At 60.6% G+C, this 55306-nt stretch carries 57 protein-coding genes (1 of these 57 cut by a window edge); 22 read left to right on the top strand and 35 right to left on the bottom strand.

The genetic code is table 11. The features are described 5' to 3' along the window. The 4 genes from gltP to ACO6VD_RS24835 form a co-directional block, all read right to left on the bottom strand. Window positions 1-993, bottom strand: partial view of a glutamate/aspartate:proton symporter GltP gene (gene gltP / locus ACO6VD_RS24850; protein WP_038605269.1) — the 5' portion only. The gene continues 339 nt to the left of window position 1, outside the view; 993 of the gene's 1332 nt are visible here — the first part of the coding sequence; it begins with the start codon at window positions 991-993; its stop codon lies beyond the left edge, outside the window. Window positions 994-1755: 762 nt separating this feature from the next. Then, on the bottom strand, window positions 1756-1917 hold the full coding sequence (locus tag ACO6VD_RS24845; RefSeq protein WP_400172148.1) for a DUF1328 domain-containing protein: 162 nt from the start codon (window positions 1915-1917) through the stop codon (window positions 1756-1758). A gap of 44 nt (window positions 1918-1961) precedes the next feature. Further along, a complete protein-coding gene (locus ACO6VD_RS24840) occupies window positions 1962-2234 on the bottom strand; it encodes a hypothetical protein (protein WP_422422587.1) in 273 nt (90 codons plus the stop codon). Between the two features lie 172 nt (window positions 2235-2406). Then, window positions 2407-3243 carry a BON domain-containing protein gene (locus tag ACO6VD_RS24835; RefSeq protein WP_422422586.1) on the bottom strand — a complete coding sequence of 279 codons (837 nt, stop codon included), beginning with the start codon at window positions 3241-3243 and terminating at the stop codon, window positions 2407-2409. Between the two features lie 207 nt (window positions 3244-3450). Here ACO6VD_RS24835 and algB point away from each other — a divergent pair, with 207 nt between their 5' ends. Both algB and ACO6VD_RS24825 read left to right on the top strand, forming a co-directional pair. Beyond that, on the top strand, window positions 3451-4797 hold the full coding sequence (gene algB / locus ACO6VD_RS24830) for a sigma-54-dependent response regulator transcription factor AlgB (RefSeq protein ID WP_422422585.1): 1347 nt from the start codon (window positions 3451-3453) through the stop codon (window positions 4795-4797). Further along, window positions 4794-6581: a KinB sensor domain-containing domain gene (locus ACO6VD_RS24825; protein WP_422422584.1), complete on the top strand. Its 1788-nt coding sequence runs from the start codon at window positions 4794-4796 to the stop codon at window positions 6579-6581. The genes algB and ACO6VD_RS24825 overlap by 4 nt, the downstream gene beginning before the upstream one ends. A gap of 12 nt (window positions 6582-6593) precedes the next feature. On the opposite strand, the gene ACO6VD_RS24820 is transcribed toward ACO6VD_RS24825, so the two are convergent. From ACO6VD_RS24820 to ACO6VD_RS24790, 7 genes are all read right to left on the bottom strand, one after another. Then, window positions 6594-8213, bottom strand: coding sequence for an EAL domain-containing protein (locus ACO6VD_RS24820; protein WP_422422583.1), 1620 nt, complete (start codon window positions 8211-8213; stop codon window positions 6594-6596). Between the two features lie 78 nt (window positions 8214-8291). Continuing rightward, on the bottom strand, window positions 8292-9065 hold the full coding sequence (locus ACO6VD_RS24815; RefSeq protein ID WP_422422582.1) for an N-acetylmuramoyl-L-alanine amidase: 774 nt from the start codon (window positions 9063-9065) through the stop codon (window positions 8292-8294). A 61-nt stretch (window positions 9066-9126) separates the two neighbouring features. Then, the gene (locus ACO6VD_RS24810) at window positions 9127-11130 is read right to left on the bottom strand and encodes a diguanylate cyclase (RefSeq protein WP_422422581.1); all 2004 of its coding nucleotides are present in this window, start codon (window positions 11128-11130) and stop codon (window positions 9127-9129) included. Window positions 11131-11158: 28 nt separating this feature from the next. Beyond that, window positions 11159-12016: an endonuclease/exonuclease/phosphatase family protein gene (locus ACO6VD_RS24805; RefSeq protein WP_422422603.1), complete on the bottom strand. Its 858-nt coding sequence runs from the start codon at window positions 12014-12016 to the stop codon at window positions 11159-11161. A gap of 9 nt (window positions 12017-12025) precedes the next feature. Beyond that, on the bottom strand, window positions 12026-12655 hold the full coding sequence (gene dsbA, locus ACO6VD_RS24800; RefSeq protein WP_400172157.1) for a thiol:disulfide interchange protein DsbA: 630 nt from the start codon (window positions 12653-12655) through the stop codon (window positions 12026-12028). A gap of 167 nt (window positions 12656-12822) precedes the next feature. Further along, a complete protein-coding gene (locus ACO6VD_RS24795; RefSeq protein WP_422422580.1) occupies window positions 12823-13440 on the bottom strand; it encodes a c-type cytochrome in 618 nt (205 codons plus the stop codon). 33 nt (window positions 13441-13473) lie between these two features. After that, window positions 13474-13776 (bottom strand): c-type cytochrome, encoded by a 303-nt coding sequence (locus tag ACO6VD_RS24790; protein WP_422422579.1) that lies wholly within the window; start codon window positions 13774-13776, stop codon window positions 13474-13476. Between the two features lie 191 nt (window positions 13777-13967). Between ACO6VD_RS24790 and yihA the strand changes: the two genes are divergently transcribed. Next, window positions 13968-14600 carry a ribosome biogenesis GTP-binding protein YihA/YsxC gene (yihA, locus tag ACO6VD_RS24785; protein ID WP_422422578.1) on the top strand — a complete coding sequence of 211 codons (633 nt, stop codon included), beginning with the start codon at window positions 13968-13970 and terminating at the stop codon, window positions 14598-14600. Between the two features lie 301 nt (window positions 14601-14901). On the opposite strand, the gene polA is transcribed toward yihA, so the two are convergent. Beyond that, window positions 14902-17664, bottom strand: coding sequence for a DNA polymerase I (gene polA, locus ACO6VD_RS24780; RefSeq protein WP_422422577.1), 2763 nt, complete (start codon window positions 17662-17664; stop codon window positions 14902-14904). Between the two features lie 74 nt (window positions 17665-17738). On the opposite strand from polA, the gene ACO6VD_RS24775 reads away from it, so the two are divergent. Next, a complete protein-coding gene (locus ACO6VD_RS24775) occupies window positions 17739-18026 on the top strand; it encodes a DUF2782 domain-containing protein (protein WP_422422576.1) in 288 nt (95 codons plus the stop codon). 64 nt (window positions 18027-18090) lie between these two features. Next, entirely contained in the window at window positions 18091-19041 is a 951-nt protein-coding gene (locus ACO6VD_RS24770; protein WP_422422575.1) for a homoserine kinase, read from the top strand. 93 nt (window positions 19042-19134) lie between these two features. Here the strand turns inward: ACO6VD_RS24770 and ACO6VD_RS24765 are convergent, their stop codons facing one another. Continuing rightward, a complete protein-coding gene (locus tag ACO6VD_RS24765; RefSeq protein WP_422422574.1) occupies window positions 19135-20061 on the bottom strand; it encodes a zinc ABC transporter substrate-binding protein in 927 nt (308 codons plus the stop codon). A 57-nt stretch (window positions 20062-20118) separates the two neighbouring features. On the opposite strand from ACO6VD_RS24765, the gene zur reads away from it, so the two are divergent. The 4 genes from zur to ACO6VD_RS24745 all read left to right on the top strand — a co-directional run bounded on the left by zur (window position 20119) and on the right by ACO6VD_RS24745 (window position 22999). After that, window positions 20119-20601: a zinc uptake transcriptional repressor Zur gene (zur, locus tag ACO6VD_RS24760; protein WP_422422573.1), complete on the top strand. Its 483-nt coding sequence runs from the start codon at window positions 20119-20121 to the stop codon at window positions 20599-20601. Beyond that, window positions 20601-21380 carry a zinc ABC transporter ATP-binding protein ZnuC gene (gene znuC, locus ACO6VD_RS24755; RefSeq protein ID WP_422422572.1) on the top strand — a complete coding sequence of 260 codons (780 nt, stop codon included), beginning with the start codon at window positions 20601-20603 and terminating at the stop codon, window positions 21378-21380. Before zur ends, znuC begins: the two co-directional genes overlap by 1 nt. Next, complete coding sequence (gene znuB / locus ACO6VD_RS24750; RefSeq protein ID WP_422422571.1) at window positions 21373-22155, top strand: zinc ABC transporter permease subunit ZnuB; 783 nt, start codon at window positions 21373-21375, stop codon at window positions 22153-22155. Before znuC ends, znuB begins: the two co-directional genes overlap by 8 nt. A gap of 130 nt (window positions 22156-22285) precedes the next feature. Further along, entirely contained in the window at window positions 22286-22999 is a 714-nt protein-coding gene (locus ACO6VD_RS24745; protein WP_422422570.1) for a PA5502 family lipoprotein, read from the top strand. Window positions 23000-23035: 36 nt separating this feature from the next. Here the strand turns inward: ACO6VD_RS24745 and katE are convergent, their stop codons facing one another. Then, window positions 23036-25174, bottom strand: coding sequence for a catalase HPII (katE, locus tag ACO6VD_RS24740; RefSeq protein WP_422422569.1), 2139 nt, complete (start codon window positions 25172-25174; stop codon window positions 23036-23038). A 226-nt stretch (window positions 25175-25400) separates the two neighbouring features. Here katE and ACO6VD_RS24735 point away from each other — a divergent pair, with 226 nt between their 5' ends. The 3 genes from ACO6VD_RS24735 (at window position 25401) to ACO6VD_RS24725 (ending at window position 27912) form a co-directional block, all read left to right on the top strand. Next, window positions 25401-26408, top strand: coding sequence for a methionine ABC transporter ATP-binding protein (locus ACO6VD_RS24735; protein ID WP_422422568.1), 1008 nt, complete (start codon window positions 25401-25403; stop codon window positions 26406-26408). Then, a complete protein-coding gene (locus tag ACO6VD_RS24730; protein ID WP_038605236.1) occupies window positions 26408-27079 on the top strand; it encodes a methionine ABC transporter permease in 672 nt (223 codons plus the stop codon). Before ACO6VD_RS24735 ends, ACO6VD_RS24730 begins: the two co-directional genes overlap by 1 nt. A gap of 62 nt (window positions 27080-27141) precedes the next feature. Then, window positions 27142-27912, top strand: coding sequence for a MetQ/NlpA family ABC transporter substrate-binding protein (locus ACO6VD_RS24725; protein ID WP_422422567.1), 771 nt, complete (start codon window positions 27142-27144; stop codon window positions 27910-27912). A 95-nt stretch (window positions 27913-28007) separates the two neighbouring features. On the opposite strand, the gene ACO6VD_RS24720 is transcribed toward ACO6VD_RS24725, so the two are convergent. Genes ACO6VD_RS24720 through ACO6VD_RS24700 form a run of 5 tightly spaced genes read right to left on the bottom strand, consistent with a single transcriptional unit; the run spans window position 28008 to window position 31912 of the window. Then, complete coding sequence (locus tag ACO6VD_RS24720) at window positions 28008-28640, bottom strand: SCO family protein (RefSeq protein WP_422422566.1); 633 nt, start codon at window positions 28638-28640, stop codon at window positions 28008-28010. Further along, on the bottom strand, window positions 28637-29536 hold the full coding sequence (gene cyoE, locus ACO6VD_RS24715; RefSeq protein ID WP_422422565.1) for a heme o synthase: 900 nt from the start codon (window positions 29534-29536) through the stop codon (window positions 28637-28639). Before cyoE ends, ACO6VD_RS24720 begins: the two co-directional genes overlap by 4 nt. Continuing rightward, window positions 29521-30603 (bottom strand): COX15/CtaA family protein, encoded by a 1083-nt coding sequence (locus tag ACO6VD_RS24710; RefSeq protein WP_422422564.1) that lies wholly within the window; start codon window positions 30601-30603, stop codon window positions 29521-29523. Before ACO6VD_RS24710 ends, cyoE begins: the two co-directional genes overlap by 16 nt. 9 nt (window positions 30604-30612) lie before the next feature. Beyond that, window positions 30613-31206, bottom strand: a complete 594-nt coding sequence (locus ACO6VD_RS24705; RefSeq protein ID WP_422422563.1) for a hypothetical protein — start codon at window positions 31204-31206, stop codon at window positions 30613-30615. Further along, window positions 31172-31912, bottom strand: coding sequence for an SURF1 family protein (locus ACO6VD_RS24700; RefSeq protein WP_422422562.1), 741 nt, complete (start codon window positions 31910-31912; stop codon window positions 31172-31174). Before ACO6VD_RS24700 ends, ACO6VD_RS24705 begins: the two co-directional genes overlap by 35 nt. Window positions 31913-31976: 64 nt before the next feature. On the opposite strand from ACO6VD_RS24700, the gene ACO6VD_RS24695 reads away from it, so the two are divergent. Next, window positions 31977-32180, top strand: coding sequence for a twin transmembrane helix small protein (locus ACO6VD_RS24695; RefSeq protein ID WP_028942629.1), 204 nt, complete (start codon window positions 31977-31979; stop codon window positions 32178-32180). Between the two features lie 6 nt (window positions 32181-32186). Here the strand turns inward: ACO6VD_RS24695 and ACO6VD_RS24690 are convergent, their stop codons facing one another. The 4 genes from ACO6VD_RS24690 to coxB are packed head-to-tail and all read right to left on the bottom strand — an operon-like array spanning window position 32187 to window position 36450. Then, entirely contained in the window at window positions 32187-33074 is an 888-nt protein-coding gene (locus ACO6VD_RS24690) for a cytochrome c oxidase subunit 3 (RefSeq protein ID WP_422422561.1), read from the bottom strand. Between the two features lie 12 nt (window positions 33075-33086). Continuing rightward, window positions 33087-33656, bottom strand: a complete 570-nt coding sequence (locus tag ACO6VD_RS24685; protein WP_400174006.1) for a cytochrome c oxidase assembly protein — start codon at window positions 33654-33656, stop codon at window positions 33087-33089. A gap of 24 nt (window positions 33657-33680) precedes the next feature. After that, window positions 33681-35270 carry a cytochrome c oxidase subunit I gene (ctaD, locus tag ACO6VD_RS24680; RefSeq protein ID WP_422422560.1) on the bottom strand — a complete coding sequence of 530 codons (1590 nt, stop codon included), beginning with the start codon at window positions 35268-35270 and terminating at the stop codon, window positions 33681-33683. A 52-nt stretch (window positions 35271-35322) separates the two neighbouring features. Next, window positions 35323-36450, bottom strand: coding sequence for a cytochrome c oxidase subunit II (gene coxB / locus ACO6VD_RS24675; protein WP_400174008.1), 1128 nt, complete (start codon window positions 36448-36450; stop codon window positions 35323-35325). Window positions 36451-36819: 369 nt separating this feature from the next. Between coxB and ACO6VD_RS24670 the strand changes: the two genes are divergently transcribed. Continuing rightward, a complete protein-coding gene (locus ACO6VD_RS24670) occupies window positions 36820-37467 on the top strand; it encodes a hypothetical protein (protein WP_422422559.1) in 648 nt (215 codons plus the stop codon). A 58-nt stretch (window positions 37468-37525) separates the two neighbouring features. On the opposite strand, the gene ACO6VD_RS24665 is transcribed toward ACO6VD_RS24670, so the two are convergent. The 6 genes from ACO6VD_RS24665 to prlC all read right to left on the bottom strand — a co-directional run bounded on the left by ACO6VD_RS24665 (window position 37526) and on the right by prlC (window position 45772). After that, entirely contained in the window at window positions 37526-39058 is a 1533-nt protein-coding gene (locus tag ACO6VD_RS24665) for a SulP family inorganic anion transporter (protein ID WP_422422558.1), read from the bottom strand. 185 nt (window positions 39059-39243) lie between these two features. Beyond that, window positions 39244-39963: a carbonic anhydrase gene (locus ACO6VD_RS24660; RefSeq protein ID WP_422422557.1), complete on the bottom strand. Its 720-nt coding sequence runs from the start codon at window positions 39961-39963 to the stop codon at window positions 39244-39246. A gap of 245 nt (window positions 39964-40208) precedes the next feature. Beyond that, complete coding sequence (locus ACO6VD_RS24655) at window positions 40209-41270, bottom strand: PA0069 family radical SAM protein (protein ID WP_422422556.1); 1062 nt, start codon at window positions 41268-41270, stop codon at window positions 40209-40211. Window positions 41271-41343: 73 nt separating this feature from the next. Next, entirely contained in the window at window positions 41344-43326 is a 1983-nt protein-coding gene (locus tag ACO6VD_RS24650) for a M3 family metallopeptidase (RefSeq protein WP_422422555.1), read from the bottom strand. A 119-nt stretch (window positions 43327-43445) separates the two neighbouring features. Continuing rightward, a complete protein-coding gene (locus tag ACO6VD_RS24645) occupies window positions 43446-43724 on the bottom strand; it encodes a YheV family putative zinc ribbon protein (protein ID WP_422422554.1) in 279 nt (92 codons plus the stop codon). Continuing rightward, window positions 43721-45772, bottom strand: a complete 2052-nt coding sequence (gene prlC / locus ACO6VD_RS24640) for an oligopeptidase A (protein WP_422422553.1) — start codon at window positions 45770-45772, stop codon at window positions 43721-43723. The genes ACO6VD_RS24645 and prlC overlap by 4 nt, the downstream gene beginning before the upstream one ends. 91 nt (window positions 45773-45863) lie before the next feature. On the opposite strand from prlC, the gene ACO6VD_RS24635 reads away from it, so the two are divergent. Both ACO6VD_RS24635 and ACO6VD_RS24630 read left to right on the top strand, forming a co-directional pair. Beyond that, window positions 45864-46412: a gamma carbonic anhydrase family protein gene (locus ACO6VD_RS24635; RefSeq protein ID WP_422422552.1), complete on the top strand. Its 549-nt coding sequence runs from the start codon at window positions 45864-45866 to the stop codon at window positions 46410-46412. 29 nt (window positions 46413-46441) lie between these two features. Next, entirely contained in the window at window positions 46442-47092 is a 651-nt protein-coding gene (locus ACO6VD_RS24630; RefSeq protein ID WP_422422551.1) for an HAD family hydrolase, read from the top strand. Between the two features lie 27 nt (window positions 47093-47119). Here ACO6VD_RS24630 and ACO6VD_RS24625 read toward each other — a convergent pair whose 3' ends face one another. Continuing rightward, the gene (locus ACO6VD_RS24625; RefSeq protein WP_422422550.1) at window positions 47120-48223 is read right to left on the bottom strand and encodes an aminopeptidase; all 1104 of its coding nucleotides are present in this window, start codon (window positions 48221-48223) and stop codon (window positions 47120-47122) included. A gap of 67 nt (window positions 48224-48290) precedes the next feature. Between ACO6VD_RS24625 and ACO6VD_RS24620 the strand changes: the two genes are divergently transcribed. Together ACO6VD_RS24620 and ACO6VD_RS24615 are read left to right on the top strand one after the other, a co-directional pair. After that, window positions 48291-48710 (top strand): hypothetical protein, encoded by a 420-nt coding sequence (locus ACO6VD_RS24620; protein WP_422422549.1) that lies wholly within the window; start codon window positions 48291-48293, stop codon window positions 48708-48710. A 53-nt stretch (window positions 48711-48763) separates the two neighbouring features. Further along, window positions 48764-49177: a hypothetical protein gene (locus ACO6VD_RS24615; protein ID WP_422422548.1), complete on the top strand. Its 414-nt coding sequence runs from the start codon at window positions 48764-48766 to the stop codon at window positions 49175-49177. Window positions 49178-49180: 3 nt separating this feature from the next. Here ACO6VD_RS24615 and ACO6VD_RS24610 read toward each other — a convergent pair whose 3' ends face one another. Beyond that, window positions 49181-49414 carry a DUF1161 domain-containing protein gene (locus tag ACO6VD_RS24610; RefSeq protein ID WP_400173952.1) on the bottom strand — a complete coding sequence of 78 codons (234 nt, stop codon included), beginning with the start codon at window positions 49412-49414 and terminating at the stop codon, window positions 49181-49183. Window positions 49415-49487: 73 nt separating this feature from the next. Next, window positions 49488-49913 carry an OsmC family protein gene (locus ACO6VD_RS24605; RefSeq protein WP_422422547.1) on the bottom strand — a complete coding sequence of 142 codons (426 nt, stop codon included), beginning with the start codon at window positions 49911-49913 and terminating at the stop codon, window positions 49488-49490. A gap of 181 nt (window positions 49914-50094) precedes the next feature. Here ACO6VD_RS24605 and ACO6VD_RS24600 point away from each other — a divergent pair, with 181 nt between their 5' ends. Continuing rightward, on the top strand, window positions 50095-51099 hold the full coding sequence (locus ACO6VD_RS24600; protein WP_422422546.1) for an LLM class flavin-dependent oxidoreductase: 1005 nt from the start codon (window positions 50095-50097) through the stop codon (window positions 51097-51099). 71 nt (window positions 51100-51170) lie between these two features. Here ACO6VD_RS24600 and ACO6VD_RS24595 read toward each other — a convergent pair whose 3' ends face one another. Then, window positions 51171-51395, bottom strand: a complete 225-nt coding sequence (locus tag ACO6VD_RS24595) for a DUF1161 domain-containing protein (RefSeq protein ID WP_422422545.1) — start codon at window positions 51393-51395, stop codon at window positions 51171-51173. 106 nt (window positions 51396-51501) lie between these two features. Continuing rightward, a complete protein-coding gene (locus ACO6VD_RS24590; protein WP_136473856.1) occupies window positions 51502-51717 on the bottom strand; it encodes a dodecin in 216 nt (71 codons plus the stop codon). 154 nt (window positions 51718-51871) lie between these two features. Here ACO6VD_RS24590 and ACO6VD_RS24585 point away from each other — a divergent pair, with 154 nt between their 5' ends. Next, entirely contained in the window at window positions 51872-52198 is a 327-nt protein-coding gene (locus tag ACO6VD_RS24585) for a YqjD family protein (RefSeq protein WP_400173948.1), read from the top strand. Here the strand turns inward: ACO6VD_RS24585 and ACO6VD_RS24580 are convergent. Continuing rightward, the gene (locus ACO6VD_RS24580; RefSeq protein ID WP_422422544.1) at window positions 52195-53091 is read right to left on the bottom strand and encodes a LysR family transcriptional regulator; all 897 of its coding nucleotides are present in this window, start codon (window positions 53089-53091) and stop codon (window positions 52195-52197) included. The two genes, ACO6VD_RS24585 and ACO6VD_RS24580, sit on opposite strands and share 4 nt — an antisense overlap. 109 nt (window positions 53092-53200) lie before the next feature. Here ACO6VD_RS24580 and trpB point away from each other — a divergent pair, with 109 nt between their 5' ends. Both trpB and trpA read left to right on the top strand, forming a co-directional pair. Beyond that, window positions 53201-54418 carry a tryptophan synthase subunit beta gene (gene trpB / locus ACO6VD_RS24575; RefSeq protein WP_400173946.1) on the top strand — a complete coding sequence of 406 codons (1218 nt, stop codon included), beginning with the start codon at window positions 53201-53203 and terminating at the stop codon, window positions 54416-54418. Further along, window positions 54415-55227, top strand: a complete 813-nt coding sequence (trpA, locus tag ACO6VD_RS24570; RefSeq protein ID WP_422422543.1) for a tryptophan synthase subunit alpha — start codon at window positions 54415-54417, stop codon at window positions 55225-55227. The genes trpB and trpA overlap by 4 nt, the downstream gene beginning before the upstream one ends. The last annotated feature ends 79 nt before the right edge of the window (window positions 55228-55306 follow it).

Here is a 55306-nt window from a genome sequence, read left to right as displayed (position 1 = left end):
GCCGTACAGCTGGGCAATGAAGATGGCCGCGATGCTCTGGTACAGGGTCGAACCGTCAAGGTTGAACGAGTAGCCGGTCGGGACCACGAAGCTGCAGATGGCCTTCGGCGCACCATAGGCTTCCATCTTCTCGATCACGCGCGGCAGCACGGTTTCGGAACTGGCGGTGGAGTAGGCCAGGACCAGCTCGTCCTTGAAGATGCGCATCAGCTTCAGGATCGAGAAACCAAACAGGCGAGCGATCAGACCCAGCACCATGAAGCCGAAGAAGGCGATGGCGAAGTAGACCAGCAGTACCAGCTTGGCCAGCGGCAGCAGCGACGCGAAGCCGAAGTTGGCAACGGTCACGGCGATCAGCGCGAACACACCGATTGGCGCGTAGTTCATGATCATGTGAGTGACCTTGAACATGGCTTCGGAAACGCCCTGGAAGGTTTTCACCAGCGGATCGCGGATCTCTGCCTGCAGGCTCGACAGACCCAGGCCGAACAGTACCGAGAAGAAGATGATCGGCAGCATTTCGCCACGCATCAGCGCTGCGAAGATGTTCGACGGAATCAGGTTGAGGATGGTCTCGATGAACGCGTGTTCATGCTGTACCTCGGCCGCAGTTGCCTGATACTTGGAGATATCGACGGTACCCAGGGTACTCATGTCGATACCGGCACCCGGGTGGAACAGGTTAGCCAGAACCAGACCGACCACGATCGCGATGGTGGTGACCACCTCGAAGTAAATGATGGTCTTGAGGCCGATACTGCCCAGTTTTTTCGCGTCGCCAACCCCGGCGATACCCACGATCAGCGACGAAATCACGATCGGGATGACGATCATCTTGATCAGGCGAATGAAGATGTCACCAGCAGGTTGCAGGACGTTACTGATCCACCATGCCTTTTCTGCACTGAAATGGTTCAGTAAAGCGCCAATTGCAATCCCCAGTACCAGACCGATGAGGATCTGCCAGGCGAGGCTTAGCTTTGCCTTCTTCATGTCGTTACCTTTTCTTCAAGTGGAAACGGCCACCAGGCTGATAACCGCGATCCAGAGCTGTTTCCAGCAATCCACATCGTTTTGGCTATCCGCCGATGACACCGTAAAAGGTCACCGCAAGCGAGCGTAGGAACGCTCAGGCCAGCGAAAAAAGGCGCAACTATTCCGACGTGGGGGGGCTCCGTCTAATGCCGTAAACGACTACCCCATGCCGAATCGGCATGAGGTTTATCGGCCAAAACGTACGTCACAATGGGTTGCCAGACGATCGTTCGGAATTCCGACGATGGCCAAAGCGCCAAATTCCGGCAGATTTGGACGTATCCAGCTGAATGCATAAAGCCATTGTTCGACAATCCGAATGCGTGAAACCGCCTCGAATCGAACGCCCTGGCAGGGTGAAAAAATATCGATGTACGGTCGCGCTGAAATATGCGTCGACGCGTCTGGCAGAAAATGCCGAAAGGATCGGTAGGGAGCGAACGATTGCCACAGCGATGCGGAAGTCAGATCAAGGGTTTCCCTCTGAGAGGAACCACCAGACCTGGAACTTCCGCTATCGCTTTACCCGACCCGGCCCTCATCGGAGGCACTCCTTGTACCCCTAGGCCCCTCCGATCCTGCAACAATCAGAGCAGCCCGGCCCCTTGGTCATGTGCCGGCCTTCCTCAGGCGGGCACAACATAGAAGCTTGAAATGGAAAAAGGTTCAGCTTCTATATATGTACGTGAATGCCCAGTCGCACTCAGTACCTGTCTTTAATCAACTTCTACCTCGGCCGAAGAAGAAAGAAGCCACGAACAGCACCAGGAAGACGATGAACAGGATCTTCGCGATTCCGGTAGCGGCGCCGGCGATACCACCGAAGCCCAGCACGGCGGCGACAATGGCGATAATCAGAAAGGTGATAGCCCAACTCAACATGGTGATTCTCCTTACCGTTCTTGAAAGAAATCCTCTGGTGACCCTCAGAACACCCAACGATCACGCGGCGTCGCTGTATTCACCAGGGCCGTGCTAGCTGCGGCAGGCCCGAAATGCATCAACTTCGTGGGAGTAGGTAATGGCGCCTTGACCACCAGGGTGGCTCGGGCAGCTACCTTTTGAGCATCCTGTACGACCTGCCAGTTGTGATGGAGCTGACCGGCAATGAGTGTCAGCAGCAGTGCCAAACTGAAGAACAGTCCCTGGCGCAACTGAAGTGGCGATATCTGCACTAGGGTGGCGGGGTGGCGGTTCATGCCGTGCTCCTCCTGCTGCATTCATTGTTGTCTTGCAGTAGTTATTGCAGAGTGCATGCCAGCCTTTATTCATTGAAAATATCTTTATAAAACAATGAGATATAAAATCCACCAAGTTTCGACAGGACGTATCCTGCACGATGCCCCGCCCAAGGTCGTGCGATTTGCATGATCAGCCCTGGACCTTGCTGGCGACCTTGAGCATGTCCGCGTCCACGCCGCGAACGCCGCGAATCTGCCGGGCAACCTCGACGGCGATGGTTTTCTGCTCACTGCTGACCACCTCGCCAGACAGCCTGACAACGCCGTCCTGGGTGGCAACCTTGATGTTCGGACCGTCCAGGTTGCGGCTGTACATGAAGCTGGTCTGGACCTTGTCATTGATCCAGACATCGCTGAGTTGCGGATCGCTCCTGACCTGTTGCTGCTCTTCGCGCAGCTTGGCCATGTCGGCGGCGCTCAGGCTGATCAGGTTGTTGACCAGGAACACGCCCTCGGTGGAACTTGCCAATACGCCCGCCAACTCCTTGGCCTCGGCGCTGCTGACCTGGCCACGCAAGGTCACCACCCCTTCGCGGCTTTCTACTTCTATAGGTGTTGCCTGGGTATGGGTACTCCACAGCAACCGGGCACGGATGATGGCCGCCAGCGTCGCGTCCTCTAGACGCTGAGCGTAGGCACGCCGCTCCAGAGGCCGTTCGACCAGCTCGGCATTGACCTGCAGATCGTTCTGCACCTTCTCGATACCGCGGGTTGCCAGCGCTACCTGTTCGGCCAGTTGCCGTTCAACGTCATTCTCGACTTCGCCTTGCAAATGCGCCGTGCCTTCTTGCACCCGGACGTCGATCTTGAATGGATTGAGCAGCCGGTTCAGGGCCAAGGCGGTTTGCAGCGCGCCTTCCTGACGGGCCTGCTGCTGCGGGGAGGAGAGGGGCTCAGCAGCCACGGCGGCCACGGGCAGAGAAAACAACACGGCAGCGGCGACTGCCAACGGGTGCGGTACAGGCATGAGGAAGCCTCCGATGGGTCAGAACCTTGTTGGACAGCAAGCCGCGCACCAAGGTCCTGCCGATGTCACACCCCGGTGTTTCAAGACGTTAGATATGTCAGGGGCCAGGAGCTACCATGCAGTGATCGGAAGAAATCAGAAAAAAACATGCAACTTGCACGATTTCTCCGGCACTAAGTAGTGATCAATTAAAAAGGAGCGTAGGAAATGGAGTCAGCCCAGGAACATCAAGGTCGTATCCTGTTGGTCGACGATGAATCAGCCATCCTGCGAACCTTCCGCTACTGCCTGGAGGACGAGGGCTACAGCGTGGCGACCGCCAATAGCGCAGCCCAGGCCGAAGCCTTGCTGCAGCGCCAGGTCTTCGATTTGTGCTTCCTCGACTTGCGCCTGGGTGAAGACAACGGCCTGGATGTGTTGGCGCAGATGCGTATCCAGGCCCCCTGGATGCGCATCGTCATCGTCACAGCTCACTCAGCAGTCGATACAGCAGTCGACGCTATCCAGGCCGGTGCAGCCGACTATCTGATAAAGCCCTGCAGCCCCGATCAACTGCGCCTGGCGGCGGCCAAGCAACTGGAAGTGCGCCAGCTGTCGGCTCGACTGGAAGCGCTGGAAGGCGAAGTACACAAACCTAAGGACGGACTCGACTCGCACAGCCCGGCAATGATGGTGGTGCTGGAAACCGCACGCCAGGTTGCCAGCACCGATGCCAACATCCTCATTCTCGGTGAATCCGGTACCGGCAAGGGCGAGCTGGCCAGGGCCATTCATGGCTGGAGCAAGCGCGCGCGCAAAGCCTGTGTGACCATCAACTGCCCCTCACTCACCGCCGAGCTGATGGAAAGCGAACTGTTCGGTCATAGCCGCGGTGCGTTTACCGGGGCCAGTGAAAGTACCCTGGGCCGCGTTAACCAGGCTGATGGCGGCACCTTGTTTCTCGACGAAATCGGCGACTTCCCGCTGGCACTGCAACCCAAGCTGCTGCGTTTTATCCAGGACAAGGAATACGAACGAGTCGGCGACCCGGTCACCCGCCGTGCCGACGTGCGCATTCTGGCGGCGACCAACCTCAACCTCGAGGACATGGTCCGCGACGGTCGCTTCCGCGAAGACCTGCTGTATCGGCTGAACGTCATCACCCTGCACCTGCCGCCGCTGCGCGAGCGCAGCGAGGACATCCTGGCCCTCGCCGATCGCTTTCTTGCGCGCTTCGTCAAAGAGTACTCAAGACCCGCCCGCGTGTTCAGCGATGAAGCCCGGGCAGCCATGCTCAACTATCGCTGGCCGGGGAACATTCGCGAGCTGCGCAACGTGGTCGAGCGGGCCAGTATCATCTGCCCTCAGGAGCGGGTCGAGATCAGCCACCTGGGCATGGCCGAACAGCCGGCCAGCAATGCACCGCGCATTGGCGCAGCATTGAGCCTGGACGAGCTGGAACGCGCCCATATCGGTGCAGTGCTGGCCACCAGCGAAACCCTCGACCAGGCTGCCAAGACCTTGGGCATCGATGCCTCGACCCTGTACCGCAAGCGTAAGCAGTACAACCTATGAAATTGTCGGTGAAGCTGCGAACGCGGCTTTTTCTCAGCATTTCGGCGCTGATCACCGTGGCCTTGTTTGGCTTGTTACTGGGCCTGGTCAGCGTGCTGCAGATGGCCAGTTCGCAGCAGGCCCTGATCCGCGAGAACACCGCGACCCTCGACCTGGGTCTGAAACTGCGACAGAACCTCGGTGAACAACTGACATTGATGCTCACTGAGTCAGCCGACCGCATTGCGCTTGATAGCTTGCAGACCCAGTTTCAACGGCTATTGGATGAAGGCATCAAGCAGGAAGGCAATCGCGGCGCCGATAAAGATTTTGCCGACACCAACAGCCATTATCAGCGCTACCTCCAGGCGTTTCGCGACGCCCCCGTTCCTGCTTACAGCCTGGGTGCCGAACAGCCGCTGGGCAAAGCCTTCGGTTTGCTGCGCAGCAATCTGGTCGAGGCTCACAAGCGTGCACTGGACCATATCAACCAAAGCGAACAGCGCAGCTTTGAACGTGCCGTGCTGATCTCAAGCCTGCTCGGTCTGGTGGGCTTGAGCGTGCTGATTCTGGGTTTCGTGACCGCCCATGGCATCGCTCGACGCTTTGGCCAGCCCATCGAGGCATTGGCCAAAGCTGCTGACCAGATCGGGCAGGGAGACTTTGACATCACCTTGCCGGTCTCCCACGCCCAGGAGATGAACCAACTGACCCGACGCTTCGGCTTGATGGCTGAAGCCTTGCGCAAACATCAGGCGACCAACGTCGATGAATTGCTCGCCGGCCAGCAGCGCCTGCAAGCCGTGCTCGACAGTATCGATGACGGCCTGCTGATCATCGACCGTCAAGGCCACCTTGAACACATCAACCCGGTTGCCCAACGGCAACTGAGCTGGGACGACAGCCGGCTGGGCAGGGGCCTTGGTGAAGCGCTGCAGCGCCCGGAGCTTGATGCGCAACTGCGCCTGGTACTGCGTGGCGCCAGCCTGGACAAGGTGCCTGAAGACCTGGCCCTGGAAATAGATGAAGAACCGCGCCTGCTGGCTTACAGCCTGACGCCGGTCTGCCGTCCCGATGGACAGATTCTCGGCGCCGTCATGGTGTTGCACGACGTGACTGAACTGCGCGCCTTCGAGCGGGTGCGCAGCGAGTTTGTCTTGCGCGCGTCCCACGAGTTGCGCACACCGGTCACAGGTATGCACATGGCCTTCGGCCTGCTACGTGAACGCCTGACCTTTCCACCGCAAACGCGAGAGGCCGACCTGCTCGACACGATCGCTGAAGAAATGCAGCGTCTTACGCAACTGATCAACGACCTGCTGAATTTTTCCCGCTACCAAAGCGGCCAGCAGAAACTCGAACTGACGCCCTGTGCTGTAGACACGTTACTCAACCGTGCCTGCGAACGATTTGCCGGACCGGCAGGAGACAAACAGATAGCGCTTGAGGTGGAACTGGTAGCGCCGCTGCCGCATATCCAGGCCGATGCGGCACAACTGGATCGGGTGATGGACAACCTGCTGGACAACGCCGTGCGTCACACCCCGGTGGCCGGCAGCATTCGCCTGCATGCCAGGCGCCATGAAGAACGGGTAATCATCAGCATCGAAGACAATGGCGAAGGTATCGCCTACAGCCAGCAAGGGCGGATCTTTGAGCCTTTCGTCCAGGTCGGGCGCAAGAAAGGCGGGGCGGGGCTGGGGTTGGCGTTGTGCAAGGAAATCGTTCAGCTGCATGGCGGGCGCATGGGGGTTTATTCGCGACCAGGACAAGGCACCCAGTTCTACATGGCGCTGCCCGTCTGAAGCCGCAGCGCGTCACGCTTCGTCGTCGATCCGCCGTGGCGTCATGCGGCGGCCGCGGGTAATCAGCTCGACGAATTGACGCGCGCTGAGCGGATGAGCGAACAACCAGCCCTGTCCGTAATTCACACCCTCGCTGTTGAGCAGCATGGCCTGGTCTTCATACTCGATACCTTCGGCAATCACCCGCAACTGCAGGGCATGCGCCATGCGGATGATATGCGGCGCCACACCACTGCTGGCAGCGTCATGCCCCAGGGCGTCGATAAACGCCTTATCGATTTTCAAGCAGTCTACCGGCAGCGTTTGCAGGTACGCCAGGCTGCAGTAGCCCGTCCCGAAGTCATCGATCAGCACCTGATGACCGACCGCGCGCAAGGCTTGCAGGTTGTCGCGGGCAACCACCACATCGATCAGCCCGCGCTCAGTGACCTCGAAGGCGATCTGGCTGGCAGAAACATGGTGCAAGGCCAGTAGCCGTGCCGCGACCCTGCCGATCCTCGGCACCATCACATCGCAGGCGGCGAGGTTGACCGATATATACAGTTGCCTATTGGCCCGCAGTAGCTGTCCCAACTGCTCCAGCACACGTTGCAGGACGAAGTCGGTAATCGGGCGGATCTGGCCGGTATTCTCCGCCAGGGGTATGAACAGGTCAGGACTGGTCAGGGTGCCATCAGGCCGACGCCAGCGCACCAATGCTTCAGCGCCGACACAACGGCGGCTGTTTAGCTCGAAGATGGGCTGATACAGCACCTGCAATTCCCCGCGGCGCAATGCACCCTGCAGCTCGGAACTCATCGAACGACGCTGACGCACCAATTGCAGTACCAGCCAACCGAGGCACCACGCCAGTACCAGGCTGCCGGGAAACAGCAGCCAGAGCACGCCATTCATCTTCAACGGCAGGCTGGCGCGTGGCGCAATCAGGACCAATTGATAATCCGGTGATTTGGTCGGCATGCGGTAAATCAAACGATCAGGCAGCTCCAGCAGCGACTCCTTGGATGTCGGCGGCCAGTCGGTCGAGGGCGGCCAGGCCTGGGGCGGGCCGAGCACCGGTACTGCACGCGTGCCGTTATCCAGCACCACCAGCAAGCTGCCGTCCGGGGGCAGGTCGACCACATCGGTCAAGTGTCCACGGGAGGTCGCGACCAGGAACTTGCCGCGCCCAAGCATCAACGCCGCAAGGTTGTCATCGGGTTCGGTGGTGGTATTGAGCCAGTAGCTGTAGGTCGGCCCCTGAATGTCCGGAGGCCGCAAGGGCTTGATGGTGCGTGTGCCAATTCGGTTGGAGCAGGCAACCGTGCCATCGACATAGGCTGCTTCATAAACAAAGCGGTAGTTGAAGCCAATCTGTTGCAGGACGCCCAGCATCGCCGCATCACAGCCGCGAAGGGGTTGCGCCTGGAGTTCATCGACGCCCTCGCGCAGCTGCCCGAAAATTTGCTCCAGGCGCTCGAGAAAGCGCTCGCCCTTGGCATTCATCTGCTCGCTTTCGCTCTGCTGCATCTGGTGCATGGCGACGCCGATGCTGGCGATCAGCAGCAGCACTGCGCTGGCCGAAGCCGCAAGAGTGGCCAGTAACCAGGGACGGTAGAGCAAGTGGCGCAGCACAGAAAGGGCAGCTGACATCAAGACACATCCAGTTGAATACCAAGAGGTATAGCAACTGGAGGTGAAGTCAGCCTGCCCGTTTGGCGGTGCCACTGCTTAACGGCTGTTGAGCACCTGCAACATCGCCGCTGTTTGCGCGTCCGCCACGCCGTCAAAACGCTGCGGACGGAAGCGCATCTGGAAGGCCGCCAGCACATGCCTGGTGCTGACGTCATAGACCCCGGTCTGCTCGATGGCATAGCCGAAACGGGCCAATTGCTGCTGATACCAGGTGATGCTTGGCGGATTGACGCTGAAGCGCGCTTGCTGCTGGGCTACCGCCCGGGCATCTGGCCAGACACCCAGACCGGCATCGGCCAGGCGCTTCCAGGGGAACATCGGGCCCGGATCGAGCTTGCGTGATGGCGCGATATCACTGTGGCCAATGATGTAGCGGGGCTGGATGTTATTGCGCTTGACGATATCTTTGAGCAGCGCGATCAACGCTTCTATCTGCGCTTCGGTGTAAGGCTGCCAGACCCGTCCGCTCGGGGTATCGGTAAAGCCCGGGTTGACGATTTCGATACCGATGGAGCTGGAGTTGAGCCAGGTACGGCCATCCCACTGACTGTCGCCGGCATGCCAGGCGCGCCGGCTTTCATCGACCAACTGATAGACGGTCGCCGGCGAGTCGCCGACCAGGTAGTGGCTGCTGACTTCACCGTGGGTCAGCAATTGCAGGGAGCGCTCCAGCGAGGCATTAGTGTAATGCAGGACGATAAATTGAATGCGTCCGTCCTGGTTGACCGAAGGGTGGCTGCGATCGATCCGCAAACCACTGCTGCAACCTGCCAGGGCCAGTAGCAGGAGCGCGGTAAGAATGGCTTTCATGGGGTAGGGCACATGTGATGGTCCGTAATGCAATAGCATAACGTATCCGCGAGACCGCCACTTACCCCTGTTCGACTCGATTTCTACCCAGATGTTTCGCTCGGTACAGGGCCTCATCGGCGCGTTTGAGCACTATCTCGCTACGCTCCCCGGTGCGGAACGCGCTGATACCGATCGAGAGGGTAATGGTGACCCGCTCACCCTTGAAGTGAAACGGACACGCCTCGATCGCCATGCGCAGGCTCTCCGCCAACTGGCAACCGGCCTGCATGGGCGTCTGCGGGATCAGCAGGACGAACTCTTCACCGCCAAAACGGGCGATGAAATCACGGCTGCGCAGGCGTTTGCGCAACACTGTGGCAACAATCTTCAGGACCTTGTCCCCGGCCTGATGGCCATAGCTATCGTTGATGCGCTTGAAGTGGTCAAGGTCGAGGATCGCCATCAGCAGATGACCACCATTTTCCTGCCAGTCGAGTACTTCCCGGTCCACCTGCTCCGACCAGGCGGCACGGTTGGGCAGGCCGGTAAGGGGATCGATCAGGGCTTTCTGACGTTGCTCTTCAAGGTGTTCGCGATAGCCCATGGCTTCCTGCTCCATGCTCGCTACCCGCTCAGCCAACCCTAGCAGGCGGCTGGCCATGTCCTGTTCGCGCTGATCGCGTTGCTGCTGATGCTCGTCCATGGTGCCGAGCAAGCCTTCGAGGCGGTTTTCCAGGACCTGCTTGAGGCTGCTCAGATCGGCAGCACCTTGCACGCTGGTTTGCAGGCCATCGACCTGCTCACGCAGCTGACTGTCCAGATCGCGTGCCGCAGAAGTGTTGTCGGCATGACCTTCGCTGGCTTCATGCAAATGGCTCTGGAACGACTCCAGACGTTCATTGAGTTGTTGCAGATAAGCTTCGAATTCGTGCTGGCCGCTGTCGTTGATCGCCAGCATCAGCACCGCCAGGTCATCCAGCACCGGCAGTAACTCGTACCAGTTCAAGCCATGCTGCAGGCGCTCGCGCATTGACTGCGCCTGGGCCTTGTAACGCTCGGGCAGGGTCAGGTCATCAAGCAGGCCCAGCAGGGTTTCCTCGATGTGTGTGGCCACCGAGCTGTAGCTCGGCTCGGTGCTCTCGGGCAGCGCGTAGTGAGGGTCCCCGTCGAGCACCTGGGCCACTTCCGACGGATCGCCCTCGGACTCGTGCAGACTGTCCTCGGGCTCCGCCGAAAGCACGGGATCGCTAGCGGCGGGAGGCTGCTCGGTTGGCGCGGGCTCAATCACCTGCGCTGGAACCGCGGGCAATTCGATGACAGGGTCCGCCTCGGGCGCCGTGACTTCGCCTGCATCGACTTCGACCGGTACTGACTGCGCAGTGTCGGCAACAACCACCTCAGCAACTTCCAGCGGTTGCAGCTCGTCGGCATCGACAGCAACCACCTCTTTGCGCTCAGGCTCTTTATGAGCGTGCGCCACAGGCGCCAACGGCTCGATAACCTCAGGTGTAAACGGCAATGCGCCGGCCATCGCCGGTTGCAACGCTTGCGCCTCGGCTTCGCGGTTACCGAACAGGCGCTGCAACAAGCCGGGACGTTGTTCCTCTTCAGGACGCTCAAGCGCCGACAGCGCCTGGCCCTGCAAACTGCTCAGCTCCCCCAGCAGCAGGGGCACTTCGCGGGACTGGCTGGCGCGGGCCTCGACCTGTTTGGCGAACTTCTTCAGCGGACGGCTGACGTCAGAGGGCAGCGGCAAGCTTTGTAACTGGCTCACCAGCGCATTCAGCGCGGTGCTGACCTGACCGATACGGGTTTCCCGGCGTTGTTCGGAGTCGAGCACGGCCTTTTCCAGGCGTGGGATCAGTCCCGCCAGGGCCGCGTCCATATTGTCGGTACGGATGACCTCGCGCATTTCCTTCATGCACTGGTCCACCGCCCGGTCGCTGCCTTCTGCGGCCAGGGTGCTGCGCACCAAACCACGGCGCAACAAATCGAGGCGAGCTTCCCAACGGCGCTCGAGCTTTTCTTGCTGTTCGATACTCTTGAGGTACTTTTCTTTCCAGCGCTGGGCTTCGTCGGTCATGCCTGGGTCCGCAGAGGGGTGATGGCAATTAGCTCAAAGCGGGCAGCGTATCCACAGCGAGGGCATCAGGCAAACGAATCTCAACCGCGACCGGAAGATGATCGGAAATAGGCTGGGCCAGCACTTCGACCCGTTCCAGGGTCAGGCTCGGGCTGAGCAGAATATGATCAAGGCAGCGCTGCGGGCGCCAACTGGGGAAGGTCGCTTGCACCTGGGGAGCAACCAGACCCAGATCGCGCAGCGGCGAGTGCTGGAGCAGGTCGTTGGCGTGGGTATTCATGTCGCCCATCAGCACCTGATGGCGGTAACCGCCGATCAGTTCACGAATGTAGGCCAGTTGCAGGGCACGGGTCTTGGCACCCAGGGCCAGGTGCATCATCACCACCACCAGCGCGTCTTCACCTTCGCCGAAACGCACCAGAATCGCCCCGCGTCCGGCCGGGCCGGGCAGGGGGTGGTCTTCAAGCAGTTGCGGCTTGAGGCGGCTGAGCACACCGTTGCTGTGCTGGGCAAAGCGCCCGAGGTTACGGTTGAGCTGCTGATACCAGTAAGGGAAGGCCCCCAGCTGGGCCAGGTGTTCGACCTGATTGACGTAGCCGGAACGCAGGCTGCCGCCGTCGGCTTCCTGCAGCGCGACAAGATCGAAGTCACCGAGCAGATCACCAATCTTCTGCAGGTTGCCGGCACGCCCGTTGTGCGGCAACAAGTGCTGCCAGCTCTTGGTCAGGTAGTGCCGGTAACGTTCGGTGCTGATACCGACCTGGATATTGAAACTGAGCAGGCGCAGCCGGCCATCCTCTGGCAGGCCGTTAGCCTGCAGGTGATGTTCGTTGACCCGCGGATCGTGCAGGCCAACGCCTCGCTCAGCTCTCCAGCGGCGCATGATGGTCGCCGCTTACTTGGCGGCGCGCTCCTTGGCGATCAGGAAGTCGGCGACGTTCAGGACGCCTTGAGGACCTTGAGCGCTGCCGAGGTCGAAGCGGTACTTGCCGTTGACGACCATGCTCGGAACGCCGGTGATTTCATACTTCTTGGCCAGTTCTTTGGCCTGAGCTACCTGGCCTTTGATGGCGAAGGAGTTGAAGGTGGCCAGGAACTTGTCCTTGTCGACGCCTTGGGTAGCCAGGAAATCGGCCATTTCATCAGGCGAAGTCAGTTTTTTGCGCTGAACCTGAATGGCTTCGAACACGGCAGCGTGAACCTTGTGCTCTACACCCATGGCTTCAAGGGTCAGGAACATCTGGCCATGGGCGTCCCATGGGCCGCCGAACATGGCAGGAATGCGCTTGAAGTTGACGTCGGCTGGCAGCTTCTCGACCCATGGGTTAACAACGGGTTCGAAGCTGTAGCAGTGCGGGCAGCCGTACCAGAACAGCTCCACCACTTCGATCTTGCCTGGCGCCGATACCGGCACCTGGTTGCTCAGCTCGACATACTCCGTGCCTGCCACCGGCTCCGCAGCCTGGGCAGTCATACCGAATACGCTGGCGGCGACCAGCGTGGCGCTGAGAATCAAATTACGCATGCTTCACTCCTGAGCAATCTATTTGGTCGCCTCGACGCGACCTGCCATCAGACAGGTCGAAGCGGGCCCGAGTTCGTTAGTGTAACGGCAGCGGGCACAAAAAAGGGCGGCCGAAGCCACCCTTTTCATCTTTACGCCGCAGTATTAACCCAGCGTTAAAGCGCAGATCAGTGCAGACCCTGGATGTAGCTGGACAGCGCTTCGATGTCCTTGTTGCTCAGCTTGGCCGCGATGGTACGCATGGTGGTGGCATCGCCATCGTTGGTGCGGTTGCCTTCGCGGAAGTCGGTCAGCTGCTTGGCCACATAGGTAGCGTGCTGGCCACCCAGGTGCGGGAAGCCGGCCAGGGCCAGGCCCGCGCCGTTCGGCGAGTGGCAACCGGTACAGGCCGGCAGGCCTTTGTCGATATCACCGCCATTGAACAGGGCACGGCCACGCTCGACCAGTTTCGGATCAGCAGCACCGACGCTGCCTTTCTGGCTGGAGAAGTAGGCAGCGATGTCAGCCATGTCCTGATCATTGAAGGCGGCGAGCATGCCGGTCATTTCCAGCACGGTGCGCTTGCCCGACTTGATGTCGTGCAGTTGTTTTTCCAGGTACTTCTCACCCTGGCCTGCAAGTTTAGGGAAGTTCGGCGCCATGCTGTTGCCGTCCGGATTGTGACAAGCGCCACATACAGCAGTTTTGGCCTGACCAGCAGCGGCATCCCCTTTGATAGGCTCTGCGGCATTGGCTGCACCAGTGACGCCCAAGGTCAACAGCAGACTCACGAGTAGTTTGTTCATCAGCTAATCCAACTACGGCTAAGGGTGAAAGAGTTATGTATCGGGACTCCGGCTCATCCACTGGATGATCGCCTGGTAGTCCTCGGCACTGCAGTCCATGCACAATCCACGCGGCGGCATAGCCTTGAAACCCTGTGTGACATGCTTCACCAGCGTCTCCATCCCCTGCGCCAGCCGTGGCTCCCATGCTGCCCGGTCACCCGGTTGCGGTGCCTGCGGTAGCTGTCCGGCATGGCAAGCGACACATGCTCGCTTGTACACTGCCTGGGGATCCTGTGTAGCCTGAGCGCTGAAAATCGGTATCAAGACACCTGCAGCAAGCAGCCATTTCGTCATACGAACGACCTTCAGGGTTGGGGGTTGCACTGCGTTCTACTGCGCGAGCTTGAATCAACCGCCCCCGTGCACATCCTCCTACGCCGGGATAATGCGCACACAAAAACTGGGGCATTATATACTCCCGTTACTGAAACGGAAACGACACCGCTTGCCGAGACCCCCTCGCGCAACGCCCAACCGGAAAAACCATGCAAGTCAAAAACCCCATCCTCGGACTCTGCCAACAGGCCAAGTTCGCTATCAGCGCCGCCAAGGTCGACCAATGTCCGCCCGACCAAGGCTTTGAAGTGGCCTTTGCCGGCCGCTCCAACGCTGGCAAGTCCAGCGCCCTGAACACCCTGACCCACGCCAGCCTGGCCCGCACCTCGAAAACCCCGGGGCGTACCCAGCTGTTGAATTTCTTCAGTCTGGACGAGGAACGGCGTTTGGTCGACTTGCCGGGCTACGGTTATGCCAAAGTGCCGATTCCGCTCAAGCAACACTGGCAGAAGCACCTGGAAGCCTACCTGGGCAGCCGCGAGGCCTTGAAGGGCTTGATCCTGATGATGGACGTGCGCCATCCGATGACTGACTTCGACCAGATGATGCTCGACTGGTCGCGGGCCTCGGGCATGCCGATGCACATCCTGTTGACCAAAGCCGACAAGCTGACCTTTGGCGCAGCCAAGAACACCTTGCTCAAAGTGCAGGCGGAAATTCGCAAGGGTTGGGGTGACAGTGTGTCCATCCAGCTGTTTTCGGCACCCAAGCGCCAGGGTCTGGAAGAGGCTTACGGCGTCCTCGCACGCTGGATGGAACTGCCGGACAAGCCCGCAGAATAAGGGCTGCCCGGCAAACGCCGGGCAAAAAAAACCCCGGACTTCGTATGGGGAGGGGGAAGTTCGGGGTCCAAGTTCCGGACCGCTAGGGCGGGGTCCAGATATCTGCCAACACTTAACACAACATAGGAGCATCGAAGGGCTTCACCAGCCATTCAGTTACTCTGAGTCGCGGTTCACCGGTTTAGTTCCGGAGGTTTAAAAACTATTTGCGATAGCGCAGGATTTTTTTGCTCCCAGCGCCTTGGAGGCAGAAAAAGCCGCGACGATATGCCGCAACTTTTCCCCGCATTTAACCGCATTTTTAATGCGCTTCGTCCCAGTTTGCCCCCACACCGACCTCAACCAGCAGCGGAACATCCAGTGCTGCGGCATTGCTCATGTGTGGACGAATTTGTTCGCGCACCTGTTCGATCAGGTCTTCGCGCACTTCCAGCACCAGTTCGTCGTGTACCTGCAGGATCACTCGGGCATCCAGGCCCGAATCGGTCAGCCAGTTATCTACAGCCACCATCGCGCGCTTGATGATGTCTGCGGCTGTGCCCTGCATCGGCGCGTTGATCGCCGTGCGTTCCGCACCCTTGCGCAAGGCCGGGTTCTTCGCGTTGATATCCGGCAGATACAGGCGGCGACCAAACAGGGTTTCAACGAAGCCTTGCTCGGCGGCTTGCGCCCGGGTGCGCTCCATATAGGCGAGCACACCGGGGTAACGGGCGAAGTAGCGATCGATGTAGGCCTGCGACTGCTTGCGGTCGACGCCGATCTGCTTGGCCAGGCCGAAAGCACTCATGCCATAGATCAGACCGAAGTTGATCGCCTTGGCGCTACGCCGCTGGTCGATGGTGACATCGGCCAGGTCCACGCCGAATACCTCGGCTGCCGTTGCCCGGTGGACGTCCAGATCGTTGCGGAAGGCGTGCAGCAGCCCCTCGTCTTTGGCCAGGTGGGCCATGATGCGCAGTTCGATCTGCGAGTAGTCGGCCGCCAACAGTTTATAACCGGGAGCAGCCACGAAGGCCTGGCGGATCCGTCGGCCCTCGGCGGTGCGGATCGGGATGTTCTGCAGGTTCGGGTCACTGGACGACAGACGGCCGGTAGCCGCCACGGCCTGCTGGTAAGAGGTGTGGATACGCCCGGTGCGCGGGTTGATCTGCTCCGGCAAGCGATCGGTGTAGGTGCTTTTGAGCTTGCTCAGGGAGCGGTACTGCATCAGCACCTTGGGCAGCGGGAAGTCCATCTCGGCCAGCTCTGCCAGCACCGCTTCGGCCGTCGAAGCCTGGCCTTTGGCAGTCTTGTTGAGCACCGGCATACCCAGCTTTTCGTAGAGGATCACGCCCAGTTGCTTGGGCGAACCGAGGTTGAACTCCTCACCGGCGATCTCGAAGGCTTCGCGCTCCAGCTGCACCAGCTTCTCGCCCAGCTCGACACTCTGGATCCCGAGCAGGTTGGCGTCGACCAGCGCGCCCTGGCGCTCGATCTTCGCCAGTACCGGCACCAGTGGAATTTCGATATCGGTCAGCACCGGCAACACGCTCGGGGTCTTGGCCAGCTTCTGTTGCAATGCCTGGTGTAGACGCAAGGTCACGTCGGCGTCTTCAGCAGCGTAAGGGCCGGCCTGCTCCAGGTTGATCTGGTCGAAGGTCAGCTGTTTGGCGCCCTTGCCGGCAATGTCGGTAAAACCGATGGTGGTGTGGTTCAGGTACTTGAGCGCCAGGCTGTCCATGTCGTGACGGGTAGCCGTCGAGTCGAGCACATAGGACTCAAGCATGGTGTCGTAGGCCACGCCCTGCATCAGGATGCCGTTGGCGATATCACCACCGATGGCGCAGTTGGCGAGGATATTGATGTCGTACTTGGCGTTTTGCCCGACCTTGAGCTTTTTCGGGTCTTCAAGCAGTGGCTTGAGTGCCAGCAGCACCGTGTCGCGGTCCAGTTGCTCAGGTACGCCCATGTAGTTGTGGGTCAACGGCACATACGCGGCTTCATGGGCCTGCACGGCGAACGACAGACCGACCAGCTGCGCCTGTTGCGCATCCAGGCCGGTGGTCTCGGTATCGAAGGCAAACAGCGGCGCGTTGCGCAGCTTTTCCAGCCACGCATCAAAACGCGCCTGGTCGAGGATGGTCTCGTACTTCGCCTCAACCACCTCCTCGACTACCTCGGCGACGATCTCCTGGCCGGCTCGCTTGGCGTCGCGCTGCACCTCGTCGACCCAGCTCTTGAACTCCATCTCGGTGTACAACTCGAGCAGTGCCTCACGGTCCGGCTGGCCGCAGACCAGCTCGTCGACCTCGACCTCCAGCGGCACATCGATCTTGATCGTCGCCAGTTCATAGGAGAGGAAGGCCGCATCGCGGTGCTCTTCAAGCTTGGCTGGCAGCGTCTTGGCGCCACGGATGGCCAGGCTCGGAACCTTGTCGAGGTTTTCGTACAGCTCGCGCAGGCCACCACCGATACCGGTGAGCAAGCCAACCGCAGTCTTTTCACCGACGCCCGGCACACCGGGGATGTTGTCGACCTTGTCGCCCATGAGGGCGAGGAAATCGATGATGTGTTCAGGACCGACGCCGAATTTCTCGTGCACGCCAGGCACATCGAGGACAGTACCGGTCATGGTGTTGACCAGCGTAATGTGGCCGTCGACCAATTGCGCCATGTCCTTGTCGCCGGTGGAGATAATCACCGGACGCCCTGCGGCGGCGCTGCTGCGCGCCAGGGTGCCGATCACATCGTCGGCTTCGACACCTTCGACACACAGCAATGGGTAGCCCAGGGCGCGGACACTGGCATGCAGGGGCTCGATCTGTACGCGCAGATCGTCCGGCATGCTGGGCCGGTTGGCTTTGTACTCGGCGAACATTTCATCGCGAAAGGTCCCGCCCTTGGCATCGAACACCACCGCGAACAAACTGTCCGGGTACTGCCTGCGCAGGCTCTTGAGCATGTTCAGCACGCCTTTGACCGCACCGGTCGGCATGCCCTTGGAGGTGGTCAGCGGCGGCAGCGCGTGAAAGGCACGGTAGAGGTATGAGGAACCGTCCACCAGGACGAGGGGAGCTTGGCTCATGAGCAGAATCAACCTTTTCGACGGACCCGGCGCTAGAATGTCCGGAACATTGACGACAAAGGGACAAGGTTATCATGCGTACACTAAATCGCCTGTTGCTGCTCAGCTTGTTGGCAGTCACTCCGGTCGTCACCCTGGCCGCTGAAGACGCGCCATCGGCCGATCCGGAAGTAACCATTCGCACGGAAGGCGACAAAACCATCCAGGAATACCGTCAAAATGGCTTCCTGTATGCAATCAAGGTCACCCCGAAAGGCGGTAAACCTTACTTTCTGGTACGCGCCGACGGTACGGAGGGCAACTTCATTCGCTCCGACCAGCCGGACATGCTGATCCCGTCGTGGAAAATCTTCGAGTGGTAAGGCGTACCCTTTACATCAACCTGGCACTTCCCTGCAGAAGTGCCCGTATGGGCAATTTTTGATCATGTCAGTCTTCACCCCCCTGACCCGGCCTGAGCTGGAAACCTTTCTGGCGCCGTACGGCCTGGGCCGCCTACGGGACTTCCAGGGCATTGCCGCTGGCACCGAGAACAGCAACTTCTTTGTCAGTCTGGAACAGGGAGAGTACGTGCTGACACTGGTCGAGCGCGGGCCGATCCAGGACCTGCCGTTCTTCATTGAATTGCTCGATGTACTGCACGACGCCGATCTGCCGGTGCCCTATGCCCTGCGCGGCAACGATGGCGTGGCCCTGCGTGAGCTGGCCGGCAAACCGGCACTGCTGCAACCACGCCTGCCCGGCAAGCACATCAAGGACGTCAACAACCAGCACTGCGTGCAGATCGGCGAGCTGCTCGGTCACCTGCATCTGGCTACCCGCGACAAGGTGCTCGAGCGCAAGACCGACCGTGGCCTGGACTGGATGCTGGAGACCGGTGCCGAGCTGATGCCGCGGCTGAACCCTGAGCAACGACAGTTGCTGCAAGGCTGCCTGGACGAGATCGCTGAGCACCACGTACAGATCATGGCGTTGCCCCGCGCCAACCTGCACGCCGACCTGTTCCGCGACAACGTGCTATTCGAAGGCACTCACCTGACCGGCCTGATCGACTTCTACAACGCCTGCTCGGGGCCGATGCTCTACGACCTGGCGATCACCCTCAATGATTGGTGCTGTGACGACGCCGGGCAGATCAATGGGCCGCGGGCGCGGGCATTGCTGGGCGCGTATGCGGCGCTGCGACCATTCACCTCGGCAGAGGCGCAGCTGTGGCCGGTGATGCTGCGCATTGCCTGCGTGCGTTTCTGGCTGTCGCGCCTGATCGCCGCCGAGTCGTTTGCCGGGATGGACGTGCTGATTCACGACCCGGCAGATTTTGAAGTGCGCCTGGCGGCGCGTCAGCAGGTGGAAATCGCCCTTCCGTTTGCTTTGTAGGAGCGGATTCATCCGCGATGGGGCCCAACGCGGCCCCAAATAGGTGGGACTGCTTTGCAGTCCATCGCGGATAAATTCGCTCCTACAAAGGCGCTAGAGTTTTTCCAGGCACCCCGCCAGATCATTCCCCAGCTTATCCAGCAGCTGCTCATAGCCATGAGCACTGGCCTGCGCAGTCCCGCCCAAGGCATCCAGCTCTGCAAGGGTCACTGGCAAACCTGCGGTCAACGTCTCGGCCAGGCGCGGACGCAAAGGCGGCTCACTGAACACGCAGGTCTTGCCTGCTTCCTGCAGACGCTTGCGCATCGCCGCCACGTGCTGGGCACCCGGTTGCACTTCAGCAGCCACACTGAACACGCCGGCATGTTTCAAGCCATAAGCCGACTCGAAGTAGTCAAATGCTTCATGGAAGACGAAGAACGGCTTGCCGCTGATACCGGTGAGACGCTTTTTCAAACGCGCATCCAGAGCATCCAGACGTTCGCCAAAGGCTTTCAGGTTGCTCTGGTAACGCGCAGCATTGGCCGGATCGGCAGCGCTGAGGTCAGCCGCCATCTTCGCCGCAATCACCCGTGCATTGACCGACGACAACCATAGGTGGGCATCGAGACTGCCCGGGCGGTGATCATGGTCGTGCTCATCGCCGTCTTCATCATGTGAGTGGCTATCTTCGCCAAAATGGCGCAAATGCAGGCCCGGCAGATCCTGTATCGCTACGCTCGGCTTGCTGCGGCTTTTCAGCACCCGAGGCAGAAAGCCTTCCATGTCCGGACCGATCCAGTACAACAGCTCCACATCGCTCACCCGCCGTACGTCGGACGGACGCAAGGCGTAGTGGTGCGGCGAAGCCCCCGGCGGCAGTAGCACTTCGGGGCTGCCGACGCCGTCCTGAACCGCCGCGGCGATCTGTTGCAAGGGCTTGATGCTGGTCAGAACACGGACCTCAGCCTGTGCCTGGGCCACCACCAAGGTGGTGATAAAAGCGACAAAAAGGGCAAAAAATCGGGACACGATGACCACTCAAAGGGGCAGGAACAGGTAACATAATAACGTCTCTAATCAGAACCGTCGCCGCTCATGCCTAAAACCCCGCTGGCCAATCTTCCCCACGACCACTCCCATTGCGTCCATAGCGCACTGGCCGAGGCCGATACGCTGTGCGCACGCAAAGGCCTGCGCCTGACCGCCCTGCGCCGCCGTGTGCTGGAACTGGTCTGGCAGAGCCACAAACCGCTGGGTGCCTACGACATTCTTGCCGTGCTAAGCGAGCAGGACGGTCGTCGGGCGGCGCCACCGACCGTGTACCGCGCTCTGGATTTCCTCCTGGAGAACAGCCTGGTGCACCGCATCGCTTCGCTCAACGCGTTCATCGGCTGCAGTCATCCCGAGCATGCCCACCAGGGACAGTTCCTGATCTGCCGGGAATGCCATGTAGCGATCGAGCTGGAACAGACCAGCATCAGCAACGCCATTGTCGCCAGCGCCAAGGAGGTCGGTTTCAGCGTCGAAGCACAAACCGTCGAAGTGGTCGGTTTGTGCGGCAACTGCCGGAGCGCCTGATGAGCAATGCGCTGATTCGCCTCGAACAGGTCGGCGTGGCTTTCTCCGGGCAAGCCGTGCTCGACAGCATCGACCTGGCCGTTGAACCCGGGCAGATCGTCACCTTGATCGGCCCCAACGGGGCGGGTAAAACCACCCTGGTGCGCGCCGTGCTCGGCCTGCTCAAACCGCACACCGGCAAAGTCTGGCGCAAGCCGCGCCTGCGCGTTGGCTACATGCCGCAAAAGCTGCAGGTCGATGCCACCTTGCCGCTTTCGGTGCTGCGTTTTTTGCGCCTGGTGCCCGGTGTCGACCGTGCCGCCGCCCTCAGCGCGTTGAAGGAAGTCGGCGCCGAGCAGGTGATCGACAGCCCGATCCAGGGTATTTCCGGCGGTGAAATGCAGCGCGTGCTGCTGGCCCGGGCGCTGCTGCGCGAGCCTGAGCTGCTGGTGCTCGACGAGCCGGTTCAGGGCGTCGATGTGGCCGGCCAGGCCGAGCTTTACAGCCTGATCACCCGTTTGCGCGACCGCCATGGCTGTGGCGTGCTGATGGTCTCCCACGACCTGCACCTGGTGATGAGCACCACCGACCAGGTGGTATGCCTGAACCGCCATGTCTGCTGCTCCGGTCACCCGGAACAGGTCAGCGGCGATCCGGCCTTTGTCGAACTGTTCGGCAGCAACGCGCCAAGCCTGGCGATCTACCACCACCATCACGATCACGCCCACGACCTGCACGGGTCGGTGGTTGCCCCGGCCCAAGGCGGGCACGTACACGGAGAACACTGCAAGCATGGCTGATTTTCTGCTTTACGCCCTGCTCGCAGGTCTGGCCCTGGCTTTGGTCGCCGGTCCCTTGGGGTCTTTCGTGGTCTGGCGGCGCATGGCCTATTTCGGCGACACCCTTTCGCATGCCGCGCTGCTGGGCGTGGCCCTGGGCTTCGTGCTCGATGTCAGCCCGGCGTTGGCGGTAACGGTAGGCTGCCTGTTGCTGGCGATCCTGCTGGTCACCCTGCAGCAACGCCAACCGCTGGCGTCCGACACCCTGCTGGGTATTCTCGCCCCAAGTACCCTATCGCTAGGCCTGGTAGTGCTGAGCTTCATGCACGATGTCCGCATCGACCTGATGGCCTATCTGTTCGGTGACCTGTTGGCCATCAGCCCTGGCGATCTGGCCTGGATTCTCGGCGGTAGCGCTGCGGTACTGCTGTTGCTGGTTGTGCTCTGGCGTCCGCTGCTGGCGGTAACCGTGCACGAAGAACTGGCAATGGTCGAAGGCCTGCCGGTGACCGCACTGCGTCTGGCGCTGATGCTGTTGATCGCGGTGGTGATCGCCGTGGCGATGAAAATCGTCGGCGTGCTGCTGATTACCTCGCTGCTGATCATCCCTGCCGCTGCGGCGCAACGCCACGCCCGCTCACCCGAGCAGATGGCGCTGGGCGCCAGCCTGCTGGGGGTTACGGCCGTGTGTGGGGGCCTGGCCCTGTCCTGGTTCAAGGACACCCCGGCCGGCCCTTCGATCGTGGTCTGCGCGGCAGTGCTATTCTTGCTGAGCCTGGCCTTGCCCCGGCGCTGACCTTCAGGGTGCAGCCGGAGCGGTTGCACCCTGCGACATTAAAATCTCGCAGGGCCCTGAAGATTTATTTTCGAGTCTGCGGACTGGGTGTAGACTTGCTCGCTTTTTGCGCAAATAGAGAGTCGCAGGAATGAAGCCGTTCGCCTTCCGTTATCTGCTCCTTGCCGCGTTTTCGCTGATTCTGGCGGCGTGCTCCAGCACCCCGAGCGACAACACTGGCACACCTGCCCAGGCCGATGCCTGGCAGCAGCTGGAGCAAAGCATTGCCAGCAGTGAGCTGGCCACCGCCGAAGATCAGCTGGCCGCGCTGCAGGCCCAGGCACCTGATGACAGCCGGGTCGAGCAGTACCAACGCCAGTTGGCCGAGGCCTATCTGCAACGCAGCCAGATTGTTCTGCAAAAGGGTGACGTCAACGCCGCGGCCACCGCCTTGAGCCGTGCCCGTGCCCTGATGCCCAAGGCCCCGGCATTGACCGGTGGCGTCAATGGCGCCATCGCCCAGGCCCGCAAGGCTGAACTGGAAAAAGCCGAAGCCGCACTCAAAGCAGCGGAGGCACGTCCCAAGGCCAAACTGATCGACCCAACCGCTCCGAGCACCGTGGTGGCGTTGAAAACCACCAATATTCGCGAAATGCGTCGGCAGCTGGATGACATCGCGGCGGACGTGGTGAATTACCAGTGCGAGGTGGTATTCCAGGTACCGCGTACAGATGACGCGCCTTGGCTCAAGACCCTGCTTAGCAAGCGGGTAGAAAAGCTCGATAGCGAATACGCCCTGCAGCAGTCGCACGAAATCCATCGCAACCAGCCAGCCCAAGCGGTGCTGGTGCCACGCCGTCCTTGAGTGAACGGGTGCCCGGCCGGGCACCCGCACCTTAACCTAGGCGGGAATCGCCTGGGCCGCAGCCTCCCGTTCCCACACCCGATGCTTGCCGATTGCCTTGATGAAGGCTTTGAAGGCTTTCGGGTCGTTGCCTACTAGCAAGCCGCTATCGGCCTTCAGGCCCAATTTGTCGAGCAACGGCTGCGCCTCGCCGGCAAACCCCATGGGCTTGAGATGCTTGTAGGCTTCGAGCAGAAAGTGCAGGGCCACGCCGCTGATCGCCAATGCCTGTAGCGACGCCTTGCCGGCCGGCACCCAAACAGCATCGAACACCACCGAAGGCAGGCCGTCCATCGCCGCATCCACTGCCAACGGCTTGCCCTGGGCAGTTTTCACCGGTGCCGACGTAGGCCCCAGCAGTTTGATCTGGGCGCTCTCTGCTTCCAGTGTCTTGACCAGCGCATCGACACTGTCGCCATCAACACCATCGGCCACCAGCAGCGCCACTTTGCGCCCCTTGATGCCTTCGCCCAACAGGTTCATCTGACTCAAGGCCGGTGATTGCTTGAGACCTGACGCCGGCACGTCGACCGTGCCTTTTTTCGGCGCAGGCAGCCCAAGATTGGCCGCCACTCGCGCCGCCAGCTTGAGATCGATGTTGGCAAGAATCTCATTCACTTCGCGCTCGCGAATGTAAGCACGTTCGACCTTGCCCAGCTCAAAGCTGTAGGCACTGATGATGTGTTCCTGCTCGGTCGGGCTCATGCTCTGGAAGAACAGTCGCGCCTGGGAAAAATGATCGGCAAAGGACGGGCTGCGCTGACGCACCTTGTGCGCCTCGATTCGCTCCGGATAAGACTCGAAGCCACCATCGCTGGCGGCAGGCGGCGTTTCCTTCGGCCAGCCGCCATCTATCGAATTGGGCTCGTAAGAGGCCCGGCCCTTGTCCAAAGTAACCCGGTGCTGGGCATCACGCTGGCCGTTGTGATTGGGCGCCAGCGGCCGGTTGATCGGAATCTCGTGAAAGTTCGGACCGCCGAGGCGGCTGATCTGGGTATCGGTGTAGGAAAACAGCCGACCCTGCAGCAACGGATCATTGGAAAAATCGATACCCGGAACGATATGCCCGGGGCAGAAAGCGACCTGTTCGGTCTCGGCGAAGAAATTGTCCGGATTACGGTTGAGCACCATCTTGCCCAGCGGCGTTACCGGCACCAGCTCTTCGGGGATGATCTTGGTCGGGTCGAGCAGGTCGAAGTCGAATTTATGCTCATCCTCTTCAGCGACGATCTGCACCCCGAACTCCCACTCTGGATAATTGCCGGTCTCGATTGCTTCCCAGAGGTCGCGACGGTGGTAATCGGCATCTTTGCCGGCCAGCTTCTGGGCTTCATCCCAGAGCAGCGAACAGACGCCGGCCTTGGGTTTCCAGTGGAATTTGACGAAGCTCGATTTTCCTTCAGCGTTTATCAATCTGAAGGTGTGCACACCAAAGCCCTGCATGGTGCGCAGGCTTTTCGGAATGGCTCGGTCCGACATCGCCCAGATCACCATGTGCGCCGACTCCGGCACCAGCGAGACAAAGTCCCAGAAGGTGTCGTGAGCCGAGCCGCCGGTGGGCATTTCGTTGTGCGGTTCGGGTTTGACCGCGTGGACGAAGTCGGGGAACTTGATCGCGTCCTGGATGAAAAACACCGGCATGTTGTTGCCCACCAGGTCGAAATTGCCTTCCTCGGTGAAGAATTTGACGGCAAAGCCGCGCACATCGCGCACCGTGTCTCCCGACCCGCGCGGCCCCTGCACCGTGGAAAAACGTACGAACACCGGCGTGAGCTTCTCGGGGTCCTGCAGAAACCCGGCCTTGGTCAGCGCTGCATGAGATTTGTAGGTCTGGAAGTAACCATGGGCGCCACTGCCACGCGCATGCACGATGCGCTCGGGGATACGCTCATGGTCAAAGTGCGTGATTTTCTCACGCATGATGAAGTCTTCCAGCAGCGACGGGCCCCGCTCTCCGGCGCGCAGGCTGTTCTGGTTGTCGGCGACCTTGACGCCCTGGTTGGTACGCAATGCCTGGCCAGTGGCATCACTGCGAAAGGCTTCCAGGCTTTGCAGCTTGGCGTTGGTGTTGGCCCGGTCCGGGGTCTGGGTGCCGGCCAGTTGACTTTCCTTGGGCGGATTCTTCTTGCTGGGCATTGGAACACTCTCCTCGATCAGTCTCGGTTCGACCCCACGGCGGGTCCTTTCAGTAGTGACTGGCCGGGGCCGGCGAGCGTTCATTCGGATTGACCACTGATCGCGATATTCCCGTAGCATTGGTCAATTGCGAAATAAATGCTAAGAACCTCTATACGAACAGGCTAAAATGCGCGCCCCGGCTAACCGCTGACCCAAATTCCATGCGCCCCACAAGGTTCGCTACGTGATCGAGTTTCAAAATGTGCATAAAACCTACCGCGTCGCCGGTAGGGACATCCCCGCGCTGCACCCGACCAACCTGAGTGTCGAAGACGGTCAGGTGTTCGGTCTGATCGGCCACTCCGGTGCCGGTAAAAGTACCCTGCTGCGCCTGATAAACCGTCTGGAAGCCCCAAGCGGCGGCAAGATCATCGTTGACGGTGAAGATGTCACCGCGTTCGACGCCAATGACCTGCGCCGTTTCCGCCAGCAAGTCGGGATGATTTTCCAGCACTTCAACCTGCTGGCGTCCAAGACCGTGGCCGACAACGTCGCGCTGCCGCTGACCCTGGCCGGCGAGCTGTCGCGCAAGGAAATCGATGCCCGGGTAAGCGAACTGCTGGCCCGCGTCGGCTTGTCCGAGCACGCGAAAAAGTATCCGGCGCAGTTATCCGGTGGCCAGAAGCAACGCGTCGGCATTGCCCGCGCCTTGGCGACCAAGCCGAAAATCCTGCTCTGCGACGAAGCCACCAGTGCGCTCGATCCGCAGACCACGGCTTCGGTTCTGCAATTGCTGGCTGAGATCAACCGTGAGCTGAAACTGACCATCGTGCTGATCACCCATGAGATGGACGTGATCCGCCGGGTCTGTGACCGGGTTGCGGTCATGGATGCCGGGAAGATCGTCGAACACGGTCCGGTGGCCGATGTATTCCTGCATCCGCAGCACCCGACCACCAAGCGCTTCGTCCAGGAAGACGAGCAGATCGACGAGAACGAACAGCGCGACGACTTCGCCCATGTACCGGGGCGCATCGTGCGCCTGACCTTCCAGGGCGATTCCACCTACGCGCCGCTGCTGGGCACCGTCGCCCGTGAAACAGGTGTCGACTACAGCATCCTCGCCGGCCGCATTGACCGTATCAAAGACACCCCGTATGGGCAGCTGACCCTGGCCGTCACCGGCGGCGACATGGAAGCGGCGTTCGCCCGCTTCACGGCGGCTGATGTTCATATGGAGGTATTGCGTTAATGGACGCCTTGAGTTTCTTCGCCAACGTCGACTGGGCCGAAATCTGGCTGGCCACCATCGACACCATGATCATGCTGTTCGGCTCGCTGTTCTTCACCGTGCTGCTCGGCCTGCCGCTGGGCGTGCTGCTGTTCCTCTGTGGTCCGCGCCAGTTGTTCGAGCAGAAGGGCGTGTATGCGCTGCTGTCGCTGGTGGTCAACGTGCTGCGTTCGCTGCCGTTCATCATCCTGTTGATCGTGATGATTCCATTCACCGTGCTGATCACCGGCACCTCGCTGGGCGTCGCCGGGGCTATCCCGCCGCTGGTAGTGGGCGCTACGCCGTTCTTTGCACGGCTGGTGGAAACCGCCCTGCGTGAAGTTGATCGCGGCATTATCGAAGCGACCCAGTCGATGGGCGCCACCACCCGCCAGATCATCACCAATGCCTTGCTGCCTGAGGCCCGTCCGGGCATCTTCGCGGCAATCACCGTCACCGCCATTACCCTGGTGTCCTACACCGCCATGGCCGGTGTGGTCGGCGCCGGTGGTCTCGGCGATCTGGCGATCCGCTTTGGTTACCAACGTTTCCAGACCGACGTGATGGTGGTCACCGTGGTCCTGCTGCTGATACTGGTTCAAGTACTGCAGAGCGTGGGCGACAAACTGGTTGTGCATTTTTCCCGTAAGTAACCCCATGGGTCGGCGCTGCCGACGCACCGGGGGCCGGACCGGCCCTCACAAGGAGTGATTTGATGAAAAAGCTGCTTGCTGTTGTCGCCGCCGTCGCGGCCTTCTCCGCTCAGGCCGAGACCCTGACCGTTGCTGCTACCCCGGTGCCGCACGCCGAGATCCTCGAGTTCGTCAAACCGGCCCTGGCCAAAGAAGGCGTGGACCTGAAGGTGAAAGTGTTCACCGACTACATCCAGCCGAACGTACAGGTTGCCGAGAAGCGCCTGGACGCCAACTTCTTCCAGCACCAGCCGTACCTGGATGAGTTCAACAAGGCCAAGGGCACCAAGCTGGTCAGCGTTGCCGGTGTGCACCTGGAGCCGCTGGGCGCCTACTCGAGCAAGTACAAAAAGCTCGATGAGCTGCCTTCGACCGCTACCGTGGTCATCCCCAACGACGCCACCAACGGCGGGCGTGCCTTGCTGCTGCTGGACAAGGCGGGCGTGATCAAGCTCAAGGACAACACCAACATCCTCTCGACCGTCAAAGACATCGCCGAGAACCCCAAGAACCTCAAGTTCCGTGAACTGGAAGCCGCGACCATCCCGCGCGTGCTGACCCAGGTCGATCTGGCGCTGATCAACACCAACTACGCGCTGGAAGCCAAGCTGAACCCGGAATCTGATGCACTGGTCATCGAAGGCGCTGACTCGCCTTACGTGAACATCCTGGTTACCCGTGAAGACAACAAGGATGCCGAGGCCGTGAAGAAGCTGGTTGCAGCTCTGCACACCCCGGAAGTGAAGAAGTTCATCGAAGAGAAGTACAAGGGCGCGGTCAAGCCAGCGTTCTGATTCAACATCTTATCGCGGGGCAAGTCGAGTCGTCGCACCGCCGCTCCCACAGGTCAGGTGAACTCTGTGGGAGCGGGCTTGCCCCGCGATGCATTTCAGTCCCGCTTAACCAACCCAGGCAGCTGCGCCACCAGCTTCTGGTTGTTGAACGGCGCACGAATAAAGCCACGCTGCTTGCCATCCGGCCCCAGCAGCGCCAGGTTGCCACTGTGATCCACCGTGTAGTTCGGCTTGCTGGTATCGGCCGGAATGAACGGAATGCTCACCGCGTTGGCCAGCTTCTGCAGGTTGTCCAGTGAGCCGGTCACGCCGCGGAAATCCTTGTCGAAATACCCCAGGTACTGTTTGAGCTGTGTCGGTGTGTCCCGGTTCGGGTCGACGCTGACCAGCACCACCTGCAGCCGCTCCACGGCTTCTTTAGGCAGCTCGCTTTTCACCTGCCGCAATTGCGCCAGGGTGGTCGGACAGATGTCCGGGCAGAAGGTATAGCCGAAGAACAGCAGCGACCACTTGCCCTTGAGCTCGTCCATCACTACCGGCTGACCGTTCTCGTCGATCATTTCCAGCGCGGGCACCGTGCGGCTCTGCGGCAGCAGGATGATGCCGGCATCGATCAGCTCGGTCGGGTTGCCCTCGCTGCGGCCATTGAGCACCTTGTTGACAGTAAGCCCGAGGATCACGGCGACCAGGGCAACGAGGATGAAGACGGTTTTCTGGGTTCGAGTCATAGGTTCAACAGTAAGTAGTGATCAACAAGCAGCGCGATGAATAACAGAAACAGGTACCAGACAGAGTACTTGAAGGTCTTGATCGCCGCGTGCGGCCGACTGCCACGGTACAACACCCAGGCCCATTGCAGGAAGCGCGCGCCCAGCACCAGGGCGCACACCAGGTAGAGCGGCCCGCTCATGTGAATGACAAAGGGCAACAGGCTGACCGCCAGTAACACCAGGGTGTAGAGCAGGATGTGCACCTTGGTGTAATGCTCGCCATGGGTTACCGGCAACATCGGAATATCCGCCTTGGCGTACTCTTCCTTGCGGTGAATGGCCAGGGCCCAGAAATGCGGCGGGGTCCAGGTGAAGATGATCAGCACCAGCAGCAGCGGCTCGGCGCTGATGTGGCCACTGACCGCCACCCAGCCCAACAGCGGCGGTGCCGCCCCGGCCAGTCCGCCAATAACGATGTTCTGCGGCGTGGCGCGCTTGAGGAAGCCGGTGTAGATCACCGCATAACCCAGCAGCGAAGCCAGGGTCAGCCAGGCGGTGAGGGCGTTGCTGAACACCAGCAGCAAGGCCATGCCCAGCACCGCCAGAGCCAGGGCAAAGATCAAGGCCGCAGCAGGTGCTACCCGGCCTTCGGCGATGGGACGTTTGTGGGTGCGGGCCATCAAGGCATCGATACGCCGGTCAACCACATGATTGACCACCGCAGCGCCTCCCGCGCAGCAGGCAATGCCCAGGTTGCCGAACAGCAGGATGGTCCAGGGCACACCGGCGCGGGTAGCGAGAAACATGCCGACCAGGGACGTGATGAGCATCAACACCACAACCTTGGGCTTGGTCAGCTCAAGGTAGTCACGCCAACCTGCCTGAAGCCTGCGCTCGCTTAAAAGCGTCGCCATGAGTTATCTCCCAGATAATGAACGACACCACCACTGCTCAGCGGTGTCAGGCGCCATCCCTGGCTGACCCGGCGTACCTTCGCCTTGGCCACCAGGCGAATGCGGTAATTGACCAGCACCATGCACAGCAACAGCAGGGCGCCCCCGGCGTTATGGGCTACGGCCACCGGCAACGGCAGGTGGAACAGCACATTGCTGATCCCCAGGCCGATCTGCACAGCCAGCGCCAGCAACACCAGCCGCGCCAGCATGCGCAGGCCGTGGCGGTGCAGTTTCCAACTCAGCATCAACAGCACACAGGTCACCAGCAATGCCCCCATGCGGTGGCTGAGATGAATCGCAGTGCGCGCATCACTGTCCAGTTGCCCGCCCAGGTAGTTGGGACCGATATGCTGGGTGAGGTGAAAGCCGTTGGCAAAATCAGCCTGCGGCCACCACTGACCATGACAGGTGGGCAAATCGACACAGGCCACGGCCGCGTAGTTGGCGCTGACCCACCCGCCCAGGGTAATCTGGCCCATCACCACCAACAACGCCAGGGCCGCCACCCGCCGCACACTCAACGGCAGCTTGGGCAGCGGGGCGAACGCCCGCGACAAACGCAGGCTCAACAGGAACAACAGGCTCAAGGTGGCAAATCCGCCTAATAGATGTGCCGTGACCACCTGCGGCCACAGCTTGAGGGTCACCGTCCACATGCCAAAGGCTGCCTGGGCGAACACTACCCCGAGCAGCAGCAAGGGCAGGCGATACGGCTGCCCTTCGCGGCCATGTCGACGCCAGGCCTGGAAGGCCAGCAAGCTGATCACTAAGGCCAAGGTGCCGGCGAAGTAGCGGTGCACCATCTCGTTGCGGCCCTTGTGTTCCTCTACCGGCGTATCGGGAAAGTGCAGCTCGGCATGCGCCAGTTGCGCGTCGGTCTTGGGCACACTGATGAAGCCGTAGCACCCTGGCCAGTCCGGGCAACCCAGGCCAGCATGGGTAAGACGGGTGTAGGCACCGAGCAGAACAACAACCAGGGCCAGCAGGGTGGCAAACACAGCAAGGCGAAATCCGGGTCTGGCCATGGTCATGTCCTAGCCGATGTTGGACAGCTTCAGCAGATGGCGCAGGTCATTGAGCAAGTCCTTGCCCTTGACCCTGGCGTCGTAACGCAACACCAGGTTGCCGTGAGGGTCGACGATCCACAGCTGTGCGTCCTGCTTGCCCTGGCTCACATCAGCGTACTTGCTCAGGTCCAGCGGGTAGCGTTGCAGCTGTGGATATTCACGATCGAGCCGGGCCTGGTAGTCGGCCCCCAGCGGTTGCGCGGCAGCCAACGCGTGGCTGGCCCGGCTGGCATCGCGACCCAGACCGATCTGGATCTGCCGCGCGAGGTACACCAGTTGCTGGCAATCCAGCCCGCAGTCCTTGGGCGTGCTGACCAGCAGCTGCCAGCGCTGCTCATCAGCGCTCACCCCAAGGTCGGCACGGCTCTGCCCGGTGCCGATCATCTCGCCGTGATAGCTGCGGCTGTCGGGCACCCAGAACTGCAGCTTGTACATGGCGGTGGCCAGCAGCATCGGGCCGAGCACCACCAGCAGGATCAGAATCAGTTGCAGGCGCCCGCGGGCGCGCCCTGGCGGCGCCTTGCCTTCAGACATGTTGAGTGGACTGGTGACGGCTCCCATGCTGTTTCTCCTTGTTGTTATGCCAGCCGAAGTAGAGGTAAAGCAGGACCAGCGCCAGCGCCAGGGCAAACCACTGCACGGCGTAGCCCAGGTGTTTTTCCGGCCCCATGGCGACCACCGGCCAGTCCAGCCGGTAGCTGGCCAGGCCCGGTTCCATGCGCAACTCATGGGCGAAGCCTTCACGGGCCAGCTGCGGCCAGAGATGACCGGCATCAATGGCGGTCAGCAGCCGTGGCCAGTTGCCGCCTTGCGGGTCGGCATGCAGTTGAAAGGGCGCGCCGGGTGCGACATAGACCCAGGCGTCCACGCTCAAGGCCCGCTCGGGGGTGGCGAACTGCACCGGGTTACGCCGGTCCGGCCAGGGCAACCAGCCGCGGTTGACCAGCAACCAGAGCCCACTCGCCTGGTCGAGAAAGGGTTGCAGCAATTCGACGCCGACCTGGCCATCGCGCATGCGGTTGTCCAGCAGCAGGCTGTGTTCTGCGTCGAAATGACCGAACAGATGCACCCGCCGATACGCCGGGTCCTGTAGCTGCGGCAGCTGGGTGGCGGCCACGGCCTCACCGGCCTGGCGCTCTGCATAGCTGGCGAGCAGTTCGCGTTTCTCCTCGGCGCGCGACAACTGCCAGCAGCCCAGGGCAATCAGCCCGGGCAACAGCATCAGCACCACCAGGGTCGGCACCCAGCCGGGGCGAAATGGCTTCACCCGGTCACCCCATGGTCAGTCGCTATACTTAAGGTCATCGATGCATCCCCCCCGGAGTTTCGCCATGCTTAAAGCCGCGATTGTCCTGATGCTGCTGGCGACCATCGCCAGTCTGTTCAGTGGCCTGTTCTTTCTGGTCAAGGACGACGGACACTCCACGCGTCTACTCAAAGCCCTGACCGTTCGGGTCACCCTGGCTGCGCTGACGCTGGCGCTGATCACCTGGGGCTTCTACAGCGGCCAGTTGGTGTCCCATGCGCCGTTCTGAAAGCGGCTACAGCACGTAAACAAAGATAAACAACCCGACCCAGACCACATCGACGAAGTGCCAGTACCAGCTGGCCGCCTCGAAGCCGAAGTGTTTTTCAGGGTTGAAGTGCCCGCGCATGATCCGCACCAGCATCACCAACAGGATGATTGTGCCCATGGTCACGTGGGCACCATGAAACCCCGTGAGCATGAAGAAGGTCGCGCCATAGATGCCTGAACCCAGGGTCAGACCCAGCTCGCTATAGGCCTCGTGATACTCGTAGGCCTGCAAAATCAGGAAGCTGATCCCCAGCAGGATGGTCAGGCCCAGCCAGAATTTCAGAGCGCCGCGGTGATCCTTGCGCAGGGCATGGTGGGCGATGGTTACCGTAACGCTGGAGCTGACCAGCAGGATGGTGTTGATCAGCGGCAGGTGCCAGGGGTCGATGATGTCCTTGGGTGGCGGAAACAGTTTCGGATCGGGCGTGTTGAGCAGTGGCCAGGCGAACTCGAAGTTCGGCCAGAGCATGTGCGTGACACCCTTGGCGCCTTCGCCCCCTAACCAGGGTCCGGCCAGGTTGCGCACATAAAATAGGGCCCCGAAAAAGGCGATGAAAAACATCACCTCGGAGAAGATGAACCAGGACATGCCCCAACGGAACGAACGGTCCAGTTGCGGGCTGTAAAGCCCGGCCCGGCTTTCCTTGACCACCGCACCAAACCAGCCGAAAAACATGTAGACCAGGAACAGCACCCCCAGGAAGAAGATCCATGGCCCATGGGATTCTGGGCGCCCGGCCTTGAGATCGTTGAACCAGGTACCCAGGCCGAACACGGTGATGAACATGCCGATCGTGGCAATGATCGGCCACTTGCTTTGCGCCGGTACGTAATAGTGCTCATGCGAAGCCATGGAATGTTCTCCTTATCGGGCGCCCTGAGAGTCCTGGCTTGCCAGGTGTGCAACCGGCGGGTGGCGGGCGGTGATATCGAACAGCGTGTAAGCAAGCGTCAGGTGTTTCACATCCTTGGGCAGGTCGCGGTCGACGATAAAGCGCACCGGCATCTCGATACGTTCCCCCGGTTGCAGTACCTGCTGGGTAAAGCAAAAGCATTCGGTCTTGTGAAAATAGGCCGCCGCTTCCGCCGGGGTGATGCTCGGGATCGCCTGGGCGCTCATCGGCTTGTCGGTCGGGTTGCGGGCGATGAACACCATCTGGTTGACCGCCCCCGGATTGACGTCGATCTGATCGGCAGTGGAATAGAACTCCCAGACCATGTCGCTGGCATTGGTCGACATGAACTGCACCTTGACGCTGCGGTTCAGGTCGCTGACCTGGCTGCCTTCATACTGGCCACCGGTCTTGCCGTTGATACCGAATGCCTTGCACATCACGTCGTAGATCGGCACCAGGGCAAAGCCGAAAGCGAACATCACCACGGTCAGCAATGTCAGCCGTAGCACCAGGCGTTTGAGCGAGATCCCTTCACTCATGGCTCATCCTCCGGCCTTCGCCGTTCATTTCACTTCCGGTGGGGTTTGGAAGGTGTGATAGGGGGCCGGTGACGGCACCGACCACTCCAGGCCTTCGGCACCATCCCAGGGTTTGGCCGGCGCCGGAACGCCGCCGCGAATGCACTTGATGACGATGAACAGGAAGAAGATCTGCGTGGCACCAAAGGTAAAGGCACCGATCGAGGAGACCATGTTGAAGTCGGCGAACTGCAGGTTGTAGTCCGGAATCCGCCGCGGCATGCCGGCCAGGCCGACAAAGTGCATCGGGAAAAAGGCCATGTTCATGCCGACGAACGATAACCAGAAATGCAGCTTGCCCAGGGTTTCGTCATACATGTGCCCGGTCCACTTCGGCAGCCAGTAATAGGCCGAGGCGAAGATCCCGAAGATCGCCCCCGGCACCAGCACGTAATGGAAGTGAGCGACCACGAAATAGGTATCGTGGTACTGGAAGTCCGCCGGGGCGATGGCCAGCATCAACCCGGAGAAGCCACCGATGGTGAACAGGATGACGAAGGCGATGGCGAACAGCATTGGCGTCTCGAAGGTCAGCGAGCCTTCCCACATGGTGCTGACCCAGTTGAACACCTTCACCCCGGTCGGCACCGCAATCAGCATGGTGGCGTACATGAAGAACAGTTCGCCAACCACCGGAATGCCGACCACGAACATGTGGTGAGCCCAGACAATAAAGGACAGGAAGGCAATCGCACCGGTGGCGTAGACCATCGAGGTGTAGCCGAACAGCGGCTTGCGCGAGAACGCCGGAATGATCGAACTGACCGCGCCGAATGCCGGCAGGATCATGATGTACACCTCGGGATGACCGAAGAACCAGAACACATGCTGGAACAACACCGGATCACCGCCACCGGCGGCACTGAAGAAGCTGGTGCCGAAGTGGATGTCCATCAACATCATGGTCACTACACCGGCCAGCACCGGCATCACCGCAATCAACAGGAACGCGGTGATCAGCCAGGTCCAGACGAACAGCGGCATCTTCATCAGGGTCATGCCCGGGGCGCGCAGGTTGAGGATGGTGGCGATGACGTTGATCGCCCCCATGATCGAGCTGATACCCATGAGGTGAATGGCGAAGATAAAGAAGGTCACGCTTTCCGGGGCGTAGGTGGTCGATAGTGGCGCATAGAAGGTCCAGCCGAAGTTCGGCCCACCACCGGGCATGAACAGGGTCGATACCAGCAACAGGAACGCCGCCGGCAACAACCAGAAGCTGAAGTTGTTCATCCGCGGCAGGGCCATGTCCGGCGCGCCGATCATCAGCGGGATCATCCAGTTGGCCAGGCCGACAAAGGCCGGCATCACCGCACCGAAGACCATCACCAGGCCGTGCATGGTGGTCATCTGGTTGAAAAATTCCGGCTGGACGATCTGCAGCCCGGGCTGGAACAGCTCGGCGCGAATCACCATGGCGAAGGAACCGCCCAGCAGGAAGGCGATGAAACTGAACCACAGGTACATGGTGCCGATGTCTTTGTGGTTGGTGGTCAGCACCCAGCGCATCAGGCCCTTGGCCGGTCCGTGGGCGTGCTCATGACCGTGGCTGTGGTCGTCGATCACTGCGCTCATGTCCTGTCTCCTGCAGTCCGGTGGCTGGTGCGGGAATACCTGTCAGGCCGGCTCATTTGCTTTCTGCCTGTTTGATCGCCAGCACGTCTTTCGGTGTGACCATGTCGCCCTTGTTGTTGCCCCAGGCGTTGCGCTCGTAGGTCACCACGGCGGCAATGTCCACTTCCGACAGCTGCTTGCCGAAGGCGGCCATGGCCGTGCCCGGCTTGCCGTGGAAGACGATACCCAGGTGATCTTCCTTGGGACCGGTGGCAATCTTCGAACCTTTGAGTGCCGGGAACATCGGCGGCAGGCCCTGGCCTTCAGCCTGGTGACAGGCGACGCAGGTGGTGTGGTAGACCTTGTCACCGCGCTCGACCAATTCCTCCAGCGTCCATTCCTTGCTGGTCAGCTCCTTGAGCTTGGCCGCTTCAGCCTTGCGCTCCCCGAGCCAGGTTTCGTAGTCGGCCTTGGATTTGACCTCGACCACTACCGGCATGAAGCCGTGGTCCTTGCCACACAGCTCAGTGCACTGGCCGCGGTAGATGCCCGGCTTCTCGACCCGGGTCCAGGCCTCGTTGACGAAACCGGGAATGGCGTCACGCTTGACCGCAAAGGCCGGTACCCACCAGGAGTGAATGACGTCGGCGGCCGTCACCAGAAAGCGCACCTTGGCCCCCACCGGCAACACCAATGGCTGGTCGACTTCGAGCAGGTAATGCTCGTCTTTGGGGGCTTTGTTGTGGATCTGGTCGGCGGGGGTGGCCAGGTTGCTGAAGAATTCGACGTCCTGGCCCAGGTATTTGTAATGCCACTTCCACTGATAGCCGGTGACCTGGATATCCACATCCGATTCACTGGCGTCGTAGATGTCGATCAGGGTCTTGGTCGCCGGAATGGCCATGGCCACCAGGATCAGGAACGGCACCACCGTCCACATGATCTCGACCCAGGTGTGCTCGTGAAAATGCGCAGGCTGCTGGCCGGTGGAACGACGGTGGATGATCATCGACCAGAACATCGCACCAAAGACCACCAGGCCAATGATCACGCAGATCCAGAAAATGGTCATGTGCAGGTCGAACACTGCGTTGCTGACTTCAGTCGCCCCTGGCGCCATGTTCACGGTCCAGGCGGCGTTGGCCTGACCGAATACCGACCACAACAGGAGGCCCATCCAGACGTGTGGATGTCGCATCATTGCGGGTTCCCCTTATCGTTCTTGTTATCCCGGAGGCGTGGACCTACGGCTAAGGGTACGGCGGCCAAGACTGCGAACTTCGACGACCGAGCCCCTGCGAACTGCAGTCGGGCCTCATCAGCGAATCACTTTCAAACCGGAGTATAGACAGCGACCTCGACCACGCAACGCGATCGCGGAATTCAAACAGGTGCGGTTGAACGTTTGCGCGCCAGGCCGCGGTTTATCTGGGGTGAGAGCACAATGATGGCATTTCGATATAACGACTGACTATAAGTGGTTCCGGTTTATGCCAAATGCGTCTTAAGCGATTTCAGAACCGAGCTACCTTATGTCTTCCGTTTGTCACGCCTTTACCCTGGAGTTGTCATGAACATCGCCGCTTTGCGCGAGCAGATCACCCGTGCCCATCAACATGAGACCGAAACCGGCCAACTGAAAGAACAGCTGAGCAAACAACTGCCGCACCTGCATCCTTCGATCCAGCTACCGGAAAGCGACGCCCAAGGCGCCTTGGCGCGCTTCGTCAGCGCTTACATCGACCAGGTTCCGGAAATGCTCGAGGCTGCCAATGAGGTGGCCCGCGAAGCCGGCATCGAGTCGCAGATCAAACCCGTGCTGAAAATCGCCGAACAGTATTTCCTGCAACCGCCAGCCATCACCAACACCCATCTGGGCCTGGGCTGCCTGCTGGACGAAGCCTACCTGGCACACCGTCTGGTGGAAGAAGTGAACGACCTGTACATCAAGCACTTCAATCAGCCGTTGATCCCGCTGGATACCACCGTGGCCAACCTGATTGCCCATCAGTTGATCGGCGAAGAATTCGCCAACCAGCTGGATGAAGTGGTGCACCACTCGGTAGATGAGATGCTCAATGAAGAGAGCTTCGCCCTGGAATCGGTCGAGCAATACCGCGACAAACTCAGCAGCCCGGACACAGGCGCCGCGTGGAAACGCTGGCCGTGCCTGTCGCGGCAATTGGGTGTGGGGCTGGAGCTGGATCAGTCGGCTTGAAGCGCAAAGCATCGCGGGGCAAGCCCGCTCCCACTGGACAACTGGCCCCGCGATAGCGTCACGCGCCCAATCCGGCCGTGGTGCGCACCCGCCCTTCGACTCGGCGTTTGAGTCGGCGCTGCTCGATCACCAGGCGCGAGCCATTGCCGGCATTGGCGCGCCCCCAATCCTCAAGCAACTCCAGGCAGGAGTGGTCGATATAACTGAGGTTGGCCAGCGGGACATGCAACGTGGTGCCGGCAGGAATGCCCTCAAGCACCTGAGCCAGTGCTGGCACCTTGAGAAAGGTCGCCGCACCGCTCAGACGCAGCTCCAGGTGACCCGGCACATCGAGGCTGGCCACACTGATCTTCAGGCGTGCCGCCTTCAGTGCCAGCTTCAGCAAGGTCAGGGCGAAGCCCAGCAGCACGCCGCTCAGCAGGTCGGTGAAGATGATCGCCAACGCTGTAGCGGCATAGGTGAACATCGGCATCCGGCCATATCGGCCAAGGCCACGAAAGGCCTTGAAGTCGACCAGTTTGATGCCGGTGTACACCAGCACACCCGCCAGACTCGCCACCGGTATCTGCTGCAGCACGCTGCTGAGCACCACCACGAACGCCAACAGCCAGACGCCATGCAGAATTGCTGACAGCCGCGTGCGTGCACCGGCCTGGACGTTGGCCGAGCTGCGCACGATCACCCCGGTCATCGGCAACGCACCGAGCACGCCACAGAGCATGTTGCCCACGCCTTGGGCCGATAGTTCACGGTCAAAGTCCGAGCGCTGACCATTGTGCATGCGGTCCACGGCGGCAGCGGACAACAAGGTTTCAGCGCTGGCGATAAAGGCCAGGGCAAAGGCTGCAACCAGCAGGTTCGGATCGGCAAGATTGAGCAGGTCGGCCGGACGCAACCAGTCGATGGCCTGACTCAGATCCGCAGGCACCTGGACACGGTTGACCGGCAGGGCCAACCAGAGACTGATCGCCGTCATCAAGGCGACACCGAGCAAGGCGCCGGGCACGAACCGCAACGACTGCGGGCGCAAGCGCTCCCAACTCCACATCACCGCGATAGTGCCAAATCCCAATGCTGCAGCCTTCCAGCCGTTACCCTGGCTTTCCAGTGGTAGTGCCTGGCTGACCGTTGCCGGAAAGGCCATCAGGTTGGCAAGCCCCGACGGCTGCGGTGCACCGTCGAACATCACATGCACTTGGGACAGCACGATCAACACGCCGATACCGGCGAGCATGCCGTAAACCACGGCCGGCGCCGTCACCCGGAACCAGCAGCCCAGTCGCAGACGTCCGGCGAGCAATTGCAGCAAGCCCGCCAGCAGCAGGATCGGGCCAAGCATCGCCACGCCATGCTGGCGTACCAGTTCAAACACCAACACGACCAGGCCCGCAGCCGGACCGCTGACCTGCAGCGGCGAGCCCGCGAGCCAACCGACCACGATACCGCCGATGATCCCGGTAATCAGGCCCTTGGCGGGCGGCATGCCCGAGGCAATGGCGATGCCCATGCACAGCGGCAGGGCGACCAGAAACACCACCACCGAGGCCAGTAATTCACGCGGCAACGCCGCTTTGATCTGTGTCTTGTTCACCGTGTCACTCCTTCTCTCACGTTTACGACCATTCCAATGGCCGATAGCACACCCCTGATGCACGAGCAGGCGCATACCGCCGGCAGGCCGGCAAGGCAGTCAGGGAAATTCAAGGCAGCCGATGACCAGGCCGCACCGAGCAGGTGCAGCCGTCAATCAGGTTGTCGCGGGGGTGTCAGGGACGCTTAGTAGCGTCCTCTCGGGGTGGCGCAAGGGATTGGCTGACCAGCAGCCAGGGGCAGGAAACTGTCGCTCGCGGCGTCGTAGGCTTCGATCTGGCTGGTTTCGATGTCATAGATCCAGCCATGGATGTACAGCTGGCCGGCAGCCAGGCGCGACGCTACCGAAGGATGGGTGCGCAGGTGGTGCAATTGGGCAATGACGTTTTCTTTGGTCAGTACCTGCATGCTTTCATGCTCGCTGCCGCAGGAGCAATTGTCCTCGACCACGGTGCGGGCAACCTCGGCATGACGCAGCCAGGCTTTGACCGTTGGCATCTTCTCGAGGCTCTGGGGATTGAGTACCGCACGCATGGCACCGCAATCGGAGTGACCGCAGATGATGATGTGGTGTACGCCGAGGGCCAGAACCGCATATTCGATAGCGGTAGAAACACCGCCGTTCATCTGCCCGTAAGGCGGTACCACGTTACCGACGTTGCGGGTAACGAACAGGTCGCCGGGGGAGCTCTGGGTGATCAGCTCAGGCACGATGCGTGAGTCAGCGCAGGTAATGAACATCGCACGGGGCGTTTGCGCGGTGGCGAGTTTCTTGAACAACTCCTGCTGCTCAGGAAAGACATCGTGGTGAAACCGCAGAAAGCCGTCGACGATATGCTTAAGGGCGGCATCGGCGCTCTCGGCAGGTGCTTGCGGAACAACCTTGGATGGGTCCTTGACGGGCATGATTCATCCTCTTTGACGGTTTTAGGTTAAGTCCATTTTACCGGGTTGATGATTCAAACAGCGCATGTCATTTGGATGACTTGCACGCACCAACAATCACATCAGTCGTTGACTGAATGCCTACGCTACTCGGCGAAACTTAACTCAAACTGAATTGCGAGGCTCTAGAACGGGCGTTCCAGAGCGAAGAAGAGGTGTCGAAATAGTATCAAAAAAACATCACTGGCCAATACCCATTATTGAAATCAGAGCAACGACATTTGCCGGCCAGGCGGACAAAAAGCACTGCAATCAAGCGTATAGCCTTCACGCCGGTTCAGCCCCAAACGGCGAATGGCCTTGCTGAAACGCTGCGCCAGCAGTTCGGCAAAAACGCCTTCGCCGCGCATGCGTGCACCAAAGCGGCTGTCGTACAGCTCGCCGCCGCGGCTCTGGCGAATCAGGCTCAACACATGATTGGCCCTCTGCGGGTAATGATCTTGCAGCCATTGCTCAAACAGGGGGGCAACCTCCAGTGGCAGGCGCAGCATCATGTAGGCAGCACTGAGGGCACCATTGGCCTTGGCAGCCTCCAGCAAATGCTCCAGTTCGCTGTCGTTGATCATCGGGATCATCGGCGAACACAGCACCCCAACCGGAATGCCAGCTTCACTGAGCACACGGATTGCCCGCAGCCGTGCCTTGGGCGCTGCCGCACGTGGCTCCAGCGTGCGCTTGAGTTCATCGTCGAGCGTGGTCAGGCTGATCATCACCGCCACCAAGCGCTGCCGGGCAAGTTCAGTGAGCAGGTCCAGGTCACGAAGAATCAGTGAGCCTTTGGTGACAATAGTGACCGGGTGGCGATAGCGCAGCAGCACTTCCAGCAATTGGCGGGTCAACTTTTGCTCGCGCTCGATGGGCTGGTAAGGGTCGGTGTTGGAACCCAGGTTGATCGGTGCACAGACATAACCCGGCTTGTTCAATTGCTGCTCGAGCACCGTTGCGGCATTGGTCTTGGCAATCAGCTTGGTTTCGAAATCCAACCCCGGGGACAAGTCCCAATATGCATGGCTAGGTCGTGCATAGCAGTAGATACAGCCGTGCTCACAGCCGCGGTAAGGATTGATCGAGCGGTCAAAAGGCAGGTCCGGAGAGGTGTTGCGAGTGATGATGCTTTTGGCGGTTTCGATGCGTACCTCGGTACCCTGGGTCAGGGGCACTTCCTGGTACCAGCCGTCGTCTTCGGCCACGGAGCGATTGGGGGCAAAGCGATTGTGGGGGTTGCTGGTGGTGCCACGCCCCCGTAGCGGGCCTTGAGGTGGGAACATCAATAAAACCCCCGAGCACTGTTTTTATATACAGTACTCGGAGTAAGTTTCAATTTCCACTACCGCTGAGCAGTCAGTCGGCGCTGACGATTGATTGCGCACGGTCAAGGAAAGCCTGAATGGATGCCGCCATTGATCGCGACGCCCCGGGTGCCAGCAGTTCATCTCGCATTGCCTGCCCCAGGCGCTGGTCGGCAACGCCATATTTGCGGAACCAGGCAAACACCACGGCGGCGTGCTCTTCGGCCCACAGATAGCAGTAGTAACCCGCTTCGTAGCCAGTGACCATGTAATCAAAACCGTTGGCAAAGCGCTCATTGTTTGCCAACGGCAGCACCTGGGTGCGGGCGCAGACATCCGCAGTGACGTGCTCGATGCTGCGCCGATCGCCATGGCCACGGTGCAGCCCAAAATCGAGCGACGCTTTCTTCAGTTCCTCGGCATCCTCTAGCCCACGCTGTGTTTCCCTCGCCGCCAGCCACTGCTGTATAGCAGCCAGAGAAGCGGACTCACCGACTGTTCTGTGCCTGGAAATAGGCTGCATGGCCTGAGCTGACCAGCACCATTGCTCCAGGAGTTTACCGGCGAACTCGGTCACGCCATGGCCTAGCTCATGAATACTGTTCAAGCGCCTGTGATCATTGGTCATCAATATCTGATGCAGGCAATGATGAAATTCGTGAAACAGTTTGCGCAGGTCCAGATGCCCGAACAGCATGCCTTCGGTTGCGTAATCACCAAACAGGACCGCCACAGGTCGCGAGACATCACCACCGGTATTGACGTGTCGATTGCGCATGGCAAACGACCAGGGCCAGGCCGGCTTTCCTGGACGGGAAAACGTGTCGAGGTAGATATGGCCGAGAACCTCCCGAGCCTCGGTAATTTGCAATACCCGTACTGCTGGGTGCCAGGCCTCAGCCTCAAGCGTGTCTATCGAAATGCCGTACAGCTGTTCGGCCAGCTCAATCAGTCCATTCAGCGCAGTCTCATAGGAAAAATACTCGCACAGGACTTGATCAGGGTCGGATCCCCCACGCTGACGCATTTTCTGCGCGTAAAACTCGTAGTCCCATGGCTGCAGATCATCACACCCCTGTTGCTGGGCGAAGGCACGCAGTTGATCGGCCTCACGCTCAAGTCGTGGCCGGTCGCGCGCTATCAGCCTGTTCAAGAACGTTTCCACTTCAGCTGTCGACTGCGCAGCCTTGGTTTCCAGGCTTAGTTCGGCAAAATTGCTGAAACCCATGAGCTGCGCCTTTTCGTGACGTAAGCGCAGCAACGCCTGCAAGACCGGAGCATTGTCGTACTGGGATTGCCCCGGCACTTGATCCGAGGCCCGCGTGGCATACGCCAGGTACAGTTCTTTGCGCAACTCACGACGCTCGGCGTAGCGCAGGATGGTTTTGCAGGCGGTCTCATCAAGCGTCAACAACCAGCCACTGCGCTCGCTGGCTTGGGCCTGGTGCTGCATGATTGCCAGGTCGGCATCCGGCACACCTGCCAACTCACCGACATCAGTGATGTGCTTGCTCCATTGCGCTGATGCCATACCAAGGTTGTCGCGGAAACTCGCCTCCAGGCCAACAATGGCTGCTACCTGGCGGGCTAACAGGGCTTGCTCGGCGACAGCAAGATTCGCCCCCCCAAGTTTAAAATCTCGAATGATGAGCTTCAGTACGGTGTGTTGTTCTACAGTGAGGCTGGCAACCTCGAGCCGTTTGTAGGCGTTGAACAGCGCCAGGTTCCGGTACTTCTCGGCGCGATAGGCGCTACGCTCAGCATCACAGGCATCAACAGCAGCGCCCCACGCCTCGTTGGTAAATGCCAGCGGTACCAAGGCGTAAAAAGTGTCGTCCAGCCGCTTGTCCAGTTCTTCGACAGCCAGCACCAAGCCGTTCCAGCTCGGCGTATCAGCTTCGCGTGCGAGAATGGTGGCCAAGGTCGTGCGGCTTGCTTCGACGATGTGCTGTATAGCGGGCTGAAGGTCTGCTACCTGTACCTGGGCGTAGGGGAATAGATCGAAGGGTTGTAGCAGCGGGTTGGGACGGGTCATGGCGCACGCTTTGAGTTGAGGGATCAGACCCACAACCTAGCGGCGCAAAACGCTCGAACTTATCTAGTTAAATACCGCAGAGCGGCGCCTCGATAGTGCTACCGAGGCGCCGCAGCAGTTTACTCCGCCGGCTTTTTCAGCTTGGGATTGGGGAAGAACTGCACCGTCTGCACCTTGACCTCGGCCGGTTTGACCTCGACCTTGTTGACCCGGGTGCCCAGTTCTTTTGGTACCGACAACCCCTGTTCGTTGAGGGTGTCGGAGAACCCGCAGGCTACGCACTCACGATGCGGAACACTGTCTTCGCTCCACATCATCAGCTTGTCCGGCTCGCTGCACGCCGGGCAGACCGCCCCGGCGATAAAACGCTTCTTGGTGATCACAGGCCCATCACTCATGCCGCCACTTCCTCACTCAGGCCACAATGGCGCAAGAGTGCATCGATTGACGGCTCACGGCCACGGAAGTCGACGAACAGCAGCATCGGCTCCTGAGAACCGCCACGTGCCAGGATCGCGTCACGGAAGGCACGGCCGGTTTCAGCATTGAGCACGCCTTCTTCTTCGAAACGCGAGAAGGCATCGGCGGAGAGCACTTCAGCCCACTTGTAGCTGTAATAACCGGCGGCATAACCACCTGCGAAGATATGCGCAAAGCTGTTGGGGAAGCGGTTGTACGCCGGTGGACGCATGACCGAAACCTCATCGCGGATGCCTTCAAGCACTTCCAGTACGCTGCGACCGTCGCCATGGCTGGCGTGCAGTTCGAAGTCGAACAGCGAGAACTCCAGCTGGCGGACCATCATCAGCCCGGACTGGAAGTTCTTCGCCGCCAGCATCTTCTCCAGCAGGTCCTGGGGCAGGGCGGCGCCGGTTTCGTAATGAGCGGAGATCAGCGCCAGGCCTTCAGGCTCCCAGCACCAGTTTTCCATGAACTGGCTTGGCAGCTCCACGGCATCCCAGGCCACACCATTGATTCCGGAAACGCCGGCATGCTCGATGCGGGTCAGCAGGTGATGCAGACCATGACCGAACTCGTGGAACAGGGTGGTGACTTCATCGTGGGTGAGCAGCGCCGGCTTGCCGGGAGCTGCCGGGGTGAAGTTGCACACCAGGTTCGCCACCGGGCTCTGCAGGACGCCTGCTTCGGTACGGCGACGATCGCGCGCGCCGTCCATCCAGGCACCGCCACGCTTGTTGGCACGTGCGTAGAGGTCGAAGAAGAAGCGGCCGACGTGGTGACCGTTTTCCTTGATTTCGAACAGGCGTACATCCGGGTGCCAGGTGTCGAAGCCCTTGAGTTCGGCAATCTCGATGCCGTACAGACGCTGGACGATGGCGAACAGGCCGGAGAGCACCTTGTCGATGGGGAAGTAGGCACGCAGGGTTTCCTGGGAAACGCTGTAGCGCTGCTCACGGAGTTTTTCGCCGTAGAAACCGCTGTCCCAGCTCTGCAGATCCGGGCAGCCCTGCTCAGCGGCATAGGCCTTGAGCTGGGCCAGGTCCTGGACGGCAAATGGCTTGCTGCGCTTGGCCAGGTCACGCAGGAAGCTCAGCACCTGGTCGCTGGACTCGGCCATTTTGGTGGCCAGGCTCAGCTCGGCAAAGTCGGCATAACCAAGCAGTTCGGCCAGCTCCTGGCGCAGGTCGAGGATCTCGCGCATCACCGGGCCGTTGTCGAACTGGCCTGCATTCGGGCCCTGATCGGAGGCGCGGGTGCAGTAAGCGGCGTAGATCTCTTCACGCAAGGCGCGGTCTTCGGCGTAGGTCATCACCGCGTAATAGCTGGGGAACTCCAGGCTGATCAGCCAGCCGTCGAGGCCCTTGGCCTGAGCAGCGGCAGCCATCTGCGCCTTGGCCGAATCGGTCAGGCCGGCCAGTGCGGCTTCATCGCTGACGTGCTTGGTCCAGGCTTGAGTGGCGTCGAGCAACTGGTTGGAGAAGCGGCTGCCCAGTTCGCTGAGCTTGCTCTGCACTTGCGCGTAACGCTGCTGCTGATCGGCTGGCAGGTCGATACCCGACAGGCGGAAGTCACGCAGAGCGTGTTCGAGAATAGTCTTTTGCGCGACATCGAAGCCAGCCGCTTCAGGGCTGGCGATCAGCGCTTCGTAGGCCTGGAACAGCTCACGGTTCTGGCCCAGTTCAGTGGCATAGGCGCTCAATGCCGGCAGGCAGGCCTCGTAGGCTTCACGCAACTCGGCGCTGTTGCACACGGCATTGAGGTGACTGACCGGGCTCCAGGCGGCGCCCAGGCGGTCATTGAGTTCGTCCATGGCCAGCACCAGACCGGCCCAGCTTGGCTTCTGGCCCTGGGTCTTGAGGATTTCGGCAATGGCGGTACGGTTGTCGGCCAGGATCTGTTCAATCGCCGGCTGCACATGCTCGGCACGGATTGCCGAGAAGGGCGGCAAGTCATAAGACTGCAGTAGCGGGTTGTTCGCACTCACGGTTAAACACCTTGGCAGAAGAAACACCGGACCATCTTAATTACAATCGACGCCGACCGCAGCCCTATCAACACTAAAGAGAACCCCTATCATGGCCATCCGCAGTTTCCAGAACCATTCACCGCGCCTCGGCGAGCGCGCCTTCGTCGACCGCAGCGCCGTGGTGCTGGGCGATGTCGAGATTGGCGCGGACAGCTCGGTGTGGCCGCTGACAGTGATCCGCGGCGATATGCACCGCATCCGCATCGGCGCACGCACCAGCGTGCAGGATGGCAGCGTGCTGCACATCACCCATGCCGGGCCGTTCAACCCGGACGGTTTCCCGCTGCTGATCGGCGATGAAGTAACCATTGGTCACAAAGTCATGCTCCACGGCTGTACCCTGGGCAACCGGATCCTGGTGGGCATGGGCACTACCATCATGGACGGTGCAGTGGTCGAAGACGACGTGATCATCGGCGCCGGCAGCCTGGTGCCACCGGGCAAGCGCCTGGAAAGCGGCTTTCTCTATGTCGGCAGCCCGGTCAAACAGGCCCGTGCCCTGACCGACAAGGAACGTTCATTCTTTCCCTACAGCGCCAGCAATTACGTGAAGCTCAAAGACCAGCACCTGGCCGAAGGCTACCACCTGCCTGAGTGAACCTGCCTACAGCCATTAGCGAGACAACCATGCACCAGCAAAACATCCTCTTCGACCTCGACGGCACCCTGACCGACCCGCGCCTGGGCATTACCCGTTCGATCCAGTACGCCCTGGGCAAACTCGGCATCGATGAACCGGACCTGACGCGCCTGGAACACTTCATTGGCCCGCCACTGCTGCAGGCATTCATGCAGTTCTATGGCTTCGACGAGGCCAAGGCCTGGGATGCGGTGAACTTCTACCGTGAACGTTTCAAGGTCACCGGGCTGTACGAGAACCTGGTATTCGAAGGTGTCCAGCCACTGCTTGCAGCCCTGAACGGGCAGGGCAGGACGCTGTACATCGCCACGTCCAAACCCTGGGAATTCGCCCGTGAGATTGCCCGGCATTTCGAATTTGATCATCACTTCAAGGTGATCTACGGCAGCGAACTCGACGGTACCCGCACCAACAAGGTCGAGCTGATCGCCCACCTGCTGGCCGAAGAGTCGCTGGACCCGGCCCAGACCCTGATGATCGGCGACCGCAAGCACGACCTGATCGGCGCCCGCAGCAATGGCCTGGAGGCAGTGGCGGTGGGTTATGGGTTTGGCAGTCATGAAGAGCTGACGGCAGAGCAGCCGGCTTATCACTTTGCGACCTTGAGTGAACTGCATCAGGCTTTTCTGCGGGCTTGAGGGCCTATTCGCGGGACAAGCCCGCTCCTACCTGTGGGAGCGGGCTTGCCCCGCGATGCTTTTCAAAGCCTCCCGCCGCTGCTCAAGCGACAACCGCCCCAAGGCTTCAACGCGCTGATAGAACACCTCCCAGTTCCCTTCAACCTGGGCATACAACCCCGCAAAAGCCGGCACCCACTGGTCATACAAACCAAAAGGCAGCAACTTGGCATTGTTCATCGGTGCATTGATCCAGCCGTCGTACCGCCCTTTGCCACCCCATTGGCTATCACGCAGGGCCCGGTAATCTCGGCGCAAGCGCTCGAACTCAGCGTGTTTGCCCACACGCTTGGCTGACTCGGTCAGCGGCGCCGCATACAGTGTCTTGAGCCGTTCCCGGCTGGCCAGCACCAATGAAACGAACTGGTCGCGTTGCTGGCTGTCATCCTGTGTTTGCGCCGGCAGACCACGGGAAGCACGCCACTGACGGGTGCCTTCCTGCTCGACGAAGGTGGCAAAGGACTCATTGAAGGCCGTGTCGTCCTGCACATACAGGCGCTGATGCGCCAGCTCATGGAAGATCACGCTGGCCAGACGCTCGTCGCCCCAACCCAGCATGGAGCTGAGGATCGGGTCATCGAACCAGCCCAGGGTCGAGTAGGCTTCCACGCCCCCGACATAGACATCCAGCCCTTGCTGTTTCTGCAGCGCCGCCGCACCGCGGGCGGCGCCCTGGCTGTAGTAACCGCGATAGGCAACGCATCCGGCAATCGGGAAGCAGTGGGTTTGTGGTTCGAGAGAGAACTCCGGGGTAGCGAATACATTCCAGACCACAAACGGCCGGCCAATGTCGGCATACACACGGTAACTGCGATTGTCCGGCAGCTTGAGTTGCGTACTGGCGAAGGCCCGCGCCTGCTCGGCCTGCATCAGGTGTTGACGCAGTTTGGCCGGAGTGGCGGGGTCTGCTACCAACTCGGCTACTGGTTTACGGGCCTGTAACAGCTGCAACTGACCGCTTGCCAGCTGCCCGTAGTAGTTGAGACTGGAACAACCGTTGAGCAGCCCGAGCGCCAGCAAGGGAACCAAGTAGCGAAAAAAATGGTCGAGTGCCCGGTGACTTGAGCGCAATAAAAGAAATAGTCGAAGCATCCGCGTCCCGTTATCCGCTCAAGAGCTTATCAGCTTCAAGACTATCCTGCCCGGCTGGAGTTTTACCATGCGTACACTGCTTGTCATCAGTGCTCTTCTGCTTCTGTCCGGCTGTGCCGGGCTGCTGCTGCCTAGTCCCGACCCCAACCAGGCCTGGATCGACCTTGCACCGAGTCAGGACGATACCTTGCATGCCCTGGAAGTAGACGACCGGGCCTGGGCCGACAAACGCTATTTCGAAGTGTCGCCGGGCAGTCACGAGTTGACCGTGCGCTACCTGTTCCCGGTAACGCCAGGCAATATCGGCCCGGTCAGCGAACCGCTGTGGCGCGATTGTCAGCTGAGTGTGAAGTTCAAGGATTTCAACGCCGGACAACGCTATCAGCTCGAAGCCGGCAGCATCGGTTTTCGGCCATGGGCCAAGCTCTATGACGAGCAGCGCAACCTGGTCAGCAAAGGGCTACCGGCGGGCTGCCAGCGCACCTGATAGCGCGAATGGCGCTATGCTTGTGCTTTGTAGGTTGCAAGCGGGAGTTTGCCATGCGCCAGCCAATGATGCTGATTGCCCTCAGTACCCTGGGGGCTTGCGCCAGCCCCTTGCCGCCCGTTGACAGCAAACAGGCCTGGGTCGACCTCTACACCATGACACCCGGAAAATTGCTGATGGCCGACCGCCTGGATGGCGAGCGCCTCAACGACGGGCGCTTCTTCCAGGTCACGCCGGGCAAGCACGAGCTGACCGTACGTTTCGATTTCGAGGTGTATTCCGGGGGCTTTTCGATGAATCCGGTGGAGCGCACCTGCTACCTGAAAGTGCGCTATGACCACTTCGAAGCCGGCCAGCGCTATCGCCTCGAAGCCCGGGCGCCAGCTATGAAACCCAGCGCTTACCTCTACGACGCGCAACGCAAGGTGGTCGCCGAGGAAGCCAACGACATTTTCTGCATACCCTGACGCCTAGCGGTCATTCTTCTGGTAGATGATTTTCTTGCTGCCACCCTCACAGCTGCCGACCACCATGTTCTGGTCGTGAACCTCTTCGTTCTTGACGATTTCCAGGGTATAGGAGCTCACATTGTTGGCCTGGATCTTCGCTTCGATCTCGGCCTTGAGCTCTTCGCAGTTCTTCGGCGCAGCCAGCGCAGAGGTCGCCAGCAGCGAAGCCAGCACAGCGATTGCAACACGGGTCATGGGACAGCTCCTTGTGGCGGCAGAAATTATGCCGACGCCCATTTGACCACAAGAAGCGCGTCCCGGTTCTACTTCAGCCCAGCAGAGTAGCGTCCAGACTGATCGTTGCGTTGAGCACTCTGGAGACCGGGCAACCAGCCTTTGCCTTGTTCGCCACGTCCAGGAACTGTGCTTCGCTGGCGCCGGGCACCTTGGCTTTCAAAATCAGGTGAACCGCGGTAATGGCGAAGCCATCAGCCTGTTTTTCCAGGGTGACTTCAGCGGTTGTGTCGATGCGCTCGGCGGTAAAACCTGCTTCACCCAGCATCATCGACAACGCCATGGAGAAGCAGCCGGCATGGGCCGCGCCAATCAGCTCTTCCGGGTTGGTGCCGGGTTGGCCCTCGAAACGGGTGTTGAAACCGTAGGGATTGTCCTTGAGCGCGCCACTTTCGGTGGATAGCCGACCCTTGCCGTCCTTCAGGCCACCTTGCCAAATGGCCGATGCTGTCTTTTTCATAGTGCCTCCTGGGTGAATACAGGGCGCAGGTGTGCGCAACCTAAAATTCAGAGGCCTGCTGCTCTGGCAAGTTCATCTCGATTGCAGCCCAGGCATTGAATCCTCAGGATGTGCCCATACAGAGTTGAGATGGCTCCGGTCTCATGCCGGACAAATGAATGCCCAGGAGGCTCATCAGCCCATGAAGCGACTTGCGGATATCAAATTCTCCACCCTCGACCTGGTACCGGTGCGCGACGAGGGTAGCCCGGCGCAGTCTCTGCGTAATTCGCTGGACCTGGCCCAGCATGTGGAAAAGTTCGGCTACAACCGCTTCTGGGTCGCCGAGCACCACAACATGGACGGCATTGCCAGTTCGGCTACCGCTGTACTGCTCAGTTACCTGGCCGGGGGCACTTCGACCATCCGCGTCGGCGCTGGTGGGGTCATGCTGCCCAACCATGCTCCGCTGGTGATTGCCGAGCAGTTCGGCACTCTGGAAAGTCTCTATCCCGGCCGTATTGACCTGGGGCTTGGGCGTGCGCCGGGTTCTGACCAGATGACCGCGCGAGCGTTGCGCCGCGAGCGCTCCGGCAGCGCCGACGATTTTCCCGATGATGTCGAAGAACTGGTGCGCTACCTCGGTCCACGTACGCCGGATCAGAAAGTCATCGCCGTGCCCGGCTATGGCACCGAAGTGCCGATCTGGCTGCTCGGTTCCAGCCTGTTCAGTGCCCAACTGGCCGGCATGCGGGGTCTGCCTTATGCGTTTGCCTCACACTTCGCTCCGCGCTACATGCACGAGGCCATCCGCATCTATCGCAATCACTTCCAGCCTTCGGCTGTACTCGATAAACCCTATGTGATGCTGGGCGTGCCGCTGGTTGCCGCCGACACCGACGAGCAGGCCAATTACCTGGCGACGTCGGTGTATCAGCGGATTCTTGCCCTGATGCGCGGCCAGAGCCTGGTACAGCGGCCTCCGGTAGATAGCATGGACGGTCTGTGGCTGCCCCATGAACGCGAGGCGGTAGGCGATTTCCTCGGACTGGCGATGGTTGGCGGGCCAGAGAAGATCCGCGCCAAGCTTGATGTACTGCTGGAGCAGACTCAGGCTGACGAACTGATCTTCACCTGCGACCTGTATGAGCATGCGGACCGGATTCGGTCCTATGAGCTGCTGGCGCAGGTCATGCGCGGGAACTGAGGGCCTCATCGCGGGGCAAGCCCGCTCCCACTAGTTAGCTGTGTGGGAGCGGGCTTGTCCCGCGATTGGCATCAGCCACGCTTGTAGACGATTTCCTTGGTGCCGCCTTCGCAGGTCCCGACGACCTTGCCATTCGAGGCCGCACCCTTGTCGACGATCTCCAACGAGTAACCGCTGACGCCCTTGGCATCAAGCTTTGCAGCTATTTCGCCCTTCAATTCTTCGCACGGTTTGCCCGCGGCAAGCGCAGTGCCCGCCAGCGCCATCAAACCCAGTGCCACTACCAACTTCTTCATCGATCGCTTTCCTTGTTCAGATCAAAGTGGAGGATGGCGCCGGAACCGGTCCGGGCGCCTCTAGACTGTGTAACTCAATTGACCCGCACAAGCCAGTGTCACGGTTTCAGCTATTGACGATACGGAATCCCACTTTGAGCGTTACCTGAAAGTGCGCCGCCTTGTTGTCCTTGATGTGTCCACGGGTGTCGACCACTTCGAACCATTCAAGGTGCTTGATGCTTTTTCCGGCTTCCGCCAGAGCATTGTTGATCGCATCTTCAATGCTGGTGGGCGACGAGCCGACCAGTTCGATTTTCTTGTAAGTGTGATGATCCGACATGATCCGTCTCCTTTTCCAATGTGAGCTTTGAGCCTAGCAGCGTCAGACTTTTTTACCTGCGAGGGGCACATCCGCGGAAAAAGTCGACTGCACTTTCTCGCCTCGGCGAAGTCGGAACCAGAACAGCTCACTCACACCTCGAAGGAGAGCCACCATGGCCAACCACTCGCTGCGTAAAGCGTCGCTGCAAAGCATGGAAGCGGAGATCGAAAGCCTGCTCAAATCGCTGGAAAGCCTCAAGGATGACGCCTCGGATGAGTCACGCAAAACCCTCAAGACGCTCAAAGGCAACGCCGAAAACGCTTTGCGTCATTCGCGCAGCCTGCTCAGCGATGCCTACGAAGACGTGAAAACCAGAACGCGCGAGACTGGCCTGGCCACCCGCGACTACGCCCAGCAACATCCCTGGACCACCGCCGGAGTAGCGGTGGGTGCCCTGGGCTTGCTCGCGGCATACCTGATGTGCAAACGCGGTAACTAATCGCTCTGGCGCGCCAGTTCGGCTCGCAACCACTGCGCCAGTTGCTCGGCGCGCCCATCCGCGGCGCGTCGCGGCACCCACAACGCCAGCGCCGCCTGGGTCGGGCAAAAGCCCCAGGGCGCAGCCAGGCGTCCGGCACGCAAGTCGTCGGCCACCAGCGGCTGCGGCGCGATTGCTACACCCAGGCCAGCGACAGCGGCTTCCAGCAAGTAATACAGGTGCTCGAAATCCTGGCCGTAGTTCAGCGCCTGCGGGTCGATGCCTTGTTGTTGCGCCCAGTTGGGCCAGGCCTGGGGGCGGGAGGAGGTCTGTAGCAGGGTTTCTTCCAACAAGGCCTCAGCCGGTGCTTGCTGCAAGCGGGCGAACCCGGCGAAATGCGGACTGAGTACCGGACCGATGTGCTCCTGAGTCAGTACGTGAACCTGCATATCCGCAGGCCAGGGTGGCTCGGCGAACACCAGCAGCGCATCCAGGCCTGGACGACGTGGGTCCAGATCCCCCTCACCGGCAGACAAGTGCAGGCGCAGTTCCGGCAGATCGGCCTTGAGCCTGCCCAGCCGCGGGATGAACCAGCGCGCCAGCAAGCTACCCGAGCAACCCAGCACGAAAGGTGCGTCGGCACCGCTCTGGCTCAGCTCGCCACACACACTGCGCAAGCGATCGAAGGCGTCAAAGCTCGCATCGCGTAAGCGCAAACCTGCATCTGTGAGTTTAATGCCACGTCCGTCTTTAGCGAACAGACTGACCCCAAGATGCTCCTCCAGCACCTTCAATTGCCGGCTCACGGCACCATGGGTTACGTGCAGTTGCTCCGCCGCCTGGCTGACGCTATTCAGCCGGGCAGTGACTTCGAAGGCCCGAAGGGCGTTGAGGGGAGGCAGGTCCTGGCGCATGACGTGTGAGTTTTCCTGACATGTTCAAGCAATCTTATCGGTTTTCAGCCGAGCGTGTCGTGGGTAGAGTAAAGCCATTCCCAGTCTTCACTACGCCCTGGAGCGACCCATGACCCAGACCAACTTCCGCGCCGGCCCCGATGCCAATGGCCTGTTTGGCGCATTCGGCGGCCGCTACGTGGCTGAAACCCTGATGCCGCTGGTGCTCGACCTTGCCCGCGAGTACGAAGCCGCCAAGGCCGATCCTGAATTCCTTGAACAACTGGCCTACTTCCAGCGTGATTACATCGGCCGTCCAAATCCGCTGTACTTCGCCGAACGTCTGACCGAACACTGCGGTGGTGCAAAGATTTTCTTCAAACGTGAAGAACTCAACCACACCGGCGCGCACAAGGTGAACAACTGCATCGGCCAGGTGCTGCTGGCCAAGCGCATGGGCAAAAAGCGCCTGATCGCCGAAACCGGTGCCGGCATGCATGGTGTTGCTACTGCAACCGTCGCTGCCCGATTTGGCCTGCCGTGCGTGATCTACATGGGCGCCACCGACATCGAACGCCAACAGGCCAACGTATTCCGCATGAAGCTGCTCGGCGCCGAGATCGTTCCGGTGACCTCCGGTACTGGCACGCTCAAGGACGCCATGAACGAGGCCTTGCGCGACTGGGTCACCAACGTTGATGACACCTTCTACCTGATCGGCACCGTTGCCGGCCCGCACCCGTATCCAGCGATGGTGCGCGACTTCCAGTCGATTATCGGCAAGGAAACCCGCGCCCAGCTGCAGGAGAAGGAAGGGCGCCTGCCCGACAGCCTGATCGCCTGCGTTGGCGGCGGCTCCAATGCGATGGGCCTGTTCCATGACTTCCTCGACGACACTAGTGTGCAGATCATCGGTGTCGAAGCCGGTGGCCATGGTGTCGACACCGACAAGCATGCTGCCAGCCTCACCGGCGGTATTCCGGGCGTGCTGCACGGCAACCGCACCTACCTGCTGCAGGACGCCGATGGCCAGATCACCGACGCCCACTCGATTTCCGCCGGCCTGGACTACCCTGGCATCGGCCCTGAACACGCCTACCTGCATGAAGTGAAACGCGTCGAGTACGTCAGCATCAACGACGAAGAAGCCTTGGCCGCGTTCCACACCACCTGCCGCCTGGAAGGCATCATTCCGGCGCTGGAAACTTCCCACGCCCTGGCCGAAGCGATCAAACGCGCCCCGACCCTGCCCAAGGATCACCTGATGGTGGTGTGCCTGTCCGGGCGTGGCGACAAAGACATGCAAACCGTGATGAGCCATATGGCTGCCCAGGAGAAACAGGCATGAGCCGGATCGAACAACGCTTCGCCGAACTGAAGGCCGAAGGCCGCTCGGCACTGGTCACCTTCATCACTGCCGGCGACCCTGGCTACGATGCCTCGCTGGCGATTCTCAAAGGCTTGCCAGCCGCTGGCGCCGACGTAATCGAACTGGGTATGCCGTTCACCGATCCGATGGCCGACGGTGTGTCCATCCAGTTGGCGACCTTGCGTGCCCTGGAGGCCGGCCAGACTCTGGCGAAAACCTTGCAGATGGTCCGCGAGTTCCGCGTCGACAATCAGACTACGCCTATCGTACTGATGGGCTACTACAACCCGATCCACCGCTTTGGCGTCGAAGCCTTCGTCGCCCAGGCCAAGGAAGTGGGGGTCGACGGTCTGATCATCGTCGACCTGCCGCCTGAGCATGACGCTGAGCTGGCTACCCCGGCCCAGGCATCCGGTATCGATTTCATCCGCCTGACCACCCCGACCACCGACGACGTGCGCCTGCCGCGCGTGCTGGAACGCAGCTCCGGCTTCGTCTATTACGTTTCGGTGGCAGGTGTCACCGGTGCCGGCTCGGCTACCAGTGAGCAGGTCAGCAGCGCCATCGAGCGCCTGCGTCGGCATACCGACCTGCCGATCAGCGTCGGCTTCGGTATCCGTACCCCAGAGCAGGCAGCAGCCATTGCCAAACTGGCTGATGGCGTGGTGGTCGGTTCGGCGCTGGTCGACAAGATTGCCCAGGCCAAATCAGCAGATCAGGCTGTGGGTGATGTGCTGGAGCTGTGCTCGGCACTGGCCCAGGGTGTGCGGGGCGCGCGCAAGGCTTGATTCTGGAGCGGTGGGAGCGGGCTTGCCCCGCGATGCGATTTGATTGACGCACCGCAATCGCGGGGCAAGCCCGCTCCCA

This window comes from Pseudomonas sp. GZD-222 (assembly GCF_049310525.1).
Classification (GTDB): domain Bacteria; phylum Pseudomonadota; class Gammaproteobacteria; order Pseudomonadales; family Pseudomonadaceae; genus Aquipseudomonas.
This window is presented reverse-complemented; position numbering and strand designations above follow the sequence as displayed.

Bases quoted from the DNA above. Each gene is read 5' to 3' on its own strand.
- ACO6VD_RS24835 (WP_422422586.1), bottom strand. From the start codon at position 3,243: ATGCCTGTACCGCACCCGTTGGCAGTCGCCGCTGCCGTGTTGTTTTCT.
- ACO6VD_RS24645 (WP_422422554.1), bottom strand. From the start codon at position 43,724: ATGAGTGATGGGCCTGTGATCACCAAGAAGCGTTTTATCGCCGGGGCG.
- ACO6VD_RS24695 (WP_028942629.1), top strand. From the start codon at position 31,977: ATGCTTAAAGCCGCGATTGTCCTGATGCTGCTGGCGACCATCGCCAGT.
- coxB (WP_400174008.1), bottom strand. From the start codon at position 36,450: ATGATGCGACATCCACACGTCTGGATGGGCCTCCTGTTGTGGTCGGTA.
- ACO6VD_RS24730 (WP_038605236.1), top strand. From the start codon at position 26,408: ATGGACGCCTTGAGTTTCTTCGCCAACGTCGACTGGGCCGAAATCTGG.
- ACO6VD_RS24580 (WP_422422544.1), bottom strand. From the start codon at position 53,091: ATGCGCCAGGACCTGCCTCCCCTCAACGCCCTTCGGGCCTTCGAAGTC.
- ACO6VD_RS24660 (WP_422422557.1), bottom strand. From the start codon at position 39,963: ATGCCCGTCAAGGACCCATCCAAGGTTGTTCCGCAAGCACCTGCCGAG.
- ctaD (WP_422422560.1), bottom strand. From the start codon at position 35,270: ATGAGCGCAGTGATCGACGACCACAGCCACGGTCATGAGCACGCCCAC.
- ACO6VD_RS24655 (WP_422422556.1), bottom strand. From the start codon at position 41,270: ATGTTCCCACCTCAAGGCCCGCTACGGGGGCGTGGCACCACCAGCAAC.
- ACO6VD_RS24790 (WP_422422579.1), bottom strand. From the start codon at position 13,776: ATGACGAAATGGCTGCTTGCTGCAGGTGTCTTGATACCGATTTTCAGC.
- ACO6VD_RS24595 (WP_422422545.1), bottom strand. From the start codon at position 51,395: ATGAAGAAGTTGGTAGTGGCACTGGGTTTGATGGCGCTGGCGGGCACT.
- ACO6VD_RS24810 (WP_422422581.1), bottom strand. From the start codon at position 11,130: ATGACCGACGAAGCCCAGCGCTGGAAAGAAAAGTACCTCAAGAGTATC.
- ACO6VD_RS24720 (WP_422422566.1), bottom strand. From the start codon at position 28,640: ATGACTCGAACCCAGAAAACCGTCTTCATCCTCGTTGCCCTGGTCGCC.
- yihA (WP_422422578.1), top strand. From the start codon at position 13,968: ATGCAAGTCAAAAACCCCATCCTCGGACTCTGCCAACAGGCCAAGTTC.
- algB (WP_422422585.1), top strand. From the start codon at position 3,451: ATGGAGTCAGCCCAGGAACATCAAGGTCGTATCCTGTTGGTCGACGAT.
- ACO6VD_RS24725 (WP_422422567.1), top strand. From the start codon at position 27,142: ATGAAAAAGCTGCTTGCTGTTGTCGCCGCCGTCGCGGCCTTCTCCGCT.
- ACO6VD_RS24670 (WP_422422559.1), top strand. From the start codon at position 36,820: ATGAACATCGCCGCTTTGCGCGAGCAGATCACCCGTGCCCATCAACAT.
- ACO6VD_RS24690 (WP_422422561.1), bottom strand. From the start codon at position 33,074: ATGGCTTCGCATGAGCACTATTACGTACCGGCGCAAAGCAAGTGGCCG.
- dsbA (WP_400172157.1), bottom strand. From the start codon at position 12,655: ATGCGTAATTTGATTCTCAGCGCCACGCTGGTCGCCGCCAGCGTATTC.
- ACO6VD_RS24710 (WP_422422564.1), bottom strand. From the start codon at position 30,603: ATGGCCAGACCCGGATTTCGCCTTGCTGTGTTTGCCACCCTGCTGGCC.
- ACO6VD_RS24625 (WP_422422550.1), bottom strand. From the start codon at position 48,223: ATGCTTCGACTATTTCTTTTATTGCGCTCAAGTCACCGGGCACTCGAC.
- ACO6VD_RS24635 (WP_422422552.1), top strand. From the start codon at position 45,864: ATGGCCATCCGCAGTTTCCAGAACCATTCACCGCGCCTCGGCGAGCGC.
- ACO6VD_RS24590 (WP_136473856.1), bottom strand. From the start codon at position 51,717: ATGTCGGATCATCACACTTACAAGAAAATCGAACTGGTCGGCTCGTCG.
- znuC (WP_422422572.1), top strand. From the start codon at position 20,601: ATGAGCAATGCGCTGATTCGCCTCGAACAGGTCGGCGTGGCTTTCTCC.
- znuB (WP_422422571.1), top strand. From the start codon at position 21,373: ATGGCTGATTTTCTGCTTTACGCCCTGCTCGCAGGTCTGGCCCTGGCT.
- ACO6VD_RS24820 (WP_422422583.1), bottom strand. From the start codon at position 8,213: ATGTCAGCTGCCCTTTCTGTGCTGCGCCACTTGCTCTACCGTCCCTGG.
- ACO6VD_RS24825 (WP_422422584.1), top strand. From the start codon at position 4,794: ATGAAATTGTCGGTGAAGCTGCGAACGCGGCTTTTTCTCAGCATTTCG.
- ACO6VD_RS24770 (WP_422422575.1), top strand. From the start codon at position 18,091: ATGTCAGTCTTCACCCCCCTGACCCGGCCTGAGCTGGAAACCTTTCTG.
- ACO6VD_RS24585 (WP_400173948.1), top strand. From the start codon at position 51,872: ATGGCCAACCACTCGCTGCGTAAAGCGTCGCTGCAAAGCATGGAAGCG.
- ACO6VD_RS24600 (WP_422422546.1), top strand. From the start codon at position 50,095: ATGAAGCGACTTGCGGATATCAAATTCTCCACCCTCGACCTGGTACCG.
- ACO6VD_RS24605 (WP_422422547.1), bottom strand. From the start codon at position 49,913: ATGAAAAAGACAGCATCGGCCATTTGGCAAGGTGGCCTGAAGGACGGC.
- ACO6VD_RS24775 (WP_422422576.1), top strand. From the start codon at position 17,739: ATGCGTACACTAAATCGCCTGTTGCTGCTCAGCTTGTTGGCAGTCACT.
- ACO6VD_RS24610 (WP_400173952.1), bottom strand. From the start codon at position 49,414: ATGACCCGTGTTGCAATCGCTGTGCTGGCTTCGCTGCTGGCGACCTCT.
- ACO6VD_RS24685 (WP_400174006.1), bottom strand. From the start codon at position 33,656: ATGAGTGAAGGGATCTCGCTCAAACGCCTGGTGCTACGGCTGACATTG.
- polA (WP_422422577.1), bottom strand. From the start codon at position 17,664: ATGAGCCAAGCTCCCCTCGTCCTGGTGGACGGTTCCTCATACCTCTAC.
- trpA (WP_422422543.1), top strand. From the start codon at position 54,415: ATGAGCCGGATCGAACAACGCTTCGCCGAACTGAAGGCCGAAGGCCGC.
- ACO6VD_RS24840 (WP_422422587.1), bottom strand. From the start codon at position 2,234: ATGAACCGCCACCCCGCCACCCTAGTGCAGATATCGCCACTTCAGTTG.
- ACO6VD_RS24650 (WP_422422555.1), bottom strand. From the start codon at position 43,326: ATGACCCGTCCCAACCCGCTGCTACAACCCTTCGATCTATTCCCCTAC.
- cyoE (WP_422422565.1), bottom strand. From the start codon at position 29,536: ATGGCGACGCTTTTAAGCGAGCGCAGGCTTCAGGCAGGTTGGCGTGAC.
- ACO6VD_RS24615 (WP_422422548.1), top strand. From the start codon at position 48,764: ATGCGCCAGCCAATGATGCTGATTGCCCTCAGTACCCTGGGGGCTTGC.
- ACO6VD_RS24795 (WP_422422580.1), bottom strand. From the start codon at position 13,440: ATGAACAAACTACTCGTGAGTCTGCTGTTGACCTTGGGCGTCACTGGT.
- ACO6VD_RS24630 (WP_422422551.1), top strand. From the start codon at position 46,442: ATGCACCAGCAAAACATCCTCTTCGACCTCGACGGCACCCTGACCGAC.
- katE (WP_422422569.1), bottom strand. From the start codon at position 25,174: ATGCCCAGCAAGAAGAATCCGCCCAAGGAAAGTCAACTGGCCGGCACC.
- ACO6VD_RS24620 (WP_422422549.1), top strand. From the start codon at position 48,291: ATGCGTACACTGCTTGTCATCAGTGCTCTTCTGCTTCTGTCCGGCTGT.
- ACO6VD_RS24815 (WP_422422582.1), bottom strand. From the start codon at position 9,065: ATGAAAGCCATTCTTACCGCGCTCCTGCTACTGGCCCTGGCAGGTTGC.
- ACO6VD_RS24705 (WP_422422563.1), bottom strand. From the start codon at position 31,206: ATGGGAGCCGTCACCAGTCCACTCAACATGTCTGAAGGCAAGGCGCCG.
- ACO6VD_RS24745 (WP_422422570.1), top strand. From the start codon at position 22,286: ATGAAGCCGTTCGCCTTCCGTTATCTGCTCCTTGCCGCGTTTTCGCTG.
- zur (WP_422422573.1), top strand. From the start codon at position 20,119: ATGCCTAAAACCCCGCTGGCCAATCTTCCCCACGACCACTCCCATTGC.
- ACO6VD_RS24845 (WP_400172148.1), bottom strand. From the start codon at position 1,917: ATGTTGAGTTGGGCTATCACCTTTCTGATTATCGCCATTGTCGCCGCC.
- trpB (WP_400173946.1), top strand. From the start codon at position 53,201: ATGACCCAGACCAACTTCCGCGCCGGCCCCGATGCCAATGGCCTGTTT.